The 57,091-nt window shown below is 67.0% G+C and carries 51 protein-coding genes, 5 tRNA genes and 2 pseudogenes (2 of these 58 only partly in view); 31 read left to right on the top strand and 27 right to left on the bottom strand.

Annotation, left to right across the window (positions count from 1 at the left end; all coding sequences use genetic code 11):
- On the bottom strand, nt 1-106 hold the 5' end (the start) of the coding sequence (locus tag ACFXKN_RS19615) for an AMP-binding protein (RefSeq protein WP_378967716.1). The gene continues 3,941 nt to the left of window position 1, outside the view; 106 of the gene's 4,047 nt are visible here — the first part of the coding sequence; the start codon lies at nt 104-106; the stop codon falls past the left edge of the window.
- 125 nt (nt 107-231) lie between these two features.
- On the opposite strand from ACFXKN_RS19615, the gene ACFXKN_RS19610 reads away from it, so the two are divergent.
- The 3 genes from ACFXKN_RS19610 (at nt 232) to ACFXKN_RS19600 (ending at nt 4,126) form a co-directional block, all read left to right on the top strand.
- Nucleotides 232-1,920 carry a (2,3-dihydroxybenzoyl)adenylate synthase gene (locus ACFXKN_RS19610; protein ID WP_378967697.1) on the top strand — a complete coding sequence of 563 codons (1,689 nt, stop codon included), beginning with the start codon at nt 232-234 and terminating at the stop codon, nt 1,918-1,920.
- Between the two features lie 122 nt (nt 1,921-2,042).
- Entirely contained in the window at nt 2,043-2,681 is a 639-nt protein-coding gene (locus ACFXKN_RS19605) for a TetR/AcrR family transcriptional regulator (protein WP_378967689.1), read from the top strand.
- A gap of 197 nt (nt 2,682-2,878) precedes the next feature.
- Nucleotides 2,879-4,126: an MFS transporter gene (locus tag ACFXKN_RS19600; protein ID WP_379433556.1), complete on the top strand. Its 1,248-nt coding sequence runs from the start codon at nt 2,879-2,881 to the stop codon at nt 4,124-4,126.
- A gap of 180 nt (nt 4,127-4,306) precedes the next feature.
- Here the strand turns inward: ACFXKN_RS19600 and ACFXKN_RS19595 are convergent, their stop codons facing one another.
- Together ACFXKN_RS19595 and ACFXKN_RS19590 are read right to left on the bottom strand one after the other, a co-directional pair.
- Nucleotides 4,307-4,966, bottom strand: a complete 660-nt coding sequence (locus ACFXKN_RS19595; RefSeq protein ID WP_378967669.1) for a GAP family protein — start codon at nt 4,964-4,966, stop codon at nt 4,307-4,309.
- 1 nt (nt 4,967) lies between these two features.
- Nucleotides 4,968-6,626: a SulP family inorganic anion transporter gene (locus tag ACFXKN_RS19590; RefSeq protein WP_379433555.1), complete on the bottom strand. Its 1,659-nt coding sequence runs from the start codon at nt 6,624-6,626 to the stop codon at nt 4,968-4,970.
- A 174-nt stretch (nt 6,627-6,800) separates the two neighbouring features.
- Here ACFXKN_RS19590 and ACFXKN_RS19585 point away from each other — a divergent pair, with 174 nt between their 5' ends.
- Both ACFXKN_RS19585 and ACFXKN_RS19580 read left to right on the top strand, forming a co-directional pair.
- The gene (locus ACFXKN_RS19585; protein ID WP_378967650.1) at nt 6,801-7,232 is read left to right on the top strand and encodes a DUF6325 family protein; all 432 of its coding nucleotides are present in this window, start codon (nt 6,801-6,803) and stop codon (nt 7,230-7,232) included.
- 12 nt (nt 7,233-7,244) lie between these two features.
- A complete protein-coding gene (locus ACFXKN_RS19580; RefSeq protein ID WP_379433554.1) occupies nt 7,245-7,577 on the top strand; it encodes an SHOCT domain-containing protein in 333 nt (110 codons plus the stop codon).
- Between the two features lie 73 nt (nt 7,578-7,650).
- On the opposite strand, the gene ACFXKN_RS19575 is transcribed toward ACFXKN_RS19580, so the two are convergent.
- The 5 genes and pseudogenes from ACFXKN_RS19575 to ACFXKN_RS19555 all read right to left on the bottom strand — a co-directional run.
- A complete protein-coding gene (locus ACFXKN_RS19575; protein WP_378967633.1) occupies nt 7,651-8,619 on the bottom strand; it encodes a DUF389 domain-containing protein in 969 nt (322 codons plus the stop codon).
- A gap of 33 nt (nt 8,620-8,652) precedes the next feature.
- A complete protein-coding gene (locus ACFXKN_RS19570) occupies nt 8,653-10,548 on the bottom strand; it encodes an alkyl/aryl-sulfatase (RefSeq protein WP_379433553.1) in 1,896 nt (631 codons plus the stop codon).
- A gap of 91 nt (nt 10,549-10,639) precedes the next feature.
- Complete coding sequence (locus ACFXKN_RS19565) at nt 10,640-11,260, bottom strand: DUF4203 domain-containing protein (RefSeq protein ID WP_378967610.1); 621 nt, start codon at nt 11,258-11,260, stop codon at nt 10,640-10,642.
- 28 nt (nt 11,261-11,288) lie between these two features.
- Nucleotides 11,289-12,971 carry a SulP family inorganic anion transporter gene (locus ACFXKN_RS19560; RefSeq protein WP_379433552.1) on the bottom strand — a complete coding sequence of 561 codons (1,683 nt, stop codon included), beginning with the start codon at nt 12,969-12,971 and terminating at the stop codon, nt 11,289-11,291.
- Between the two features lie 148 nt (nt 12,972-13,119).
- Nucleotides 13,120-13,251, bottom strand: a pseudogene (locus ACFXKN_RS19555) (GAP family protein); the annotation flags it as partial.
- Nucleotides 13,252-13,465: 214 nt separating this feature from the next.
- On the opposite strand from ACFXKN_RS19555, the gene ACFXKN_RS19550 reads away from it, so the two are divergent.
- Both ACFXKN_RS19550 and ACFXKN_RS19545 read left to right on the top strand, forming a co-directional pair.
- Nucleotides 13,466-14,575: an AI-2E family transporter gene (locus ACFXKN_RS19550; protein ID WP_379433551.1), complete on the top strand. Its 1,110-nt coding sequence runs from the start codon at nt 13,466-13,468 to the stop codon at nt 14,573-14,575.
- 65 nt (nt 14,576-14,640) lie between these two features.
- Entirely contained in the window at nt 14,641-15,057 is a 417-nt protein-coding gene (locus tag ACFXKN_RS19545) for a hypothetical protein (RefSeq protein ID WP_378967586.1), read from the top strand.
- Between the two features lie 128 nt (nt 15,058-15,185).
- On the opposite strand, the gene ACFXKN_RS19540 is transcribed toward ACFXKN_RS19545, so the two are convergent.
- The gene (locus ACFXKN_RS19540) at nt 15,186-16,481 is read right to left on the bottom strand and encodes a salicylate synthase (RefSeq protein ID WP_379433550.1); all 1,296 of its coding nucleotides are present in this window, start codon (nt 16,479-16,481) and stop codon (nt 15,186-15,188) included.
- Nucleotides 16,482-16,730: 249 nt separating this feature from the next.
- On the opposite strand from ACFXKN_RS19540, the gene ACFXKN_RS19535 reads away from it, so the two are divergent.
- Both ACFXKN_RS19535 and ACFXKN_RS19530 read left to right on the top strand, forming a co-directional pair.
- A complete protein-coding gene (locus ACFXKN_RS19535) occupies nt 16,731-19,148 on the top strand; it encodes a glycerol-3-phosphate 1-O-acyltransferase (RefSeq protein ID WP_379433549.1) in 2,418 nt (805 codons plus the stop codon).
- Nucleotides 19,148-20,560: an HAD-IB family hydrolase gene (locus ACFXKN_RS19530; RefSeq protein WP_379433548.1), complete on the top strand. Its 1,413-nt coding sequence runs from the start codon at nt 19,148-19,150 to the stop codon at nt 20,558-20,560. The genes ACFXKN_RS19535 and ACFXKN_RS19530 overlap by 1 nt, the downstream gene beginning before the upstream one ends.
- 39 nt (nt 20,561-20,599) lie before the next feature.
- On the opposite strand, the gene ACFXKN_RS19525 is transcribed toward ACFXKN_RS19530, so the two are convergent.
- From ACFXKN_RS19525 to ACFXKN_RS19515, 3 genes are all read right to left on the bottom strand, one after another.
- Nucleotides 20,600-21,805 (bottom strand): Dyp-type peroxidase, encoded by a 1,206-nt coding sequence (locus ACFXKN_RS19525; protein ID WP_379433547.1) that lies wholly within the window; start codon nt 21,803-21,805, stop codon nt 20,600-20,602.
- Nucleotides 21,798-22,349: a copper chaperone PCu(A)C gene (locus ACFXKN_RS19520; RefSeq protein WP_379433546.1), complete on the bottom strand. Its 552-nt coding sequence runs from the start codon at nt 22,347-22,349 to the stop codon at nt 21,798-21,800. The genes ACFXKN_RS19525 and ACFXKN_RS19520 overlap by 8 nt, the downstream gene beginning before the upstream one ends.
- An 86-nt stretch (nt 22,350-22,435) precedes the next feature.
- Nucleotides 22,436-22,987 carry a hypothetical protein gene (locus ACFXKN_RS19515; RefSeq protein ID WP_379433545.1) on the bottom strand — a complete coding sequence of 184 codons (552 nt, stop codon included), beginning with the start codon at nt 22,985-22,987 and terminating at the stop codon, nt 22,436-22,438.
- 153 nt (nt 22,988-23,140) lie between these two features.
- On the opposite strand from ACFXKN_RS19515, the gene ACFXKN_RS19510 reads away from it, so the two are divergent.
- Entirely contained in the window at nt 23,141-23,575 is a 435-nt protein-coding gene (locus ACFXKN_RS19510) for a DUF6069 family protein (RefSeq protein ID WP_379433544.1), read from the top strand.
- A 60-nt stretch (nt 23,576-23,635) separates the two neighbouring features.
- Here ACFXKN_RS19510 and ACFXKN_RS19505 read toward each other — a convergent pair whose 3' ends face one another.
- Complete coding sequence (locus tag ACFXKN_RS19505; RefSeq protein WP_378913959.1) at nt 23,636-24,355, bottom strand: polyprenol monophosphomannose synthase; 720 nt, start codon at nt 24,353-24,355, stop codon at nt 23,636-23,638.
- Nucleotides 24,356-24,478: 123 nt separating this feature from the next.
- Complete coding sequence (locus tag ACFXKN_RS19500) at nt 24,479-25,162, bottom strand: GAP family protein (protein ID WP_378967518.1); 684 nt, start codon at nt 25,160-25,162, stop codon at nt 24,479-24,481.
- A gap of 211 nt (nt 25,163-25,373) precedes the next feature.
- Here ACFXKN_RS19500 and ACFXKN_RS19495 point away from each other — a divergent pair, with 211 nt between their 5' ends.
- Genes ACFXKN_RS19495 through ACFXKN_RS19485 form a run of 3 tightly spaced genes read left to right on the top strand, consistent with a single transcriptional unit; the run spans nt 25,374 to nt 28,018 of the window.
- Entirely contained in the window at nt 25,374-25,691 is a 318-nt protein-coding gene (locus tag ACFXKN_RS19495; protein ID WP_379433543.1) for a hypothetical protein, read from the top strand.
- Nucleotides 25,691-26,983: a hypothetical protein gene (locus ACFXKN_RS19490; protein WP_379433542.1), complete on the top strand. Its 1,293-nt coding sequence runs from the start codon at nt 25,691-25,693 to the stop codon at nt 26,981-26,983. Before ACFXKN_RS19495 ends, ACFXKN_RS19490 begins: the two co-directional genes overlap by 1 nt.
- A 9-nt stretch (nt 26,984-26,992) precedes the next feature.
- Entirely contained in the window at nt 26,993-28,018 is a 1,026-nt protein-coding gene (locus ACFXKN_RS19485; RefSeq protein WP_379433541.1) for a hypothetical protein, read from the top strand.
- A 74-nt stretch (nt 28,019-28,092) separates the two neighbouring features.
- On the opposite strand, the gene ACFXKN_RS19480 is transcribed toward ACFXKN_RS19485, so the two are convergent.
- Nucleotides 28,093-28,166 (bottom strand) — tRNA-Asp (locus tag ACFXKN_RS19480).
- Nucleotides 28,167-28,283: 117 nt separating this feature from the next.
- Between ACFXKN_RS19480 and ACFXKN_RS19475 the strand changes: the two genes are divergently transcribed.
- From ACFXKN_RS19475 to ACFXKN_RS19465, 3 genes are read left to right on the top strand one after another with little or no spacing between them, the layout of a single operon-like run.
- Entirely contained in the window at nt 28,284-28,907 is a 624-nt protein-coding gene (locus ACFXKN_RS19475) for a TetR/AcrR family transcriptional regulator (RefSeq protein ID WP_379433540.1), read from the top strand.
- Between the two features lie 26 nt (nt 28,908-28,933).
- On the top strand, nt 28,934-30,670 hold the full coding sequence (locus tag ACFXKN_RS19470; RefSeq protein WP_379433539.1) for an AMP-binding protein: 1,737 nt from the start codon (nt 28,934-28,936) through the stop codon (nt 30,668-30,670).
- Nucleotides 30,667-33,882 carry a carboxyl transferase domain-containing protein gene (locus ACFXKN_RS19465; protein WP_379433538.1) on the top strand — a complete coding sequence of 1,072 codons (3,216 nt, stop codon included), beginning with the start codon at nt 30,667-30,669 and terminating at the stop codon, nt 33,880-33,882. Before ACFXKN_RS19470 ends, ACFXKN_RS19465 begins: the two co-directional genes overlap by 4 nt.
- On the opposite strand, the gene ACFXKN_RS19460 is transcribed toward ACFXKN_RS19465, so the two are convergent.
- The gene (locus tag ACFXKN_RS19460) at nt 33,854-34,477 is read right to left on the bottom strand and encodes a TetR/AcrR family transcriptional regulator (protein ID WP_379433537.1); all 624 of its coding nucleotides are present in this window, start codon (nt 34,475-34,477) and stop codon (nt 33,854-33,856) included. The two genes, ACFXKN_RS19465 and ACFXKN_RS19460, sit on opposite strands and share 29 nt — an antisense overlap.
- A 295-nt stretch (nt 34,478-34,772) precedes the next feature.
- On the opposite strand from ACFXKN_RS19460, the gene ACFXKN_RS19455 reads away from it, so the two are divergent.
- The 5 genes from ACFXKN_RS19455 (at nt 34,773) to ACFXKN_RS19435 (ending at nt 38,840) form a co-directional block, all read left to right on the top strand.
- Entirely contained in the window at nt 34,773-34,907 is a 135-nt protein-coding gene (locus ACFXKN_RS19455; RefSeq protein WP_378967458.1) for a hypothetical protein, read from the top strand.
- A 142-nt stretch (nt 34,908-35,049) separates the two neighbouring features.
- Nucleotides 35,050-35,871 carry an SDR family oxidoreductase gene (locus ACFXKN_RS19450; RefSeq protein ID WP_379433536.1) on the top strand — a complete coding sequence of 274 codons (822 nt, stop codon included), beginning with the start codon at nt 35,050-35,052 and terminating at the stop codon, nt 35,869-35,871.
- A gap of 15 nt (nt 35,872-35,886) precedes the next feature.
- On the top strand, nt 35,887-37,092 hold the full coding sequence (locus tag ACFXKN_RS19445) for an acyl-CoA dehydrogenase family protein (protein WP_379433535.1): 1,206 nt from the start codon (nt 35,887-35,889) through the stop codon (nt 37,090-37,092).
- Nucleotides 37,093-37,144: 52 nt separating this feature from the next.
- Nucleotides 37,145-38,128, top strand: a complete 984-nt coding sequence (locus tag ACFXKN_RS19440; protein WP_379433534.1) for an NADPH:quinone oxidoreductase family protein — start codon at nt 37,145-37,147, stop codon at nt 38,126-38,128.
- Between the two features lie 22 nt (nt 38,129-38,150).
- A complete protein-coding gene (locus ACFXKN_RS19435) occupies nt 38,151-38,840 on the top strand; it encodes a TetR/AcrR family transcriptional regulator (protein ID WP_379433533.1) in 690 nt (229 codons plus the stop codon).
- 80 nt (nt 38,841-38,920) lie between these two features.
- Here the strand turns inward: ACFXKN_RS19435 and ACFXKN_RS19430 are convergent.
- The 4 genes from ACFXKN_RS19430 to ACFXKN_RS19415 all read right to left on the bottom strand — a co-directional run bounded on the left by ACFXKN_RS19430 (nt 38,921) and on the right by ACFXKN_RS19415 (nt 39,974).
- A tRNA-Phe gene (locus ACFXKN_RS19430) sits at nt 38,921-38,994 on the bottom strand.
- Between the two features lie 30 nt (nt 38,995-39,024).
- Nucleotides 39,025-39,098: transfer RNA gene (locus ACFXKN_RS19425), tRNA-Asp, on the bottom strand.
- 40 nt (nt 39,099-39,138) lie between these two features.
- A tRNA-Glu gene (locus tag ACFXKN_RS19420) sits at nt 39,139-39,211 on the bottom strand.
- A gap of 91 nt (nt 39,212-39,302) precedes the next feature.
- Nucleotides 39,303-39,974 carry a TetR family transcriptional regulator gene (locus ACFXKN_RS19415; protein WP_378967413.1) on the bottom strand — a complete coding sequence of 224 codons (672 nt, stop codon included), beginning with the start codon at nt 39,972-39,974 and terminating at the stop codon, nt 39,303-39,305.
- Nucleotides 39,975-40,704: 730 nt separating this feature from the next.
- Here ACFXKN_RS19415 and ACFXKN_RS19410 point away from each other — a divergent pair.
- The 3 genes from ACFXKN_RS19410 (at nt 40,705) to ACFXKN_RS19400 (ending at nt 42,763) form a co-directional block, all read left to right on the top strand.
- Nucleotides 40,705-40,780, top strand: a tRNA-Lys gene (locus ACFXKN_RS19410).
- 200 nt (nt 40,781-40,980) lie between these two features.
- Nucleotides 40,981-41,577, top strand: coding sequence for a DUF937 domain-containing protein (locus ACFXKN_RS19405; RefSeq protein ID WP_378967403.1), 597 nt, complete (start codon nt 40,981-40,983; stop codon nt 41,575-41,577).
- A 229-nt stretch (nt 41,578-41,806) separates the two neighbouring features.
- Nucleotides 41,807-42,763 carry an acyl-ACP desaturase gene (locus ACFXKN_RS19400; RefSeq protein WP_378967395.1) on the top strand — a complete coding sequence of 319 codons (957 nt, stop codon included), beginning with the start codon at nt 41,807-41,809 and terminating at the stop codon, nt 42,761-42,763.
- 62 nt (nt 42,764-42,825) lie between these two features.
- Here the strand turns inward: ACFXKN_RS19400 and ACFXKN_RS19395 are convergent, their stop codons facing one another.
- The gene (locus tag ACFXKN_RS19395; protein ID WP_379433532.1) at nt 42,826-43,407 is read right to left on the bottom strand and encodes a hypothetical protein; all 582 of its coding nucleotides are present in this window, start codon (nt 43,405-43,407) and stop codon (nt 42,826-42,828) included.
- 192 nt (nt 43,408-43,599) lie between these two features.
- Between ACFXKN_RS19395 and dusB the strand changes: the two genes are divergently transcribed.
- The 3 genes from dusB to phoU all read left to right on the top strand — a co-directional run bounded on the left by dusB (nt 43,600) and on the right by phoU (nt 47,833).
- A complete protein-coding gene (gene dusB, locus ACFXKN_RS19390; protein ID WP_379433531.1) occupies nt 43,600-44,763 on the top strand; it encodes a tRNA dihydrouridine synthase DusB in 1,164 nt (387 codons plus the stop codon).
- Between the two features lie 246 nt (nt 44,764-45,009).
- A complete protein-coding gene (locus tag ACFXKN_RS19385) occupies nt 45,010-47,076 on the top strand; it encodes an LCP family protein (protein WP_379433530.1) in 2,067 nt (688 codons plus the stop codon).
- 91 nt (nt 47,077-47,167) lie between these two features.
- Entirely contained in the window at nt 47,168-47,833 is a 666-nt protein-coding gene (gene phoU / locus ACFXKN_RS19380; protein ID WP_378967364.1) for a phosphate signaling complex protein PhoU, read from the top strand.
- Nucleotides 47,834-48,015: 182 nt separating this feature from the next.
- On the opposite strand, the gene pstB is transcribed toward phoU, so the two are convergent.
- The 6 genes from pstB to ACFXKN_RS19350 all read right to left on the bottom strand — a co-directional run bounded on the left by pstB (nt 48,016) and on the right by ACFXKN_RS19350 (nt 53,984).
- On the bottom strand, nt 48,016-48,792 hold the full coding sequence (pstB, locus tag ACFXKN_RS19375) for a phosphate ABC transporter ATP-binding protein PstB (protein WP_378913935.1): 777 nt from the start codon (nt 48,790-48,792) through the stop codon (nt 48,016-48,018).
- Between the two features lie 20 nt (nt 48,793-48,812).
- The gene (pstA, locus tag ACFXKN_RS19370) at nt 48,813-49,718 is read right to left on the bottom strand and encodes a phosphate ABC transporter permease PstA (RefSeq protein WP_378967347.1); all 906 of its coding nucleotides are present in this window, start codon (nt 49,716-49,718) and stop codon (nt 48,813-48,815) included.
- Nucleotides 49,718-50,689, bottom strand: a complete 972-nt coding sequence (gene pstC / locus ACFXKN_RS19365; protein ID WP_379433529.1) for a phosphate ABC transporter permease subunit PstC — start codon at nt 50,687-50,689, stop codon at nt 49,718-49,720. The genes pstA and pstC overlap by 1 nt, the downstream gene beginning before the upstream one ends.
- Before the next feature lie 91 nt (nt 50,690-50,780).
- A complete protein-coding gene (pstS, locus tag ACFXKN_RS19360) occupies nt 50,781-51,893 on the bottom strand; it encodes a phosphate ABC transporter substrate-binding protein PstS (RefSeq protein WP_379433528.1) in 1,113 nt (370 codons plus the stop codon).
- A 297-nt stretch (nt 51,894-52,190) separates the two neighbouring features.
- Nucleotides 52,191-53,099, bottom strand: coding sequence for a mycothiol synthase (gene mshD, locus ACFXKN_RS19355; RefSeq protein WP_378967319.1), 909 nt, complete (start codon nt 53,097-53,099; stop codon nt 52,191-52,193).
- Nucleotides 53,100-53,222: 123 nt separating this feature from the next.
- Entirely contained in the window at nt 53,223-53,984 is a 762-nt protein-coding gene (locus tag ACFXKN_RS19350; protein WP_378967302.1) for a winged-helix domain-containing protein, read from the bottom strand.
- 300 nt (nt 53,985-54,284) lie between these two features.
- Here ACFXKN_RS19350 and ACFXKN_RS19345 point away from each other — a divergent pair, with 300 nt between their 5' ends.
- The 4 genes and pseudogenes from ACFXKN_RS19345 to ACFXKN_RS19330 form a co-directional block, all read left to right on the top strand.
- Nucleotides 54,285-55,130 carry an LmeA family phospholipid-binding protein gene (locus ACFXKN_RS19345; protein ID WP_378967294.1) on the top strand — a complete coding sequence of 282 codons (846 nt, stop codon included), beginning with the start codon at nt 54,285-54,287 and terminating at the stop codon, nt 55,128-55,130.
- Nucleotides 55,127-55,561: a thioredoxin family protein gene (locus ACFXKN_RS19340; protein WP_379433527.1), complete on the top strand. Its 435-nt coding sequence runs from the start codon at nt 55,127-55,129 to the stop codon at nt 55,559-55,561. The genes ACFXKN_RS19345 and ACFXKN_RS19340 overlap by 4 nt, the downstream gene beginning before the upstream one ends.
- A 322-nt stretch (nt 55,562-55,883) precedes the next feature.
- Nucleotides 55,884-56,330, top strand: a pseudogene (locus ACFXKN_RS19335) (DUF4395 domain-containing protein); the annotation flags it as partial.
- A gap of 124 nt (nt 56,331-56,454) precedes the next feature.
- On the top strand, nt 56,455-57,091 hold the 5' portion of the coding sequence (locus ACFXKN_RS19330; RefSeq protein WP_379433526.1) for a sulfurtransferase. Its footprint extends 197 nt past the window's final position; 637 of the gene's 834 nt are visible here — the first part of the coding sequence; its start codon is at nt 56,455-56,457; its stop codon lies off the right edge, out of view.

The following is a 57,091-nucleotide window of genomic DNA, read 5'->3' as shown; positions in this document are numbered from 1 at the left end:
CGTCGGCCTCGGCGACGGCGTCGGGGGTGATGTCGAGATGGCGGGCGATCGCGGCGCGGATCTCGGCGCGGTCGATCCCGGCGCCGCCTGCGGGTGCTGTCTCCATCTGCCGATCACTCCTTGCTCGCCGCCCATCACCGGACGGATTCGGTACTGCCCGGCGGCAGCCTACTCCATTGAGATAGGGTTGCCTAACCTTTGCAAGTGTAGCGAGATCGAGTGAGGCAGTACGTGACGTCGACATCGGCAACCGGCCATCGCGAGGGCTACGTCCCGTTTCCCGACGCCGCGGCGCAGGAGTACCGGGCTGCGGGCTACTGGGCCGGGCGCACGCTCGGCGATCTGCTGCGCGACACCGCGCGCACCCAGCCTCAGCGTCCGGCTGTTCTCAGCGACTCCGGTGCTCAGTCCTACGCCGAGCTCGACGCCGCCGCCGATCGGATGGCGCACGGACTGCTCGCGCTCGGCATCAATCCCGGCGACCGGGTGATCGTGCAGTTGCCGAACATCCCCGAGTTCGCGACGGCGCTGTTCGGACTGCTGCGCGCGGGCATCATCCCGGTCCTCACCCTGCCTGCGCACCGCCGCGTCGAGATCGAGCACCTGGCCGCACTCTCGGAGGCCGTGGCCTACCTCATTCCGGAACGGCTCGGCGATTTCGATTACCTCGAGCTCGCCGCGACTGTGCGGCGGGCGGTGCCGAGCTTGCGGCACGTCTTGGTCGCCGATGATCCGGGGACGCCGGAAGGTGCCGCTCAGTCGCACCGCCGGGCCGCCGTCGACGGCAGTCGGGTCGGGTTCGTCGCCCTCGATTCGGTTGCCCGCGATGGTGATTCGCTGCCCGATGTCGACCCGTCCGAGATCGCGGTGATGCTGGTCTCCGGCGGCACTACCGGCCTGCCGAAGCTGATCGCCCGCACCCACGACGACTACGTCTACAACGCGACCGCCAGCGCGCAGGTCTGCGAGCTCACCCCCGATGATGTCTACCTCGCGACTCTGCCTGCCGCACACAACTTCCCGCTGGCCTGCCCCGGCATCCTCGGCACCGTCGCGACCGGCGGCGCCATCGCCTTCACCCTCGACCCGAGCCCCGAAGCCGCCTTCGCCGCGATCGAGAAGCACCGGGTGAGCGTCACCGGTGTCGTCCCACCGCTGGCCCAATTGTGGAGTGCGGCCGTGGATTGGGAAGACGCCGACCTGAGTTCGCTGCGCCTGCTGCAGGTGGGCGGGGCGCGACTGGCCGAGGTGAACGCCCGCGAGGTCGAGCCCGCGTTGCAGTGCACCTTGCAGCAGGTGTTCGGGATGGCCGAGGGGCTGCTCAACTACACCCGTCTCGACGATGACAAAGAACTGGTGTGCACCACCCAGGGCCGACCGCTGTCGCCCGCCGACGAACTGCGTGTCGTGGACGCCGACGGCGACGATGTCGCCCAGGGCGAGGAAGGCGAACTGCTCACCCGCGGCCCCTACACGCTGCGCGGCTATTACCGTGCGCCCGAGCACAATGCGCGCGCCTTCACCCCCGACGGCTTCTACCGCAGCGGCGACCTCGTCCGCCAGCTGCCCAGCGGCCACCTGATCGTGAGCGGCCGGATCAAGGACGTGATCAACCGCGGTGGCGAGAACATCTCCTGCGATGAACTCGAGGAGCACCTGCTCGCCCACCCCGCGGTCCGCCACGCCGCCGCGGTCGGCCTGCCGGATGCCTCGCTCGGCGAAAAGGCCTGCGTCGTCCTGGTTGTCACCGGAGACCTGCCGACCCTCGGCGAGATCAAAACCTTCCTCACCGAACGCGGCCTGGCCACCTACAAGCTCCCTGACCTTGTCCGCCAGGCGGATTCACTGCCGATCACCGCGGTCGGCAAGATCGACAAGAAGGCGCTGGTCCGCCTCTTCGCGACGCATGGCCAGACCTAGGCACAGGGTTGGTTTGTGTTGGCGGCCAGACAGTGGATCGGTTAGCCCGTTTCCGGTGAGTTACCGACGTTCTCACCGGAAGGGTTATCGCCTACCTATCGGTAGGTAGGTATACTGAGGGTTTGCTGCCTTTTGCGAGGAGGGTCGACCACATGCCGCGCCAGCATGACACCCGCAGCCGGGCTCGTGACGAATTCGGGCGCAGGCTCGCCGAATTCGGTTACCTCGGAGTTTCTCTCGACGAGATAGCCAAAGCCGTGGACGTCAAGAAAGCCAGCCTCTACCACCATTTTCCCGGCGGGAAACCGGCCCTGTTCAGGGAGGTCGCGTTTGCCCACATCGAGGAGGCTTCCGCCATCCTGCGGGAGTCGCTCGCCGTACCAGACACTATCCGGGGCCAGTTGGTGGCACTGGTGGCCTCCTACGCTCGGGGCGTATACAACTCGACACTGAGCGATCAGATCTACCGTGCCACCCGGTACCTCGACGAGACTCAGCGGGCCGAGATCTCTCATGCCTATGTGCGCGGTCTGATCGAGCCGGTCGCCGATCTGATGGCCACCGCCATTGCCGCGGGTGAGCTGCGCCAGGCCGATCCCGGCTTCCTCGCTACGGCCGTCATGGAGCTCGCCGCCACTGCCGTACCCGTGCCGACTGATCTGGCGATGCCGCCCAGCCTGCGCTGCACGCCTCAACCTGTTGACCAGCTGATTCAGGACATCGTCGACCTCTTCCTTCGAGGCGCGGCCTCCGATCGGTAGCTCGGCGAGGGATTCGGCCGGGGCAGCCCCGTTCGCAAAACCTACCTATCGGTAGGTAGGATAGGGCGCGGACACGCGTATTTGCGTGCTCGAAGGCGGGAATGCGACGTGGAGGACGGCCGGTGCAGCAGGATAGAGCGGATGACGTCACGAAGTCGGTAGCGGCGGAACCGGACATCAGGCCGTGGCGGCGCACTGTGGTCCTGTTCCTCATCGGGCAGACGGTGTCGCTGTTCGGCTCGATGGTTGTGCAGTTCGTCGTTATGTGGTGGGTGACACTGGAGACTGGATCAGGATCGGCGGTAGCTCTCTACGCCGTCGCCGCCTTCCTGCCACAGGGGCTGATCTCGCTCTTCGGGGGCGTGCTCGCGGATCGAATGAACCGCCGGGTACTGGTAATGACCTCGGACGGCGTGATCGCCGCAGCGACCATGACCCTCGCGGTGCTCATGTCCACCGGCGTGGATGAGCTGTGGATCCTCCTGCTGGCGGTCGCGGTCCGCTCGGCCGGGGCCGGCTTCCAGACTCCGGCAGTGCAGGCGATGATCCCGCAATTGGTGCCGGCTGAGCAGTTGATGCGCGTCAATGGCGTCTTTCAAACCATCCAGTCGGCGATGGCACTGCTCGCGCCGGCCGCTGCTGGTGCGCTGTTCGCTGCCTTCGGGATCGTCCCCGTCTTCTTCTTGGATGTCATCACCGCCGTCATTGGGATCGGATTGTTGGCGCTGGTCGCCGTCCCCACGCTGGAACGGGCCCCTGGACAGGCAGCCGCCACCTACCGGCAGGACCTCGTCGAGGGCGCACAGTACATCCGCTCGCAACCGACGGTGCGCTGGTTACTAGTCCTCTATGCGGCGATCTTCCTACTTACCGTCGCCCCGTCGTTCGTCACACCACTCATGCTCATGCGCAGCTTCGGCTCGCAGGAATGGAAGTTGGCGGCACTGGAGATCGTCTTCAGCCTGGGCATGCTGCTCGGCGGCATCCTGATTTCCACCGGGCTGGCCGAACGCGCCCGAATGCGGCTGATCCTGGTGGCCGTCAACGGCTTCGGGATCGCTACCGTGGGACTCGGACTGAGTCCCACGGTGTGGGTCTTCTTCGGTTTCATGTTCGCGCTGGGGCTGCTGGTTCCGCCATTCTCGACCTCATTCATGACACTGCTACAGGAAACCGTCGAACCAACGATGCATGGGCGCGTATTCGGCTACGTCAGCATTGTGATGGCCATGGCCACACCGATCGGCATGGCGGTATTCGGCCCACTGGCCGACCTGGTCAGTATCCGTGCGATGCTTGTCGGCACCGGACTCACCATGATCGTCGTGCTCTCCATCGCGACCCGAACACCTTCGGGCCGAGCCGCTTTCGTCGCAACATCAGTTGTCCCGCAACGCCCCTCCGACACAGGTCACGCGAAGGCGGTAAAAGCCTTGACCACGTAAGGCGCTACGCTGCCCAGCTTTTCGCAGGTCTCCTCGAACTCAGCACCTCGAGCGCGTATTGTTGGCCCGGCCCAGGCGATAGGTCGCCGGCACGTCCACCGGGAACGGCAGCTCGACCTTGCGCGACAGAATCACCTTCTGATAGCTGCCGGACCGGATTCGGAAAGACGCCAGGCCCGGTCAGCCAACGAGGTTGACGATGCCGCGCACGGTGAACAGAGCGCCGAAGCCGAGCAGCACCGCCAAGGTCAGGGTTCTGCTGTGGGCGAGCATCCATGTTTCGAGTACGGCCAGGCCGCGTTCGGCGCGCTCACCGGCGGCCACGAAAATCGCGATCGGGATGATGAAGTCGGCCACGGCCGCGACCAGCAGGACGAAGGTGGCAATGAGTGCCGCACCGATGGTGACGGCCGAACTCGAGATGGCGCTCATACCCGAGAGCATGATGAACAGGTTGGGGTTGAGCACGCCCATCACCACCCCCAATGCGAAAGCTTTGCGTGGACCGGCGGAGTCGAGTTCGGCGAGCAGTCTCGGCCGTTCGGCGGTCGGTCGAGGCTTGCGGTACAGCAGCCAGCATCCGCCCGCCAGGAACAGCACACCTACGGTGAGTCCGGCGAAAGCGGATGCCCGCGAGGACGTGGCTGCCGGATCGGACGCACCGCCCAGGACGGCGGCCAGTGCGACGATGAAGTAGACGACCAGGAATCCGGTGCCGAACAGCGACGCGTTGCGGACCGGCTGCCGCGAACGCAACAGCAGCACACAGCCGATGACCGCGCCGGGCGTGATCATCAGGCCCACGATCTCGGGCAACAGCATGACCAGCAGACCACCCACGTCAGGACCTCCGTCGCTCGTTGATCCGAACCTCGGCGTCGGCGTAGGCCGACAACGTCGATTCGCCGATGGTGCTGGATGCCGGATAGAACTCGATCTTGATGCCTTGGCCGTCGAGCAGCTCGTCAGTCCACACCGCGCGGATCCGCGGATCGATACCGCTCAGATAGAGGCGTCCGCCCGTCGCGTCGAGGCGGCGCGCGTAGTCGGCGATGATGTGCAGGAAGGTCGAACTGACGCTGGCCCTGCCCCGCAGTCGCAGGATGACCACACAGTCCCTGGCGCCGGTAGGGTCGGGCAGCCGGGACTGCAGGGTGCGCGCGCCCGCGTAGAAGAGACTGCCGTACACGTCCAGGATCACGATCTCGTTGTCGGACAGGTGTTTCGGCACGATCGACTCGAGCAGGTGCTCACCCTCCACCCGCAGCCGAACGACCTTCAGGTCGATCGCCTCCTGGTTGAGCTGCATCAGCAGCGAGATCGCCACGCCGACCCCGACCGCAGCGGTTACCGGTAGCAGCAGGGTCGCGACGAAGGTGACGCCGAGCGCGGTGCGCGAGATGCTGCCGCTGCTCCAGATCGCGACGACCTGATCGATGTTCATCGAGCCGACCGCGGCGAACATGAGGATCGCCGCCAAGGTCGGCATCGGCACCCGGCCAACCACCCCGCTGAGCGCGACGAGGATCACGAGAATCCACAGTCCCGACCACATCCCCGCCCATCTGGTGCGCGCCCCGGAGCTCACATTGATCGCGGTCTGTCCCAGCGAGCCACCCACCGGCATGCCGCGAAACAGAGCGGCGAAGAGGTTGCCGATGCCCTGCGCGCAGAAGTCGCGGTCGGTCTTCGCGCGGGAACCGTCCGGGTTCGGCGCCGATTCGGCGACGCCGGTGCCTTGGACCAGCACGATGACGGTCACCGCGAGCGCCCCCGCGATCAGCGACGGCGACAACAAGCTCAGCTCGGGCACCTGCGGCAGGGGAAATCCGCGAGGAATTTCGCCCGCGTCCGACACCGTCGCCACCGAATCCCACCCGAGGGCGAGCACCAACGCGGTCGGCACGATGAGCCCGACCAGCGAGGCGACGGTCCGGAACCTGGTCCGCGCGACGGCGAAAAGCAGCAGGACCGCGAGACCACCGACCACGGCCGAGCGCCAGTCGATCTGGCGCGGATGCAACACCACGTGCAGTGCCTTCAGCGCGGCCACCGACCCTTCCGACGGCGCGCCGACGAGCACGGGCAGCTGCCCGAACACGATGTTCGCCGCGACGCCGAGCAGGAATCCCGTCATCACCGAATGCGAGACGAACCTTGTGTAGCGGCCGAGCCGCAGCACAGCGGCGACGAGCATGGCGATACCGGCGACCAAGGTCAGCACCACCATGGCGGCCGACCGCTCCTCGGGCGCGATGTCGGTGAGCACCGAACCCGCCGCCAGCGCAGACGCGCCGGTCGTGGTGACCACCATCAACCTGGTGCTGGTGCCGATGCCACCGAAGAATCGTCCGGCCAAGCTCGCGTAGAGCCCGTGTACCGGGCTGACCCCGGCCAGCAGACCAGCCGCCATCCCATCGGGGACACCGCCGATCCCGCCTGGCACACCCGCGACAACATCGGCCTTCGTCATGCGCTGACCCGCGAATGGGTTACGCATGCCACGCTCCTTCGGGCCCGCCGTATGGTTCAGGTCCGGCGATCATCCCAAGTCCGAATCGCGATGCGCATCATCCGAACCGGGTGAGGTCGGCGCCTGGCGGAGGAGACCGGATTCGACGGTTCACCCGAATCGGGTGAGGCGCCCGAGGGCGCTACGGCGCACCATCGCGGGATGGGATCAACACCTGTGCTCGGCCCGGTCGAATTCGTCGTCCTCGCCTTTCCCGGCACCACTATCGACTCGTCCGTCACTGACGCGGTCGCCGAGGTCGTCGGGAACGGGCTGATAACGCTGCTGGACATGGTGGTGCTGACGATGGACGAGGCGGGCACGATCACCGAATCCGAGATCGACGACAACCTGACCGAGGTGGGTCTCACGGGGCTCACCGCCGCCGATATCGACCTGGTCAGCGACTCCGATGTCGAAGTCGTGCGCGCGTCGCTGGAACCCGGGAGTACGGTCCTGATCCTGGTCTTCGAGCAGACCTGGGCCATGCGACTGGCATCAGCGGTACGCGGCGTCGAGGGCGAGGTCGCGCTGCAGGTGCCGGTACCCCGTGACGTCGTCGAATCCGCGGTATCCGCCGCGATGACGGCCTAGGAAGGAGCAGATATGCCGCTACGACGAGGCCGCATCGGGCGGCCGGGATTACTCGGGGCGATGGCGCGGACCGCGGTGGTCGCCGGCACTGCCACCGCCACCTCCAACGCGATCAACAACAGGGCCGCCAGACGCTCGGCCGAACACCAGGCATACGCCGACCAGCAGCAGGCATACACGCAGCAAGCGCCCGCGCAGCAGCCCGCCTACGCTCCCCCGCCCACGCCACCGACCACAGAACCGGAGGACATGGTCGGAAAGCTGAAACAGTTGAGCGAGCTGCATTCCGCCGGCGCGTTATCCGATGCCGAGTTCGCCGCAGCCAAGGCCCAGCTGCTCGGCTGACCAGCCAACGAACGACCAGCGCCGCGGAGCCGATCAGAGGCCCGCCGCGCCGGTCGTTCGGCATGCTCGCCGGTCACTGCTGGAGTCTGGCCCCGACTGTATGGACGACGACCACCTTCGGATCCCACGGCACGAGATCATTCACCGCGTCTTGCAACTCGGCGACCGGCGGCAACTGTTGGGGACCGAGCACCGAGATTGTCGCGATATCGCCCTGTACCGACACGTCGACGACCTGCGCGCCCGGCGCATCGCCCAGCCAGTCGCGCGTCGCGTCGCCGATCTGCCTCGCCCACAGGGTCGACAGCGAGTTGATCACCATCGGTATCGCCACCAGCACCAGCGCGGCACCCAGCACCAGATAGGCGCGACCCCGGCGGGCGGTCGATGCCTCGGCCTCCCCGGCGTAGCCCGAGATGAGCAGCACCGTTGTCACGGTGATGATCATGGCGACGACATTCGACGCGAACAGCACGAACGCACCGAGCGCGAGCGAGGGCGCCTGCGAACCCAGACATACCCCGACAACACCGAGCGGGGGCACCAGTGAAATCGCGATCGCGACACCGGGCAGCACATCACCGACGTCACGGCGCGTGATCGCGACCGCCGCTACCAGCCCGGTCGCCAAGGCCGCGGTCAGATCCATCAGCTTCGGTGACGTTCGTCCCACGACCTGCGCGTTCGACAGAACATTGACCGGATTCGGCAGTAACTGCGCGAACACGAACCCCAACACGACAACGACGACGACCCCCGCCAGCACCAGAATCAGACTGCGACCGACCAGCGCCGCTCGTCCGGTGACCACCCCGAGCGCCACACCGAGGATCGGAATCGACAGCGGAGCGACGATCATCGCACCGATCACTGTCGCGGTGGAGTCACCGATGACACCGGAAATCGCGATCACCGCGGACAGCACCAGCATGATCCAGAACGCCGACCGCTTCGCGGGAGCATCGCCGACGGACAGATCCAGCTTGTCGGTGAGCTCGTCCAACGAGCGACGCTGATCTGCGGGAACCAGAAATCCCAGCATGCGGCGATCCCTTCGTGGTCGACGCGGTGCGAATCAGGGTGTCACGATGGCGAAGTCCGGGTCGGGGGCATCCAGGTAGCCGACCAGCTCGGCCAGCTTGCCGGCGTCACCGTCGATGGAGACCCGGCCCGCCGAGACCATCTTCTGCAGATCCTCGCCACCGAGCAGGGCTGCCCGTAGATCCGATTCGCTGAGCGTGACCGTGAGCTCGGCGGCCGGTAGGTCGCCCTCGACATCGAAATGGACGAGCAGCCCGTTGCGTAGCTGAGTGCGATGCACATTCGCGGAATCGGCTATCCGCCAATCGATGACGATCGACGCCGACCATGCCCGCGGACCGTCTACCCGCAATGCGACGGCGTCGAACGCCTGCTCGACCGACAGCTCGGCCATGATGTCCGGCGCGGCGGTGACCGTCGGGGTGCCGACGCTGCCGTTGCGTAACTCGTAGGCGCCCATCAGGAAGAAATTGCGCCAGGTGCCATTCTCGGAACCGTAGCCGAGCTGTTCGAGCGTGTCGGCCTGCAACTCCTTTGCCTCGGCATTGTCCGGCTCGGCGAAAATCACGTAGTTCAGCACCTGGGCGACCCACCGGAAGTCGCCGTCCGCGTAGGACTTTCGCGCCTTGGCGACGACCTCGTCGGCGCCACCCATGAAATCCAGATGGCGACGGGCCGATTCGGTGGGTGGGTGCTGCCACAGAGTTGACGGATTGCCGTCGAACCAGCCCATGTACCGCTGGTAGATCGCCTTGACGTTGTGGCTGACCGAGCCGTAGTAGCCGCGGGTGGACCAGGACTTCTCGATCGCCGGAGGCAACTGGATCTCCTCGGCGATCTCGATCCCCGTGGCGCCCTTGTTCAAAGCCCGCAACGTCTGGTCATGCAGGTAGCCGTAGAGGTCACGCTGCACCGACAGGAACTCGGTGAGCCGTTCGGTCCCCCAGGTCGGCCAGTGATGGGAGGCGAACACGACGTCGGCGCGGCCCGCGTAGCGGTTGATCGCCTCGGTCAGGTACTTCGACCACACATGCGGGTCACGCACCAGCGCGCCACGCAGCGTCAGCAGATTGTGCAGGGTGTGGGTGGCGTTCTCGGCCATGCACAGTGCGCGCCGGTCGGGAAAGTAGAAGTTCATCTCCGAAGGGGCCTCGGTACCCGGCGTCATCTGGAACTCGATCCGGACCCCGTCGAGGATCACGGTCTGGCCGGTGTGGTCGATCTGCACCGTGGGCGCGATCAACGTCGCCATCCCGGTCGAGGTCGTCGCCCCCAGCCCGGCGCCGACGGCACCCAGTGGTCCGCGAGGCAGCGCCGCGCCGTACATATACGCCGCACGCCGCCCCATCGCGGTTCCGGCATAGACGTTCTCCTCGACCGCGTGCTCGGTGAATCCCACCGGGGCCAGAATCGGGCACCGGCCGGCGGCGACGTCCTGTTCGGTCGTCACACCTTTGACCCCACCGAAGTGATCGATATGGGAATGGGTGTAGATCACACCGGTCACCGGCCGGTCACCACGATGCTCGCGGTACAGCGCGAGCCCCGCCGCGGCCGTTTCGACCGAGATCAGCGGGTCGATCACGATCACACCGGTCTCGCCCTCGATCAAGGTCATGTTCGACAGATCGAGCCCACGGATCTGATAGATGCCGTCGGTGACTTCGAACAAGCCCTGCATCGCAACCAATTTCGACTGCCGCCACAAGCTCGGATTCACCGTCGGCGGGCACTCGTCATCGAGGAAGGAATACGCGCCGCTGTCCCACACCACCGCGCCGTCGTCGTTGCGCACCACCGCTGGCGACAACCGGGCGATGAGCCCTCGCTCAGCGTCAGCGAAATCCTGTGTGTCGTCGAAAGGTAGCGTGCGCTGCACGCTGTCGTTCGCGGCTTCGATGCTGGTGGAGGCTTCCTGCTGGGTTGTCATCAGATCCCTTCCACGAAATCGGTTGACCGCAGCATCACATCAGGAGGGGCAGGCGACCTCACCCTAAGCGGGTGAATTTCGCCCGACCAGGTTATTTCCCGGGCCACCCGCCGTTGCGGTCTCTCATGTCCGGCTCGTCGTCGCCGACCAGGTGCTCGATACCGAGCTTCTCGGCGAAAAGATGACGCTGCGTAATCCAGCCGAGGACTGAAAGACCCGCCCAGGCCAGGGTGGCGGTGACCTGCTGCCAGCCGGTTTCGGGATCGCGCAGGAACGACAGCGAGTCGCTGAACCGCGCGACACCGCTGCAGACCATGCTCGCGCCGCCGATCGAGGTCAACCACAGCAGCGCGCGGGCCCGGAACTTCTGCGCCAGGAACGCGCCCGCAACACCCATCGCGAGCGCGACGATCATGCTCAAGGCGAAGTTCTTGTCGCCGGGCTGCAAGACCGTCGCCAGTTTGGTGCCGATCATCACGCCGGTGAGACCGCCGATGAAATAGGCGGCGAAACGGAACACCAGCGAGGTGACCGCCCAGACCGACACCGCGCCGATCAGTCCGACCAACAGCAACCACCAGAAACTCGCGTTGAACAGGTCGGCGATCAGCCAGCCCAGACCGAATCCGATCGCGAGCAAGCCCAAGTTGACCGAGCGAATCCCGTAGAAGCACAACAGCGCTCCGACCAGGGCGACCAAAATGCCATTCATCTGCTTTCCTTTCGGCAGGCGAGCACGTTCATGACCCGGGCAGGGCCGCGGCAGCGGCAGCGACGGTGGAATGGATCGGGATCGGGACGTCACCGTGCTCGGCCGAGCCGAGCGCGTCACCGAACTGGGCTATCGGGCGCGCGATCGCGAACCCGATACGCCGGGCCGCCAGCGCGTCACGCAACGCGAGCAGCATCGCCGCGGCAGTCACGTCGATCGACGGCGAGGTCTCGGCGTCGAGAACGACCATGCGAGTGCGGTCGGTGCACAGCCCTTCGATCTGGTCCTTCACATAGTCGGAGTTGGCGAAGAACAATCCCGATTCGACCCGTACGACCAGCAGATCGGGGCGCGTCGCCGCGTCCGGGTGCCGCTCGGCGGCGACCCACAACGATCCTTCCTTGCCGAGCCTGGCCACCTGCGGTTGCGAGGCCCGGTACACCAGCAGCAACATCGCCACACCGATGCCGATCAGCAGACCTGGCAGCGTGTCGAAGAACAGCACACCCAGCATCGCAGCCATCGCGGCCAGGAAATCCGCGCGCGCCGCTTTGCCGTAGATGCTGCCGAGCAGGTGCGTCCAGACGCGGTAGAGGCGGCGCAGGGCGGCGATGTCGACCAGCTCGATGACGGCCGCGATCACGATGGCCGCCAATGTCGCATCCGGCAACTTCTCGAACAGCCCGGTCAGAAACAGCAATGTGATCAGGGTGAGGCAGGCGACAATAAGCCCGCTGAGCTGGGTCTTCGCCCCGGCGCCACCATTGACGGCGGTTTTGGACAAACTGCCGTTGACGACCATCCCCGAGCTGAACCCCGCGCCGAGATTGGCCGCACCGAGGCCGAGCAGTTCCCGGTTCGGGTCGATGGCGTACCCGGCCCTGGCCGCATAGGTTTTCGCCGCGCCGAGGCCCTCGGCGAAGCCGATCAACAACACCCCGACCGCTGGTCCCAGCAGGTCGAGGTAGTCGCGAAAGGACACGCCCGACGGCAGCCCGAGGGCGGGTAGTCCTGAGTCGATATGGCCAACTATCGCGACGTTCTTCTCGTCGAGTCCGAACACCACCACAGCGACCGTGCCGAACGCCACGGCGACCAGCGCACCGGGGATGAACGGCAGCCAGCGGCGCAGCGCGAGCACCAGCGCCAGGCTGATCAGACCGATCGCCAGAGTGCGCCAGTGGGTGTGGCCCAACTCGGTGATGATGCCCCACGTCTGCTCGAAGAAGTTGCCTTCGTGTTTGTCGATACCGAGCAGCTTGGGCACCTGCCCGATGATGATGATCAGGGCGAGGCCGACGATGAAGCCTTTGAGTACCGGTTCGGAGATGAACGCGGCGATGAAGCCGAGCCGGATGAGACCGGCGAGCAGACCGACGATGCCGGTCGCGATGGCCAACGCTGTCGACAACACGAGGTAGCGGCCGTTGTCAGCACCCGCGATCGGGGCGATGATCGCCGCTGACAGGGCTGCTGTCGCCGACATCGGGCCGACTATCAGATGCCGCGAACTGCCGACCAGCGCGTAGAGGACCAGCGACGGGACCGCCGCGTACAGGCCGACAACCGGCGCCACCCCCGCGATCGTCGCGTAGGCCAATGCTTCGGGCACCATGACCGCCCATACGGTGAGGCCGGCGATCACATCGGGCCGCAACCACGCCCGCCGGTAGCCGTGCAGTGACTCGAACACCGGTATCGACAGCGCCACGATTCCTCCTCTTACCGCAACCCACCGATGCCTTTGCCGACAACAACGGCGCCCATGATCAGCAGCACGATCGCCATCACCGCATGATTGTTGAGCTGCAACCACTGCCGAAGACTGTCGAGCAGCAGACCGAGTCGGGCGGCTGCGAGCCCGCAGCGAACCCCTTGGCGGCGCCGCCTGCGTTCTCGGACAGGATCATCAGAATGGTCGCGATGATCGGCACGGGCGACAGCGCGACACCCACAGCTAGCGGCAAAAGGCCGCCGATTACTGAGCCCATGCCATGACGCTAGGCGGGCCGTTCGCAGGACGCCTCACACCTTCCGGGTGAACTATGCACCCGGCTTCATGCGGTCGATTTCATCCGTAACGGGCGAGGTCAACGGCGGTCGGCGACCGTATTGTCGGACAACCGAGCCGTGTGCCCATCCGACGAACGGCGCGACGATTGGAGTGCCGTGGCTGCGCATACCTCGCCGGTTGATACGGATACGGTGCCCGCCTGGTCCATACCGCGCGGCCTGATCGTCCTCTTGGCGATCGCCGCGACGATCGTGGCCATCGCCGGGATGAAGGCGTTCGCCGGGATCCTCGGGCCGACCTTTCTGGCTCTCACACTGACACTCGCGGTACAGCCGGTGCGCCAATTCGCCGTGCGCCGCGGCTGGCCCGCATGGTTGGCGATGATCACCGCGTTCACGGCGGTCGTCGCCATCTTGCTCGCCCTGGCAGGCGCGCTCGCGCTGTCGATCGCGCAGCTCGCCACACAACTTCCGCAATACACCGAACGACTGAACAATCTGCTCGACAATCTGCGCCGTTGGCTTGCCGACGCCGGAGTCGGGCCCGACCAGGTCCAGAAGGCACTACATAGCTTGGACATGGGCAAACTCGTCAGTTTGCTCGACGACATCCTCCTGGGTGTCCTCGGGTTGTTCTCCAATCTCGTCTTCGTGGTCGCGCTCCTGCTGTTCATGGCGATCGATGCGATGAGCATCGGTCAGCGCATCGCCGTGGTCGCCGCGGAAAGGCCCGGTATCGGACAGGCCTTGATCGGCTTCGTCCAGGGCACACGCAAATATCTGCTGGTTTCCACCGTTTTCGGCGCGATTGTCGCCGTCATCGACGGTGGGGCGCTGTGGCTGCTCGGAGTGCCGCTGCCCGTGTTGTGGGCACTGCTGTCGTTCATCACCAACTACATCCCCAATATCGGGTTCGTCATCGGCGTGATCCCGCCCGCGCTACTGGCGCTGCTCGACAGCGGACCGACTCTGATGATCTGGGTGATAGTGATCTACAGCGTGATCAACTTCGTGATCCAGTCGATCATCCAGCCCAAGTTCGTCGGCGACGCAGTGGGATTGAGTGTGACGCTGACGTTCTTGTCACTCGTCTTCTGGGCATGGGTACTCGGCCCGCTCGGTGCGGTGCTGGCAATCCCGTTGACTCTGCTGGTCAAGGCATTGCTGCTCGATATCGACCCGTCCACCCGCTGGGCCGATGTCCTGATCGGCGGTGCGATGCCCGAATCCGAGAAGAACGCAGCCGACAAGCCCGCGCCTGACTCGCCTTCCTCGCACACCTCAGCAAGGCCTTCGCCATGAAAGAGTCTCTCAGTTCACCCATAACGGGGGATCCGGACCATCACCGACAGCCATACCGTCGAGGCATGACCAGTACTTCACATCCCGTCCGCCAGGGACTCGCCGCGGGCGTCACCATGCTCGCGGCGATCATGCTCCTGGTGTCGGGCACACTGAACATCCTGCGCGGCATAGCTGGCATCACCAAAGATGAAATATTCCTGATCCCCAGCGACTACACCTACGCATTCGACGTCAGCACTTGGGGGTGGATCAGCCTCGTGCTCGGCGTGCTGCTCGTCGCTGTCGCCATCGGAATGATGGTGACCGCGACCTGGGCCCGGGTCTTCGCCTACTGCCTGGCCGCCCTGTCGATCATCGCCAACTTCCTGTCCCTGCCCTACTACCCATGGTGGTCAGTGACGATCATCGTCATCGACCTGATCGTCATCTGGGCTATTTCCACCTGGCACCCCCACCCGGGTTTGAGCGTCGAAGCGTAGACCTCTCGCGCTGTTCGCACTTGACGACGCCATCAACCGAAAGCTCTCCCATGTGAGTACCTGGAGTTACCCATGTACTCCGAAACCAGTTGTCCCGACATGCCCCTCCGGCAGCAGGTTTCGGTCGTTCAGCTGGACCGAGCCTTGACCACGTAAGGCGCTACGCTGCCCAGCTTTTCGCAGGTCTCCTCGAACTCACGCTCGGGGCGCGACTGGCCGACGATCCCCGCGCCGGCGCGCAACCACGCACCTTCACCGGTCTGATAGATCGCCCGCAGCACCAGCGTCGCCTCGAGCGCACCGGTCGGCGAAACACACACCACCGCACCCGAATACAGCCCGCGCGGATCGTGGTCATTGCGGAACACCGAGTCGACGCCCGCGCGCTTGGGGATGCCGGAAGCGGTCACCGACGGGAACAGCACCTCGAGCGCGTCCCATGCGGTGCGGTCGGCGGCCAGTGTGCCGCGCACCGTGGATGCCAGGTGCTGCACGCTGCCGCGCTCGCGCACCGCCATGAAATCGGAGACCGCGGAGGTGCCCGGCACGGCCACCTCGGCGATCTCGGCGAAGGAGGTCTGCACCGAAATCGCGTGTTCCACGATCTCTTTCGGGTCGGCGAGCAGCTCGGCGCGGGCGGCACCGTCGGCCTCGATACCGAGTCCGAACGCGCGCGTACCGGCCAGCGGTTCGGTGGTGACGATGCGATCGTCGTCGACCGAGGCCACCAGCTCGGGGCTGAACCCGGCCGCTTCGAGCCCACCCAGCCGCAGCAGGAACGAGCGGGCCGGTGTGTTGTTGGCCCGGCCGAGGCGATAGGTCGCCGGCACGTCCACCGCGAACGGCAGCTCGACCTTGCGCGACAGAATCACCTTCTGATAGCTGCCGGACCGGATCTCGGCGACGGCCGTGGCGACTCGTTCCTGGTAGTTCGTCGGGTCGGGCCGCACGTCGATCGGCGTCGCGACCGGCAGGTCGACACCCTGCGAGCCGGCGATCAGATCGTGGATGTCACACGCTTCGTTCGGGGTGGCGCCGCTGATCCGCACGCCGGTGGCGTCGATGCGCACCTCGATCCGCGGAATCATCAGGTGCGCCAACGAGGTCAGCGGATTGAGATAGTGGGTCGCCGCGAGCGAGTAGGCGCAGAATTCGAAGCCGATCCAGCCGTAGGCGTTGCGACCGTCGAGCGGCAGGCCTGCCAGCGCGGCGTCGACGGCGGTGGCCGGGCTCCCGGTCCACGCGCGGGCGGTGGTCTCCTCACCCCACACCGTGCGCAGCTCACCGGCGTCCAGTTCCACGCTGCCGAGCGGATCGGCGGCGAATACCCACGCACCGGGCTGTTCGTACATCACGTACTCGCCGAACCGATCCGAAACGGCCAGGCGTGACATCGCTGCCGCCGGGTCGGTCACATACTCCACCCGTACGGGTTGTTCCGTCGACGACAACGATCCTCCAAGGTAAAGCTGACCTAACTTAGCCTGGTTAGGTTAGCATTACCTCGCCGTTTATCCAGACCCAAGCTGGGTATTCTTCGCCACTCCCGCCCGGCTCCCCCACTCGAGCCCCGTCCTGCCTCCGAGCGCGAGCCGCTCCTGCGCACGCGCCCACGCAACGCGCTGTAACCCAAGTTCGATGCGCCGAGCCAGATCTGCGGCTTGAATGGAGTAATGATCGACAAAGGTGGGCGGCGCGGCCCGCAGGCAGACTCGGTGGTCGCCCTGGTCGACGCGGCCTCCGGCGTCGAACGCGAAGTGATCGGCGACTGGATCGCCCAGGGTGGTCTCGGCAGGGAGATCGACTCGACGGCCCCGGTGACCCAGCTCGACCTCGACGCGAAGGCCATCACCACACGCCTCGTCGGCAGGCACGACGACCCGCTGGTGGTCCCGGTCCGGGTGCTGTGGCTGCCGCCCGAACGCGACGGTGTGCGCCGGGTGACCTTCGCCGACCTGGCGATGCTCACCAATCCACGCAAACCCAACCGGCTCGCGCAGCGCAGGTTGCTGCGCACCGAACCCGACCGCCACCGCGTTCTCGTGGGCGCACCCGCCCGGCTCAGCGCGCTGCGCACCAACAATCCCGAGGCCGCGGCGCTGCTGCGGGCGGGCTCGGCCGACCCGTTCGCGCGCGCGGTGGTGCGCGCCGCGGTGGTCGCGCTCGAACGCGCCGAACGCACCGTGATCGGCGATCGATACAAGGTGCCCCAGCTGGTGGCCGAGGAGATCCTCGACTCCCCCGAATTCCAGCGCAAGCTCGACTACATCGCCGACGAGACCGGCTCCGAACCCGACCAGGTGTATCGCAACGCGGAGAAGGCGCTGCGCGAACTGGTCGCCGCGCAGAGCAGGCTGGTCTCGGACCTGTTCACCCAGGCGATGCGCCCGGTGCACGCCTCGACCTGGAAGGTCGACACCGATCTGCGCGGCCTCGACGCGCTGCGCAAACTCAACCGCAAGCACCCGCTGGTGTTCCTGCCCTCGCACCGCTCCTATGTGGACGCGTTCGTCCTCGGTGACGTGCTGGCGCGCAATGACTTTCCGCCCAATCACGTGATCGGCGGCGCGAACCTCAACTTCTGGCCGATGGGACCGATCGCGCGGCGCACCGGAACGGTCTTCATCCGGCGCAGCTTCGGCGACGACGAGGTCTACAAGGCAGTGGTCGAGGAATACTTCGCCTACCTGCTGGCCAAGCGCTTCAATATGGAGTGGTACTTCGAGGGCGGCCGCACCAGGACCGGCAAGCTGCGCCCGCCGCGCTACGGGCTCCTCAATTACCTTGCCGCCGCGGTCCGGTCGCGTCGCGTCGACGATGTGATGCTCGTGCCGGTCTCGATCACCTATGAGCGACTCAACGAGCTCGGCGCGATCGCCAGCGAACAGGCCGGCGGCACCAAGAAGGCCGAGGGTATCGGCTGGCTCGCGAAATATGTTCGTCTGCAGCAGCATTCGGCCGGTCGCGTGTATGTGCGGTTCGGCGAACCGATTTCGGCCCGTGAGCGGCTCGGGGTGCACGGTGATCCGCTGGACCTGCGGCCGGTGACCATCCCACTGCGTGACACCGAGACCGGGTCGGCCAGCTCTCCCGACGAGACCGATCTCGCCGCCGCCGAGCACAAAGCCGTGCAGCGCTTGGCCTTCGACGTCGCAGTCGGCATCAACGAGGTCACCCCGATCACCGTCAACGCGCTGGTCACCCTGGCCCTGCTCGGTGTGCACGAGCGCGCGCTCACCCTCGGCCAGGTGCGCACGGTGCTCGACCCGGTGCTCGGCTATATCGCCGGTCGCGGACTGCCCAGCGGCGAGCTCACCACGCTGCGCGATGAGCAGGGCCTGCGGGTGGTGCTCGAGCAGCTCGCGCTGGCGGGGGTGGTCACCGTGTATCGCGGTGGGCTGGAACCGGTGTACGCGATCGAACCCGGCGCGCATCTCGAGGCGGCGTTCTACCGCAACAGCGCGGTGCACTGGTTCGTCAACCGCGCCATTCTCGAGCTGGCGGCCCTCACCGCGGTGGAGCAGCCGGGTGAGGACCCACTGCGTTCGGCATGGCGGGCGGCGTTCGCGCTGCGCGACCTGCTCAAGTTCGAATTCTTCTTCCCGGAACGGCAGGAGTTCGCCGATCAGATCATCGAGGAGGTGCGTCTCATCGTGCCCGAATGGGACGAGCACACGCCCGATGACCGACTCGATCGCCAATTCCTCACCGCCGTCACCGAATCCGGGTTCGTGATGGCGCACCGCGTGCTGCGGTCGTTCTTCGACGCGCAGCTGGTGGTGGCCGAGCGGCTGGTTGCCCGGCCCGCCGACGCGACGATCGATCGCAAGGAATTCATCGACGAATGCGTGGCGGTCGGCAAACAGATGCTGTTGCAGCAGCGGTTGCACAGTCCGGAATCGGTGTCGTCGGAATTGTTCACCAGCGCCTGGAAACTGGCCGACAACCACGGCCTCATCGCGCCCGCGGCCGAGGGCGCCGAGGCCGAATTGAAGGACAAGCGGCAGGAATTCGCCGATCAGCTGCGCGATCTCGGCGACCGCATCGCGCGGGCGGCCTCGCTCGATCCGTCGAACAGGAACACCAACTGATGAGCACACTCGCCGAAGCCGTTGCCGCGATCCGGTCGGGCCCGCAAGGTGCGCAGGTCGCCGCGGTGTTCGATTTCGGTGGCACCGTTGTCGACGGCCTGCCCCGACGTAGCCTGGCGCGCAAGATATTCCGGCGCGGCGACGATCGTCTGGCCACCCTCCTCGGCGGTATCCAGCGCGGCGGTAGCGACGGCGACTACGGCCGCTTCCTCCAAGCCGTCGAGCGAACATGGGCGGGCGCGTCGGAGGCCGACCTCGAGCAACTGGGCCGCACGGCATTCAGCAAAGAGATTTACGGGCGGCTGTTTCCCGAAGCGTGGCACCTCGTGCGTGCGCATCAATTGGCCGGTCACACAGTGATATTGGTCAGCGAGCTGTCACGATTCCAGGTGCAGCCCGTCGCCGAGCGGCTGGGCATCGACAACGTGCTGTGCACCCAACTCGCCGTCGACGACGGGGCACTGACGGGACATACCGAGGGCGCGCCGCTGTGGCGCACCGGAAAGTCGGCGGCAGTCACCGAATTCGCCGCCGGGCGCGAGATCGGCTATGTCTACGCCGACAGCGTGTCCGACCTGCCCCTCCTCGAACTCGCCGAGCGGCCGACTGTCATCGACCCCGACCCAGCCTTGGCCGCGATCGCCACGGCCAACGACTGGCCCACCCTGACTTTCCGCCTGCGCCGAGCCCCACGCCCCATCGACTACCTGCGCACCATCGCCGGATTCGCCGGACTCATCGGCGGCGCGCTGGTCGGCGTACTGCGCAAGTCCTATACCGGAAAGCGTCAGACGATGGCCGACGCACTGATGCACGACGCCACCACCGCCACCCTGCGCGCCATCGACGTACAACTGCGCGTGGTCGGCATCGAGAATGCCCGCGCGCCACGGCCCGCGGTATTCCTGTTCAACCACCAGAGCCAGTTCGACGTCATCATCGTCCCGAAGGTCCTCGACGGCGCGGTCACCGGCATCGGCAAGAAGGAACTCGCCAACCACCCCCTGTTCGGTCCGCTGATGCGATTCGTCGGCGTCACCTTCATCGACCGCACCAACACCGAGGCGGCGAAAGCCGCACTCGCCCCGGTGGTTTCGACCCTGCGCGACGGACTGTCCATCGCTGTCGCACCCGAGGGCACCCGCTCGTACACCCCGCATGTCGGTCCGTTCAAGAAGGGCGCCTTCCACATCGCCATCCAGGCGGGCGTGCCGGTGATCCCGATCGTGCTGCGCAACGCGGGCGAAATCGCCTGGCGGGATTCACCTATCGCCCGCTCCGGCATCGTCGATGTCGCGGTGCTGTCGCCGATCGACGTCTCCGGCTGGGACCCCGCCGACATGGACGACGAGGTGGAGCGCGTCCGGCAGCTGTTCGAGAACACCCTGCTGAACTGGCCGGAACCCGACTGAGGACCGGCCGGGCGCGGTGGCGCACCCGGCCGGACTGCCTCAGTTCTCGAACAACTGCTGCCCGAGATAGTTCCCGGCAGCGGGAACGCCGGGCGGAACCGCGAACACCGCCGAACCGACGGGTGTCGTCCATTCGTTCAGCGCGTCGAACTCCGCCAGTCGCCGCTGCACCGGCAGGAACTGGGCGTCGACATCGCGCTGATAGGCCACGAACAGGAGGCCGGAATTCGACAGCTGCCCCGGCGCGGGCGCCTCGTCGTAGTTGAAACCGCGCCGCAGGAACCGTTCGCCGTCGTGGGTGTGCCTGGCGCGGGCGACGTGCGACGACGGCGGGATGACCGGGATGCCGTTGCGGTCGACCGCCGTCAGGTCGGGCTCGTCGTGCTCGGCGGTGCCGGTGAGCGGCGCACCGGTGGTGACCTTTCTGCCGACGGTCAGTTCGCGGCCGTCGGCGTCGAGTTCGTCCCAGGTGTCGAGGTCCATGGCGATGCGGCGCAACACCAGCGAGGTGCCACCCCTCAGCCACGGCGCCGACGTGCCGTCGTCCCACACCAGGCGATCGAAGTCGACCGTGCGCGGGGCGATATTGACGGTGCCGTCGACCTGGCCCATGAGGTTGCGCATGGTCTGGCCACGCGGTGCGTCCCGGAAGCCGCGCTGCACCCAGCGCACCGTCACCAGCGACTGCACATGCTTGGACAGCACCCGCACCGCGTGCGCGACCGTGGTCGCCTCCTCGGCGCAGACCTGGAGTACCAGGTCGGCGCCGGTGTAGGCAGGCTCGAGCCGGTCGATGGGCAACGGTGGCAGCTGCCGCAACCAGCTCGGTCGTCGCGCGGTCAGACCGGCGACGGTGAACAGCTCAGGGCCGAAACCGGCCGTGATCGTCAGGCGGGCAGGCCTGGCCGCGAGTTCCGGTTCGGTGTCGGCGAGCGCGGGCAGGCCCTGGGTGAGCCGCGACGCGTCGTCGGTCCAGATCCGGAGCAGGCCGATGACGTCTTCGCGTCCGACGCCGGGCGCGAGATCGAAACCGGCGAAGGCGACATGACCGGGTGGCGTCGTCTCGATGCCTGCCTGGTGCGTGCCGTAGAACGGCACGGTGTCGAGCGCGGCGTCTCGTTCCCGTTCCTGTTCAGGGAGACCGGCCGCACCCCAACCGATTCCGGCCGCACCGACGACACCCGCCGCCACCGCTCCCCCGCCGAGCAACCGGCGGCGGGAGAGCCCGGAACGCGGATCAGCCACCGTGGGTCGGGTTCTCGGCACCCGGCGCGTAGTGCTCGTTGCCGCCGGCGAAATCGCGCACCTGGGCGCTGACCACGGTGCTCGAGCCGTCGGAGAAGGTCAGGGTGAGCGAGGTTTGCGCGCCGGTGCGCAGTGGCTGCTTCAGGTCCATGAACATCAGATGCTCGGCGCCGGGCTTCAGTGTCACTTCGCCGTGCGCGGGGATGGTGATGCCGCCTTCCTTGGGGCGCATGGTCTTGGCCCCGGTGCTGTCGGGCACGACCTCGTGGATCTCGACCCGGTCCGAGGCCGGGCTGGTCGCGGCGACCAGCGTCACCGGCGCGTCGCCGGTGTTGCGCAGGTTGCCGAAGGCCGCGGACATGCCGGAGTCGGCGGCCTTGATCCACTGGTCGCTCATGCTGATCCGGTCACCCGCCGACGCGGGGGTCGTCTCAGAATTCGAGCAGGCGGTGGCGAACACGGCGAGTACGGACAGTGCGGTCGCGGCCCCGAGCCGGCGGGCGGCACGAGGAGTACGCAGATGGGTACGGGCATACGAGGACATGGAGAACTCCGATCATCGGGTGAGGTGAAGCCCGGACCGGCAGGTGCGCATGGCGAATCAGCCACCGGGGCAGTGGAATTCGGCGGCTACGCCGGAACGGGGTGAACGACGGTGCTACCCACCCGAGGCGGACCGCGCAGACTGATACCGGGTCGAAGCAGGAGCTGGCGCAGGACCGCTCGCTCGTCGGCGCGCGGCAGCCGAACCGGACGCGCGGCCTGGCACGGGACCCCCGCCAGCACCACGGCCAGCCGTCGCACGCTGGTGATCGCCCGGCGCACACCGACTTCGGCGGCGCGGATCGCGATCGCGCCCGTCGGGATCGCCACCAGGTGGGCGAGCAGCATCGCGGCGGAGGCAGTGTGGTGGTGCTGCGTATGTCCCAGCGCGAGCGCGGTGTGCCCGACGCCCTGTCCGATGGCGAGCACCACCATGGTCGACACCGCGCTGTTCCCCCGTGGCAGTGCGGTGACGACGACACCGATCAGGGCGCACGCGGCGAACAACAGCGTCAGGGCGGATCCGGCGGGAACGGCGGTGGCACCACCGAGTCCGTGCGCCAGCACCGCGACGGCGCCGGACGCGGAACCCACTGCCGCGCCGCGTAAGCGCGCGGTGTGATCCGTCGGAGAGCCCACGCCGCCATGCTACGACCACCTGTCGTAGGTATCGGGTTCCGGCCCTATGACCAGGGTCTCAACGATGTGGCGCAACCGAATTCGATCGAGGGCTTGACATCAACATTGGTTTAGGTTCGATGCTTGTCTCACCACCGAATGAGGGAGAACATCATGACCACCACCACCGCCCCCGCCACCTACACCGTCCCCGCACTGAACCGGCCCGTCGCCGTGCTGGGCGCCGCGGTCGCCGCCGTCGTCCTGAATCTGATCGTCTGGGTCATCGGCGCCGCCGCGGGCGGGTCGTTCACGGTCACAATGGAAGGCAAGGTCGAATCCGTCGCGCCCGGCGGTGTGATCCTGATGTCGACCGTGCCGCTGCTGATCGGACTGACTGTCGCCGTGCTGGTGTCGTACCTGTGGACCGGCGTGCTGCGGACCGCCGCGGTGGTCGGCTCGCTGCTGTCGATCGCGACCATCGCGATGACCGTCGACGCCGACTTCGACGCCGCCTCGACCGTCGCCCTTTCGGTGATGCATGTGGTGCTGGTGCCGGTCATGGTGATCGCGCTGGAAGGTGTGCGCCGCAGCATCACCGCGAAGTGACTCGAAACCACAGCGAAAGGCCCCGCCGAAACTCCGGCGGGGCCTTTCGCGTGTCGAGTTCTAGACCGAGCGGCCGAACAGCAGCTTCCACGGCATGAGCGCCGACTCGAGCTGCACCTTCAGGCTCATCTTCGACGCACCGATGGTGCGCTCCTCGAAGCGGATCGGCACCTCGGCGATCGTGTAGCCCTTCTTGATCGCGCGGTAGTTCATCTCGACCTGGAACGAATAGCCGTTGCTGCGGATCGAGGCCACGTCGATCGCGCGCAGGGTATCGGCCTTCCAGGCCTTGAAACCGGCGGTCGCGTCCTTCACGCCGAGGCGCAGGATCAGGTTCACGTAGAAGTTGGCCCAGGCCGACAGCGCCTTGCGGTACCACTTCCATTCCGCGGCGGTCGAACCACCGGGCACGTAGCGCGACCCGAGCGCTACGCCGACATCGTCGGAGCTCAGCTTCTCGAGCATCGACGGGATCACCTCGGCGGGGTGCGACAGATCGGCGTCCATCTGGATCACCACGTCGGCACCCTCGTCGAGCGCCGCGGTGATGCCCGCGATGTAGGCGCGGCCGAGGCCGTCCTTCTCGGTGCGGTGCAGCACACTCACCACATTCGGCAGCTCAGCTGCCAGTTTGTCGGCGACGTCACCCGTGCCGTCGGGTGAATTGTCGTCTACCACCAGCACGTGCAGATCCGACACCGGCAGAGCCGTCAGCCGCTCTACCGCCACCGGCAGATTTTCCCGCTCGTTGTAGGTCGGCACAACAACGGTAACCCTCAAGGGTCGCCCTCCCTGCTCACCTGGATTGCCCCGCGGCCCAGGATGCGGGCACGGGGCATGTCATCGATTCGTTATGACGGTACTCGATGGTGCTGACGCTTTCCTGAGTGGCCGTGCGGGCGCTCACCACAATCGGCCCGCGTGGACAAGAGCGTCGATGACCAATCCGATGCCGAACACGACGAAAAGCACTCTGATCGCCGGTGGCCCGAAGCGGGTGATGCCCCGCACGAGCACGCGGTAGACCCGCCGTGCGCGTGGCGTTCGCCGCAGCGCCAATGCCAGCACGACCAGCGGCAGGACCAGGGCGATCGCGCAGTAGGCCGCCACGATCAGTGGCCACACCAGGGGCAGTGGGCGCTGGGCCGACAGCAGCGCGAGTGCCGCGAGGTACGGCACCGAGGTCGGCACCTTCGCCAGACCGAGAGTGAATCCGATCACGCCCATCAGCCACGGGTACTTGCGCACCGGCTCGACCCAGCGGCCCCCGGTGGACGCGGTGGTGTTCACCGGGAGCGCGGCCACCGCGATCAGCACCAGGCCGATCACCAGCTCACCCCAGTAGCGCAGCGCGGGCGTCAGCTCGAAGTCGAGGAGCCGGACCAGGAAGTCGATGCCGAGCACGGCGCACACACCGAAGGCCACCGAGACCGCGAAAACGCCGCCGAGAAAGCTGAGCACCCCCGTCATCGGCGAGCGCCGGGTCAGCCTGGCGTCGGCGACCACGGCCGTGGTGATCGCCACCAGCAGCACGTCGAGCGCGTCGAGCAGGGCGAACCCGAGCAGTGCGATCAGCAGAACGGCCATAACGTGGCTGACCCTACTCGCCGGTTAAGTTCGATCGCCGACCCGTCAGTCACACCAGTACCACGGTCGCCTCGCGGTGAAAGTCCGTGACCTGCGTAGTCTCGAGATCGATCCGTCCATCTGGACTGGACTCCCCCGTAAACGGCGCTCGGTGGTTACGCTTTTCAGCACCGGCCGTGCCGGGATCCGCGATCGTGAAGGGGCAGACATCGTGGCAGAAATGTCCTTCGACCCGTCAGCGCTCGACGCTTATCAGCGTGCGGCAGCTCGGGTTTCCGAACTTCTTGGCACAGCGGCCAACGATACGACGACCGCGGCCGGGGTCGACCTGTCCGGGCTCGGCGTGCTCGGGCGTGAATTCGCCGCCGCCTGGACACAGGCCGCGGGCGAGCACGCGTCGACACTGAGTACCGCGGGCAATCTGGTCACCGCCTATCAGGACATCTTGAATCGCTTCGGCGCCACCGTGACCGGGATCGATACCGGGCTGGCAGGCGATCTGCGGGTAGCCGAGGGTGAGGTGGCGTGATGCGTTCCAAGTCGCTGGTTACCGAGACCACCTTGAGCACGATCACGCCCGCCGAGGCCGAGGCGAAGATCGCGCCGGTGATCGCGCTGCTCGAAGTGCCGTTGCTCGAGTTGCGTAGCTCGTTGGGCAGTAATACTTCCGCCGATCCCGATGCCTCGGTGGTCGCCGCGCTGACTTCGGCGTCGGCCGCGACCACGGCTACCGAGGACCCGCATCGGCTCGGGCTGTACGCGCTCGAGTCGACCGAGACCGCGGCGCCCGCGACACCAGCGCTGCGGCAGACCGCCACCGAGGTCTCGGCCGCGGCCGATCGCGGGACCAGATTGAGTTCCCTGCTCGGGCAGGCGTATTCGACCCAGTCGACCGCGGCCGCCAAGGTCGATGCGATCATCGCGGACTTCCGGGCCAAGGCGAAGAAGGCCGCGCCCGCGGTGAACGGGAACAACCTCGACGCCATCGTCGAACTCGCCGAAGAGGCCATTTCGGAAGCGGTCGGGGTGGTGGGTAATGCCAGCACCGAGATGGACCAGTACACCCGGAACACCCGGGGGCTCACCAGCGATCTCGGCGGGACCAATGGGGTGACCGTGCCCACCGGCGCGACGGAGGTGGCGCCCGGGGTCTATGTTCTCGGCACCGGCGGATCCGATACGTCGTCGTGGGACGACTCGTCGTGGGATGACGACGACGACAACATCGATCCGGAGACAGCGGCGCAGATCGCGTTGCAAGAGGCCCTGATCGACGGTGGGGTGTCACTGGGAACCGCGGCGATCGATGCCGGTGTCACCTTCGGTACACATCTGATCGACAAGATCGCCGAAGTCGCGATGCACGGGCTCGACAAGGGTTCGGAGTTGGCGACGACCGGGATCGACACGCTCGCCGCGAATGCCGCCGGAACCGAGGGCGGCACGTCCACCGCACCCGCGGGCACCACGCCCACCGCACCGTCGACCAACGGCGGTGGGACCGGCACGAACACACTGTTCGGCGGATTGGGTGGCGGCACAAGCACCGGCGGCGGTACCAACACGGGCGCCGGGGCGAACAACGACAGTGGTGCTTCGGCGAAGCCGGAAACTCCCGCGCCTGCTGCGCCGTTCCAGTCGAATCAGGCGCCGAAAACCGAACAGCCCCAGCAGACTCCGAGCACCCCCGCGCCCGCTCAGCAGCCGATGCAAGGCGGCGTGGTGCCGCCTGCCGCTCGCCCGCAGCAGGACCAGGAGACCGAAAAGCCTTCCGCCGCACCAAGACACGGTCAACCGGGAGTCGTCCCGGCGCCGGCGTAGGACACCCGCATGGACAATCCGTTCGGTGCCTACTTCGCATCGCCGGACGCCACGCCGCCCGGCCGCCGTCGCCCGCAGGGTAAACGGCGGCGCAGGCGACGGCGCGAGGCCGAGCCGCAGACCATCGGCACGAACCCGGAGATCTGGCCGCCGCCGGACCCGGAACCGTTCGACGACGGCCCGTTCCAGCCCGCACCCGTCGAACCGGTGTATCGAAACCCTGCCGACGACGACGGTTTCACCGGCGACTGGAACGACTGGAACGACGGCGACCTGCCGGTCGAGGCGAAGCGCGGTGACGATGTCGACTGGAACGACTGGGCCACCACCACCGCGACCGAGCAGAGCGGCGACCACGTCGAGATTCCAGTGTTGCCGCGCCTCAAGGACTTCGGCGGCGGCGGCCAGATCGCGCGGCGCCCACGCAAGAATTTCAACGACGAACGCTATGACGAAAGCGGTGGCAAGGTGAAGGCCGCGGCCGCGATCAAAGGCATTGTCGGCGCGGTGGTATTCGTCGTCCTTCTCGGCTTGGCCGCCACCATCTTCCTCGGCCCCGCCGACAAACCGACCACCACGACCCAAGCCGCCGTCTCCGGCACGCGGGCAACGACTTCCACCGTGGTGCCCCCACTTCCCGCGCACGCCCTGTCCGGCTGCGAGTCCTTCCGCGCCCCGTCGATCACCATCAGCGCCGAACGCGGCGACACCGCCAGCCCCGAGGGCGCCATCCTCGGCTTCGAATACAGCTACTACGTCGACCGCGACGCCGCCAAGGCCCGCTCCTTCGTCACCGACAACGCCCACGTGGGCGACGCGTCCGCCCTGGCCGCGGGCATCGGCTCGCTCCCCCTCGATGTCAAGTACTGCGTCCACATCACCAAGGCCGACGCCGCCGACCCCACGCTGTGGAACGTCACCATCCACCAGAAATGGCCCGGCGACGCCACCACCGAGAAGATCGACCAGATCATGCGCACCACCGAGGTAGCCCCCGGCCGCCACCGCATCACCAGCATCGACCACCGCATCTGACCTGCGGACCCAGCCCTCCTAGTACGCGAAAGTCCCCCGCACCGGAATCGGTGTGGGGGACTTTTGTCGTGTTGCGACCCTGACGGGACTCGAACCCGCGACCTCCGCCGTGACAGGGCGGCGCGCTAACCAACTGCGCTACAGGGCCTTGCTTCCTTGCATCGGGGAGCGATATTACCCGGTGGACCCCCGTTTCGGTAACCGAACAGGTCAGGCAGTGAATCAGTTGTTGACATTGACGTCAACGTCAACAACACTTGTGACGGTGACCACAAGCGAGGCGCAGGAGCGGGCACGGTCGGCGCGCAAGGACAGCGCGGGGCCGCGGCGGGGCGAATTGCTCGACGCGGCGGCCCAGTGTTTCGCCGAACTCGGGTACGACCACACCTCGGTGGAGACGATCACCACGCGCGCTCGGGTCTCCCGGGCGACGTTCTACGCGTACTTCTTCTCGAAAGACGAGGTGTTCGTGGCGATCACCGAGCGGGTGTGCGCGCAGTTCCTCGACGCGCAACTCGTGGTGGACGTCGAGGTCACCGCGGCGGCCGAGGTGATCGGGGCGACCACACGGGCGTTCACGGAAGCCGTGTTCGCCAACGGCGCGCTGGTGGCGCTGATCGAGCACCGGGCGGGGATCGATCCCGCGATCGGCGCGCAGTGGTCGCGGGTGCGCACTCGCCTGCGCAAGCGGTTCACCGCCTTTCTCGAACGCGACGAGGTGCGCGGCGAGATCGACCCGTGCGCCCCACTGCCGCGGATCGTCGAGACCCTCGCCGACGCGCTGCTGATCGGCGCCTCCCGGCTCGCCGGAGCCGACCACGACCGGCACGAACAGTTCATCACCGACCACATCGCCATCGCCGAACGACTGATCGGCTTCACCAGCTAGACCGAGTACCCGGAACGGATGTGCCCATGACCGTCGAACCAACCACCGTCGCCCCGCCCGCGCTCACCGCGGCGCTGGCGGAGATCCACACCCGGCAGCAGGCTGCCTGGCCCGCACAGGTCCCGCGCACGGTGGAGTATCCGATCGAATCGATGGCCCTGGTCGATTACCTGCGCCACTGGGCGACACGACGACCCGAGACCACCGCGATCGCCTACTACGGCCGCGACCTCAGTTACGCCGAATACGACGAGCTCTCCGACCGTTTCGCCGGTTGGCTGCTCGCGAACGGCGCACAACCAGGCGACCGGATCGGGGTGTATCTGAGCAACTGTCCGCAGTTCCTCGTCGCCATGCTCGGCATCCTGAAGATCGGCGCGGTGCACGTACCGATCAATCCCCTGTTCCGGGCCCACGAACTGCGCCATGAACTCGTCGATGCGGGCGTGACAATCCTGCTCGCCCAGGACAATCTGTCCACGCTGGTCGACGAGGTGCGCGCGGATACGCCGGTGCGACAGGTCGCGTTCACCGCGCTGTCCGACATGTTCATCGACGAACCCGCCGTCGCCGCCCCCTTCGAGACCACCGCGGCCGAGACCGACTGGCAACGGATCGTCGAAAGCCCGCGCGCCCCAGCCCAACCCACCGATCCGGACGCACTGGCCGCGCTGAACTACACCGGCGGAACCACCGGCATGCCGAAGGGCTGCGAGCACACCCAGCGGCACATGGTTTACACCGCGGCGACCGCCACCGTGGGCAACGGCTTGCGGGTGGGCGAACGCCCGCTCGTCGCGCTGAACTTCCTGCCTGTGTTCTGGATCGCGGGCGAGGATTTCGGCATCCTGTTCCCACTGGTCAACGGCGGTACCGCCGTGCTGATGAACCGATGGGAGGCCGAGACCGCGCTGAGTCTGCTCGACCGCTACCGGGTCACCTCGATGATCGGCATGATCGACAACTACGTGGAGATGATGGACCACCCGGCGTTCGACCCCGCCGGAATCACCGCGCTGGAGAACACCACCGGCGTCTCGTTCGTGGTGAAACTCAACGCCGAGATCCGGGCTCGCTGGCGCGCCGCCACCGGACTCACCCTGCGCGAGACCAGCTACGGGATGACCGAGACCCACACCGCCGACACCTTCACCCTCGGCCTGCAGGACGACGACTACGACCTACGCAGCGAGCCGGTGTTCTGCGGCCTGCCAGTCCCCGGCACCGACATCCTGATCGTCGACGAGGTCGGTGCGCCGGTCCCGATGGGCCACGAAGGTCAGATCATCGTGCGCAGCCCTTCGATCCTCACCGGGTACTACGGCAACCCCGAAGCTACCGCGGCGACCGTGCGCGCGGGCTGGTTACAGACCGGCGACGTCGGCAAGCTGAACGAACGTGGCGCCCTGCACTATCTGGCCAGGAACAAGGAGATGATCAAGGTCAACGGCATGAGCGTGTTCCCGTCCGAGGTCGAATCCCTGCTGATGCTGCACTCGCAGGTGCAGACCGTCGGCGTGGTGCCCAAACCCGATCCGCAGCGGGGGCAGGTGCCGCTCGCCTTCGTCCAGCTGATCCCCGAATCATCCATCGCGGCAGCCGAATTGCAAACCTGGGCCCGACAGAACATGGCCGGTTACAAGGTCCCCCAGATCGAGATTCTCGACGCGTTGCCGATGACGGCGACCGGCAAGATCCGCAAGGGCGAGCTGTTCACCATGACCGAGCGCATCGCCGCCACCGAATCCGAGGACATCCAGTGAAGCTGCTGATCGCCAATCGCGGCGAGATCGCCCTGCGGGTGATCCGCACCGCCACCGAACTCGGCATCGACACCGTGGCGGTCTACGCAGGCGACGACGCCGACAACCCCAACGTGCACGCGGCGGGCGAGGCGATCGAGTTGGCGGGCACCGGCGCCACGCCCTATCTCGACCACGCCGCGATCCTGGCCGCCGCCAAGGAATCCGGCGCCGACTACCTCCATCCCGGTTACGGATTCCTCAGCGAGAACCCCGAATTCGCCCGTGCTTGCGCGGCCGACGGCGTCACGTTCGTCGGCCCCGATCCGGCGGTGCTCGACCTGTTCGGTGACAAGTCCTCGGCCCGCGCGACCGCCGTGGCCGCGGGCGTGCCCGTGTTGCCCGCGACCGAGGGGCCGACCACCGCCGAGGAGGTCAACGCGTTCTTCGGCACGCACCACGGCGCGATCATGATCAAGGCGCTGGCCGGTGGCGGCGGCCGTGGCATGCGGGTGGTGCGGACCGCCGAGGAGATCGACGACGCCTACCGGCAATGCGCCGCGGAGGCACAGCTCGGCTTCGGCAATCCCGCGGTCTTCGCCGAGGTGTTGTTCGAGAACGCCCGGCACATCGAAGTGCAGATCATCGCCACGGACGGCACGGCGCTCGCGCTGGGCGACCGCGATTGCAGTGTGCAGCGCAGGCATCAGAAGCTGCTCGAAATTGCACCGGCGCAGGGCCTTTCGGAGGCGCTCCGCAGGGAACTGCACACGGCGGCAGCGCGGCTGTGCGCCCATGTCGGGTATCGCGGACTGGCAACCGTCGAATTCCTGGTCTCCGATACCGAATTCGTGTTCCTCGAGGTCAATCCGCGAATCCAGGTGGAGCACACCGTGACCGAGGAGGTGACCGGCATCGATCTGGTCGCCGTGCAGCTCGCGATCGCCCAGGGTACGCACTTCGCCGACCTGGATCTGCCGAGCGGAATCGTCTCCGACGGCACCGATTCCACCGGCGAACCCGCCGCCGCGGACGGCATCGCGATCCAGGCCAGAGTGAACATGGAGACGATGACGGCCGACGGTTCGGCGGTGCCGACCGCGGGCACGCTGACCACCTTCGCACCGCCGACCGGGCCGGGCGTGCGGGTCGACACGTTCGGCCGCCCCGGGCTGACCCCGAGCCCGCGCTACGACTCGCTACTGGCCAAGGTGATCACCCGTACCCGCGGCCAGTCCTTCCCCGCCGCCGCCCGCAAGACCGCGACAGCGCTCGCCGAGTTCACCGTGACCGGCATCGGTACCAACATCTCGTTCCTGCGAGAGATCCTCGCCGACAGCACCTTCCAGTCCGGCCTTGCCACCACCGGCTTTCTCACCGAGCGACTGACCGACCTGGTCGCGGCGGCACAGACCGATCAGCCCGAGGTCGCGGTCACCGCCGTCGAGCTGTATCCGGGTCAGGAGGCCGTACGCGCCCAGCTCGCGGGCACGGTGGTCGAGGTGATCGACGAGGGTGTCGACATCGGCGCGGGTGGTCAGCTCGTCGTCCTCGAGGCGATGAAGATGCAGCATGTGCTCGCCGCACCGGATGCCGCCAGGACCGTCCGGGTGCTGGTCCGCCCCGGCCAGGTCGTCGCGCCGGGCGACCCACTCGTCATCATCACCCGTACCGGCGCGGACGACACCGGCAGCGCGCACACCGAGCTGGATCCCGACCGCGCCCGCGCCGATGTGGACGAGATCCGCGCCAGGCACCTGGTGACGCTCGACGAATCCCGCCCGGCGGCCGTGGCGAAGCGGCACAAGCTCGGTCGACGCACCGCACGGGAGAACATCACCGACCTGGTCGACGCGGGCAGCTTCGTCGAATACGGCGCGCTCGCCTTCGCCGCGCAACGCACCAGACGCACCGAAGAAGACCTGATCGCCAACACCCCCGCCGACGGCCTGATCACCGGCTTGGCGACCATCGGCGCCGACCACTTCGACAACGCCGAGGCGGTGGTGATCTCCTACGACTACACCGTGCTCGCCGGCACGCAGGGCAAGAACAACCACGCCAAGACCGACCGCGCCTTCGAACTCGCCGAACGCAAGCGGGTTCCAGTGGTGCTGTTCGCCGAGGGCGGCGGCGGCAGGCCGGGCGACACCGACTGGACCGGCATGGGCCTGGACGTGACAACCTTCCGCGCGCTGGGTGCGCTGCGCGGGAAGGTGCCGCTGGTGACGATCGTGTCGGGCCGCTGCTTCGCGGGCAACGCCGCCCTGGCCGGTGCCTGCGACGTGATCATCGCGACGCCCGACGCCAATATCGGCATGGGCGGACCGGCCATGATCGAAGGCGGCGGGCTCGGCGTCTACCGCCCGGAGGACATCGGCCCGATCGACGTGCAACGGCGCAACGGCGTGGTCGACCTGGTCGCCCGCGACGAAGCGCACGCGGTGGCGCTGGCCAAGCAGTACCTGGGTTATTTCCAGGGCCGGGTCGACGATTTCGAAGCACCGGATCCACGCTCGGCTCGACATGTGGTGCCGGAGAACCGGTTACGTGCCTACGACATCCATCGCGCCATCGACGCGATCGTCGACGTCGGCTCGGTGCTCGAGTTGCGGCCCGACTACGGGGTCGGCATCGTCACCGCGCTGGTGCGGGTGCACGGCGAACCGTTCGGCTTGATCGCCAACAGCAGTCATCACCTCGGCGGTGCCATCGACGCCGAGGCCGCCGACAAGATGGGCGAGTTCCTCACCCTGTGCCAATCCTTCGGGCTGCCGGTCGTTTCCCTGTGTGACACGCCGGGTTTCATGGTCGGCCCGGAAGCGGAGAAGACCGCGACGGTGCGCCGGTTCAGCAAGTTGTTCGTGCTCGGCGCCCAACTGAGCGTCCCGTTCGGCACGATCATTTTGCGCAAGGGCTACGGCCTCGGTGCGATGGCGATGACGGCGGGCCATTTCCACGCGCCGAACTTCACCGTCGCCTGGCCCACCGGCGAGATCGGCCCGATGGGGCTGGAGGGCGCCGTTCGCCTCGGCTTCAGCAAAGAGCTCGCCGCCGTGGCGGATCCGGCCGAGCGCGAGACGCTGTTCGGGCAGTTGCTCACCCTGGCCTACCAGCAGGGCAAGGCGCTCACCGCCGCGACGGGTTTCGAACTCGACGACGTGATCGACCCCGCCGACACCCGCACCTGGATCGCCACCCTCGTCAGTAGCCGGGCGCGCGCAGGATCCTGAGCACCAGATCGGCGTTGATGTCGCCGAGTTCCTCCGGGGTGAACTCACCGCCCGGCCGGTACCACCGGCAGATGTCGATCCCCAGCGACATCATCGCCAGCACGGCGACGCGGGGATCGGCGACGGTGAACACGCCGCGCTCGATCCCCGCCCGCACCTCCGCGACCGCGGCCTGCCGAATCCGGCGACGGATCGCCGCGACGAGCTCGTGGTGGCCGGGGGCGAGGTGCCTGCTCTCGTACTGGGCGATCCGCGCCCGCCGGTAGCTGCGCGCGTGCAGGACGCTGAATGCGGTGACCAAGGCCCGTATGCGGTCCACCGGCTCGGCATGGGGCGCGACGGCGGCTTCGATGATGGTGAGGGTGTTCTCGACGGCATGCTCGACCAGCCGGAAGAGCAGATCCTCCTTCGAGGCGAAATGCACATACATCGCCGCCGGGCTCAACCCGGCCGCTGCGGTGATGTCCCTGGTGCGGGTGGCCTCGAAACCCTTGTCGGAGAACAGCACTACCGCGGCGTCGAGCAGGCGCTGCTCGGTGTCGCCCGGCGCGGCGGCCCGGTCTGCCAATGGGTCGTCATCTAGTAGCCCGGTCACCTGATTCCTCTTCACTATGCCTGTGATTGACATTACATCTTCGCGGGCTCACACTGAGCAAGCGCTCACTCACTTGAAGTTGACGTCAACTTCTAATAGATTCAACCCTGCCGATTCACCGAGGAGTCATCGATGATCGAACCCGGCCAGCGGACAGCCATCACCACACCGCCGCCCTTGCCCGACACAGCACCATCGTCGGCCGCCGGCAAACGCGCGCATCGCAAGCTGCTCGCCGCCGGCCTGGTCGGCAGCTCGATCGGGCCTGCTCAGCTACGGCACCGCCGAACTCGGCATGAATCGCAATGCGCTGCTGGCCATCTCGCTGATCTCCTCCGGCCTGCTCACCGCGGTGATCCTGTGGGCAGGAGCCCTGTCGGACCGAATCGGCAGGCGGGGGGTTTCGCTGTTCCTGATGGCCATGGCCTGATCACCGTGTTCAGCGCGTGGAAGCTGCGCGAGACCGACACCCCGGCCGTCCGCAACGACCCGGAAGCGGTGCCGGGAACCCAGCTGTACTGACCCTTCGACCGTTGCTCGGGCTGGAAACAGCCCGGGCGAAAGGATTTCTGATGAGAGTTGCCGAGAAAGTGGCCATCGTGACCGGTGCCGGCGCGGGCATCGGCGCCGCGCTGGCCGCCGCGCTCGCCACCGCCGGCGCGAAGGTCGTGGTGTCCGACCTCGACGAGGCCGCCGCGCTCGCCGTGTCGGAGCAGATCAACGCCGATCACCCCGGCACCACCGTCGGTGTCGGCGCCGATGCCGCCGACACCGCAGCGATCAGCGGCCTGATCGCGCTGGCACAACAGCGGTTCGGGCCGGTCGACCTGTACTTCGCCAACGCGGGCATCGTCGGCGCCCCCGGGCTCGACGTCAGCGACGACGACTGGGACAGCGCGCTCGAGGTGAACCTGCGCGCCCACATCCGCGCCGCGCGACTGCTGGTGCCCCAGTGGATCGAACGCGGTGCGGGCTACTTCGTCAGCACCGCCTCCGCCGCGGGGCTGCTCACCCAGATCGGTTCGGCCACCTACTCGGTGAGCAAGCACGCCGCGGTCGGGTTCGCCGAGTGGCTCAGCGTCACCTACGGCGATCAGGGTGTTCGCGTCAGCTGCCTGTGCCCGATGGGCGTGAACACGAAACTGCTGTACGCGGGCCAGGATTCGGGCGAGGAGCTCGGTGTCGCGGCGACCCGCGCCGTCGTCTCGGCGGGCGAGGTCCTCGAACCCGCCGAAGTGGCCGACATCGTGCTCACCGCCGTCGCCGCCGAGGAATTCCTGATCCTGCCGCACCCGCAGGTGCTGCAGATGTACCGCCACAAAGGTGCCGATTACGACCGCTGGCTGGGCGGCATGCGTCGCTACCAGTCGTCACTGCTGGCCGAAACCCGCTGAGCGAGAGAGAAATCCATGTCACTGTTCGATCTGAGCGACCGCTCGAAGAAGTATTCCGAAGACCTGCTCGACTTCATGGACACGCACGTCTACCCGGCCGAGAGCGTCTACGACGCGCAGATGCGCGAATCCGGCGACCCCCATTTCCAGCCGCCGATCCTGGAAGAGCTCAAAGCCGAGGCCAAACGGCGCGGACTGTGGAACCTCTTCCACCCGCACCCCGGCCGCGGGCCGGGCCTGACCAACCTCGAATACGCACCGCTGGCCGAGATCATGGGCCGCAGCCATCTCGCGTCCGAGGCCTGCAACTGCAACGCCCCCGACACCGGCAACATGGAAGTGCTCGAACTGTTCGGCACCGAGGAGCACAAAGAGAAGTACCTGAAGCCGCTGCTCGACGGCACCATGGCCTCGGCCTTCGCGATGACCGAACCGCGGGTGGCCAGCTCGGATGCGACCAATATCGAACTGTCGATGGTGCGTGACGGCGACGACTACTTGCTCAACGGCCGAAAGTGGTTCGCCACCAACGCCTTGCACAAGAACTGTCGCGTGATGATCGTGATGGGCAAGACCGATCCCACCGCGGCACCGCACCGCCAGCAGACCATGATGGTGGTCCCGATCGACGCGCCGGGCGTCACGATCCTGCGCGGACTGCCGGTGTTCGGCTACCAGGAACGCGAAGGCCACGCCGAGATCGACTTCGCCGACGTGCGGGTGCCCGCCACCGATGTGCTCAAGGGCGAGGGCGAGGGTTTCGCGATCAGCCAGGCCCGGCTCGGACCCGGCCGCATCCACCACTGCATGCGCAGCATCGGCATGGCCGAGCGCGCGCTGGAGATGATGTGCAAGCGCGCGCAGGCGCGGGTCACCTTCGGCAAGCCGCTGGCCGACAACAGCAATATCGGGGACTGGATCGCCGAGTCGCGCATCGATATCGAGATGATCCGGCTGCTCACGCTCAAGGCCGCCCATCTGATGGACACCGTCGGCAACAAGGCCGCGCGCACCGAGATCGCCGCGATCAAGGTGGCCGCGCCGAACATCGCGCTGAAGGTCGTCGACCGGGCCATTCAGGTGCACGGCGCGGGCGGCGTTTCCGACGACTTCCCGCTCGCCGCCGCCTGGGCGCAACTGCGCACGCTCCGGCTCGCCGACGGCCCCGACGAAGTACACAAGCGCGCCATCGCAAGTCAGGAACTGCGCAAATGGCGCTGACCGGCCGCACCGCGGGTATCAGACGTACGCAGAAACAGGAGTACTGATCACGATGAAAGCCTGGCAAGTAGCCGAACTCGGCGAACCACGGGATGTACTGCAGTTCAACGACATCGACGACCCGGTCGCGGGTCAGGGGCAGGTGCTGGTGCGCGTTCTCGCGGCGCCTGCCAACTTCCCCGATGTGCTGTTGTGCCGTGGGCAATATCAGGTCAAGCCACCGCTACCGTTCACCCCTGGTGTCGAACTGTGCGGTGAAGTACTGGCGGTCGGCGCCGGCGTCGACCGGTTCGCGATCGGTGACCGGATCGTCGGCACCGCGAACCTGCCCGGCGGCGCGTTCGCCGAACTGGCCGTGCTCGATGCCGAGAATGCCTTCCCCGCACCGGAATCCCTCGACGATGCCGAGGCGTCCGCACTCACCATCGGCTATCAGACGAGCTGGTTCGCCCTGCACCGCCGGACGCGGTTGCAGCCCGGCGAGACGCTGCTGGTGCACGCCGCGGCGGGTGGCGTCGGCAGCTCCGCGGTGCAGCTGGGCAAGGCCGCGGGCGCGCGGGTGATCGGCGTCGTCGGTGGGCCCGCGAAGGCCGACTACTGCCGCGCGCTCGGCGCCGATCTCGTGATCGACCGGCACACCGAGGATTTCGTGCCGATCGTCAAGGAGTTCACCGGTGGTCGCGGCGCTGACGTGGTCTACGACCCGGTCGGCGGCGACGCCTACGCCAAGTCCACCAAATGCATCGCCTTCGAAGGCCGCATCCTGGTGATCGGCTTCGCCGGCGGCACCATCCCCCAGCCGGCACTCAATCACGCACTGATCAAGAACTATTCGATCATCGGCCTGCACTGGGGTCTCTACACGCAGTACAACCAGCAGGCGATCCACGACTGCCATGCCGAGCTGACCCGGCTCGCCGCGGCCGGACAAGTGAAACCACTGATCAGCGAACGGCTGATGTTCGCCGACATCCCCGCGGGACTCGGCCGCCTCGGCGACGGCGATACCGTCGGCCGCGTCGTGTTCCACCCCTGAACGCCGGTATATAACTACAACCATGGAACGAGCCGCGGACACCGACAGCGAGGGCGCGCTGCCTTCGATGGCACGCACCTCGCTGTTGCGCGACCTGCCGGCCACCCAGCGCGGTCTGCGCACACGGGACGCGCTGATCGCGGCGGGCCGGAAGGTGTTCGAGCGGATGGGATACCTCGACACCCGGCTCATCGACATCACCCAGGAAGCCAACTGCTCGTCGGGCACTTTCTACACCTACTTCGCGAGCAAGGAGGAGATCTTCGCCGCGATCCTCGAGCACGCCCAGGAAGACATGATGCATCCCGGCATGCCACATGTGACCGGCGACGACGACCCGGCCTCGATCATCGAAGCCGCCAACCTGGCCTACTTCGAGGCCTACAAGCGCAATGCGAAGCTGATGGGCCTGCTCGAACAGGTCGCCCAGATCGACCCCGAATTCAGCAAGCTGCGCCAGAACCGTGGCGATGCCTTCATCCGGCGCAATGCCCGCGGCATCGCCGACCTCCAGCGACGCGGCCTCGCCGACCCCGATGTCGACCCGATGCTCACCTCACGCGCCCTCTCGGGCATGGTCAGCCGCATGGCCTTCAACTATTACGTCATCGGTGACGGCGAGCTCGATGGCAGGCAGATACCGATGGAAGAAGTTGTCCACACCCTGACGCGCCTGTGGGCCAACGCCCTGCGGATGCCGATCACGAGCTGACCGGCTCGCCACCGGAAAACGGCTCGCCACCGGAAAACGAAAAATCCCCTCACCGTGTACTTCGGTGAGGGGATCGAAGGTGGCCAGAGCCGGGATCGAACCGGCGACCTACCGCTTTTCAGGCGGTCGCTCGTACCAACTGAGCTACCTGGCCGGAAGTACCGGATTGCTCTGGTACTACGTGCGACCCTGACGGGACTCGAACCCGCGACCTCCGCCGTGACAGGGCGGCGCGCTAACCAACTGCGCTACAGGGCCATGCATACCTGCAGTACTACTAGACACAGTCCGAAGACTGTACCCCCTACGGGATTCGAACCCGCGCTACCGCCTTGAAAGGGCGGCGTCCTAGGCCGCTAGACGAAGGGGGCTCGTTCCGAATCTCTCCGGGGCGGCTTCAACGTTTCCGTTGGGAGCTCGCATAGCTTATGACAGGTGTGCGCAGAGTTCCAAATCGCCTGGTCAGGCGCCCAAACCGAGGTCATCCAGGCGTGCCTGTTCGCGCCAGCCCTCGGTGCGGAAGTTCTGGATCCACAGCGGGGTCGCCATCGCCTCCACGATAACCTCCAGCACCTCGGCGAAGCGGGCGCGCAGGTCGGCGGCGGAGCCGTTGGCGATCGGGTCGACCAGATAGCGCTGGCCCGCCAGTGCCGCGGACAGGGTTCGGGTGAAGCGGTCGGGGTCGGCGTCGGCGCGCAGGTGGCCGTCGTCGATGGCGCGGACCGCGAGCACGCGGGTGGCGCGGCCGACGATGCGTCCGCCACCGTTGCCGGTGTCGCGATGGAAGTCGGGTTCGATCACGAGGCGGTACTCGGCTTGCACGATGGTGTCGTGTTCCAGGCGCAGCGCGATCTCGTCGACCATGCCGTGCAGCACGTCGAGCGGACCGAGGTCGGCGCGCGCCAGCCAGCGCTCCGCGCAGATCCGGTACCGCTCGACCGCGGTCTCGAGCACCGCGCGCGCTAGATCTTCCTTGGAGTCGAAGTGGAAGTACATCGCCCCCTTGGTGGCACGCGAACCTTCCAGAATGCGGTTGAGCGATGCCGCGGCATATCCACTCTTCCCGAACTCGACGGCCGCGGACTTGATAATCGCCGCGCGTGTCCGGCGCGCCCGCTCTTGCTGCCGTGCCATGCTCGAAACGCCTCCGAACCTTCTCGACGCCGCCGGCCGAATACAGACCGACGGCGCGAATTGTGGTTTTAATTCAAACTTTCGGTATGAAAGACTCGCGGCGCCGCCCACAGCGGCCCCGCCACCTGTGAGAACCGCCTCCTCCTGCGGTAACGACTACCCCTTTGCCGGGAGTTCGCGCACCCATCGCGATCACCTCGGCCCGCAATCCGTCGGTGAATTCCGAAACGCCGCACCCTGCACCGGAACCACGGAAAACGCGGCACCGGTGATTGTTTCGAAATTCACCAGGCGATCACCGTACCTGCATTCCCGAGTCGACACGCGGCGATTGGAGTACCTATCCGAACATCCGGTCCGGTTATCCACGTCAGCAAACGAGGCGCTACCGCAATGGTTACTTCGGGTACGAATTCCGCAGGCGCGCAGCCCGGTTGACCGGCTCACCGGCACCGGCGAAGTTCGCCGAACGGTCGCGAGACCGGCGCCCACCTTGGACCACTCCATCGCTGCTGCACCCCTGCTTGTCGAAAGATGTTGCGATACAACAGCATTCGACGACCATATGCAACCCATGACGTGGATGACCCTGGGCACCAGGTGTTTACCGAGAATCGTCGCGGGCGTCGGTGTCGTTACCGGCCGCCACCAGCGGCGATCAGCCGTCCGCAACTCGACCGGGGACACCTATTCGGCCCTTCGGCACAGTGTCCGCTAGACTCCGCTGCGCGCCCCTTTAGCTCAGTTGGTAGAGCTGGTGACTTTTAATCACTAGGTCGTAGGTTCGAGTCCTACAGGGGGCACCACCAACTACCGTGACCATCGTCACGTGGCGACGCGCCAAGCGCAGACGCCGCCGAAACCACGGGTTTCGTGCATCGATTCACATAATGGGCGCCGACGCGCAGCGTTCCTCAGCTGCGCATGGCCGCAGCGAAGGCGGAGGTTTCGCCTACCCTGAGCGCGACCCGGGCTACCGGGCGCCCTCGACCTCAGGCGGAGTGAGATGACTTCCTTCGACGATTTGCTGTCCCAAGTACCCATCGCCCAGATCGCCGACCAGCTCGGCGTCGACCAGGCGACCGCGACCACGGCCGTGCAGGCCGCGCTGCCGACGCTGCTCGGCGGGCTCCAGGCCAATGCCGCCCAGCCACAGGGCGCGGCGTCACTGCTCGGCGCGCTCGACAACCACGGCGGCCTCGTCGAAGGCGAGGGCGCGGTCGACCTGCAGCAGGTGGACACCGACGACGGCGAGAAGATCGTCGACAACGTCTTCGGTGACGAGAAGAACACCGTGATCAGCGCGCTCGGCGCGGGCGGCGGGACCGGCGGCAACGACCTGATCGGCAAGCTGCTGCCGATCCTCGCCCCGATCGTGCTCGCCTACGTGGCCAAACAGCTCACCGGCGGTGGCGGCGCCGCGGCACCGGCACCGCAGCAGACGCAGGCCTCCGGTGGGGGTCTGGGCGACCTGCTCGGTGGACTGCTCGGCGGCAGCAGCAACACCGGCGGGCTCGGCGGCGTGATCGGCGATGCCTTGTCGAAGAACGCGGGCGGTGCGCTGGGCAGCGTGCTCGGCGGCCTGCTCGGCGGGAAGCGCTGAGAGTTCAACTATCGGTAGCTAACACCGCGAGGCCCGCAGCGATAGACCCTATGCTGCGGGCCGAGCACCTAGACTCGTCAGCACGACCATCGGTCATCCCGTCGAGTTGTGGCGTTGCTCAACTTCGCCGGAAAAGCACTCTGTTGCGTTCCGCATCACACCTACGGTGCCGTAAGGTATGGCCGCATCGCGACGTTCGACCGCAAGCACGACAGCGAAGGGTTTTTACATGGCAAGGGATCTGACTCAACTCGAACTGCTCACGGAGTTGGAGCCGGTTGCCGAGGAAAACGTCAACCGCCACATGTCGCTCGCAAAAGAATGGCATCCGCACGACTACGTCCCGTGGGACGAGGGCCGCAACTTCGCCGCCATGGGCGGCATCGATTGGGATCCTGAGCAGTCCAAGCTCAGTGAGGTCGCCAAGGCGGCCATGATCACCAACCTGCTCACCGAGGACAACCTGCCGTCTTACCACCGTGAGATCGCGGAGAACTTCTCCCAGGACGGTGCCTGGGGCACCTGGGTCGGTCGCTGGACCGCCGAGGAGAACCGGCACGGCATCGTGATGCGCGATTACCTGGTTGTCACCCGCGGCGTGGATCCGGTCGCCCTCGAAGAGGCGCGCATGATCCACATGACCAACGGTTTCGCCTCCCCCACCGAGGTCGACGCCGGCTTCCTGCACTCGGTCGCCTACGTGACCTTCCAGGAACTGGCCACCCGGGTGAGCCACCGCAACACCGGCAGGGTGTGCGACGACCCGATCGCCGATCGCATGCTCCAGCGCGTCGCGGCCGACGAGAACCTGCACATGATCTTCTACCGCAACCTCTGCGGCGCGGCGATGGACCTGAGCCCCGACCAGACCATCGAGGCGATCTCGATGATCGTCGAGAACTTCCAGATGCCCGGCGCCGGCATGCCGAACTTCCGTCGCAACGGCGTCCTGATGGCCAAGCACGGCATCTACGACCTGCGTCAGCACCTCGAAGAGGTCGTGCAGCCGGTGCTCAAGAAGTGGAACGTCTTCGACCGCACCGACTTCACCGCCCGCGGCGAGGCCACCCGTGAGCGGCTGGCAGACTTCCTGGAGAAGCTGGGCCAAGACGTCCTCAAGTTCGAGGAGCAGCGCGACAAGATGCTCGCTCGCGAAGCCAAGCGGCGCGAAATGGTCTCCGTGTAGATCTCACTACGAAAAGCGCCGCCCACCGGAATCCGGTGGGCGGCGCTTTCGTCTGTTGAGGGTTACTTGACCGGGAGGGCGCCGTCGGCATTGCCGACGTCGGTGATCTTCCAGTCCTTGCCCGCGTCGACGGTGATGTCGTAGGTGACCGTGTTGCGCAGGCCGTCGGGGTTCTGCGCGTTGGTGGTGCTCACGTCGACGAAGGCCGCGACCTTGTAGACCTCACCCTCCTGCGCGAGCACCTTGGCGGTGATCGGTACCGCGGCGGAGGTCCACTTCAGCGGGATGATGATCTGCTCGAGCTTCGCGCCGGTGGCGTCGAACTTGTTCGACAGTTCGGGGGATGTGCCTGCCTTGAGCTTGGCTACCCAGGCGTTGACGTCCTGGTAGTTCAAGGTGGCCGAGCCGACGGAGTAGTCGAGGGCGATCTGCTCGGCCTTCGCGTTGTCGGCCGCCTGGTTCTTCGTGTCGGAGATCTCCGAGCGCGCCGAGCCGAGCAGCACACCGAGCACGATCGCGATGATCGCGAGCACGGCGATCACGGCGCCGCCGACCAGCGACGAGACGCGTACAGCGACCGTGCCCTTGTCCGGCGCGGCAGGGGTTTTCGTCAGGTCGGTGGCGTCTTCGTTGCTTTCGGCCATGGGGTCTTCTCCGATTACGTGGGGACAGCGCACCGCCGGAGGCGACGATGCCAGCCTGTCCAGGCTACTGAGTCGCGAACAATGCTCGTACTCCGAGTAACAGGTAAACGGAGACGCGCGGTCGTGATGGCGGTCATGACCCGGGCAAAGTCTTCGATGCGCGAGATCGATCACATCGGACCGGATGAGAGAATGGCAGCCGTGACTATCACGATGCCCCAGGCGCCCACGGCGCTGCGGATCGGGCCCTACCCGGTCGATCCGCCGGTTGTGCTCGCGCCGATGGCGGGCATCACCAACCGCGCCTTCCGCAGATTGTGCCGGGAGTTCGGTAGCGCGACCTCGATCTACGTGTGCGAGATGATCACCGCGCGCGCGGTGGTGGAGCGCAACGAGAAGACGCTGCACATGATGTCGTTCGACGCCGACGAGCATCCGCGCTCGATGCAGCTCTACGGTGTGGATCCCAAGACGCTCGGCGAGGCGGTGCGGATCATCGTCGGCGAGGGCTGGGCCGACCACATCGACCTCAATCTCGGCTGCCCGGTGCGCAAGGTGACCAAGCTCGGTGGTGGTTCGGCGCTGCCGTACAAGCGCAGGCTGTTCGCCAATATCGTCCGCGAGATGGTGGCCGCGGCCGAGCCGGCGGGCGTTCCGGTGACCTTCAAGTTCCGGATCGGCATCGACGACGACCACCACACCTACCTCGACACCGGCCGCATCGCCGAGGCCGAGGGCGCCGCCGCCGTGGCACTGCACGCGCGCACCGCGGCCCAGCTGTACTCGGGGGCCGCCGACTGGTCGGCCATCGCACGGCTCAAGGAAACCGTCACCTCCATCCCGGTGCTCGGCAACGGCGATATCTTCACCGCCGACGACGCGCTGCGGATGATGAACGAGACCGGCTGCGATGGCGTGGTGGTCGGGCGCGGCTGCCTCGGCCGCCCCTGGCTCTTCGCCGAACTCAGCGCGGCCCTGCGCGGCGAACCGATCCCGGAGGGGCCGACGCTCGGCCGGGTCGGTGAGATCCTGGTGCGCCACGCCACCCTGCTCACCGAGCACGACGGTGAGGACAAGGCCATGCGCGATATCCGCAAGCACATGGCCTGGTATCTGATGGGTTTCCCGGTCGGCTCGCAGCTGCGGCGTAGCTTCGCCACCGTGTCGAAGTTGTCGCAGATCGAGGATCTGGTCGGTCAGCTCGACCCGACTGTGCCGTTCCCCACCGACGCGCTCGGGCCGCGCGGGCGCCAGGGTTCGCCGCAGACCAAGGTCGTGCTCCCGGAGGGCTGGCTCGACGACCCGGAGGACGACACGGTTCCGGCCGCGGCCGATGTGATGCACAGCGGCGGCTGATCAGGCGCCGATAACAAGCCGACATCAATTCGTAAGCCTTCGCGGTTTCGGTCGATTGCACCCGCTCGAGCAGGGCTTTCCGAACTCCGCGGAAACTTCGCAACCAGATCGTTCGCGATTCCCGTGCGCACTGGAGTGGCCACTCGTGGCGGAATCGTTATCATTGCGGGATCGTTCGACTCTGGTTCGAATCGGAGCCGCGCGATGCCGCGCAGGCTGCGCCAGATAGAGAAGTGAGGTTCGTTGGTGGGTGACGATCGGCGCGGGCGTACGCCCCGGCCCGGAAATCGCGCCCCCTGGGAGCGCTACCCAGCGGCCGAACCCACCGAGCAACCGGAAACCGGCTCGCGCCGTTCCCGGCACGCGGACTCGACGCAGGACGCCGCGCCACTGACGGTGGCCGACCTCGTCAACCGAGTCGACAGCGAACGCACCAGGCGCAGCAGACGCGTGCCCCCCGCCGACAGCGCCGAGCCCGGCTCGCGCGCCGGCCGCCGCGCCCGCGAACAGGCACCGCGCCCCACCCCACGTCCCGACATCACACCCCGCACCGACGGCTCCCCCGTCGTCGACGACATCGCGGGCACCGCACCGCATCGCGCCGAATCCCCCGCCGACCGCACCGCGACCACCGCGCTACCGGCCCAGTCGAAAGAGCCACGCAAGGCCGCCCCGGCCCGGCGCGTGGCCGATCCGATCGATCCGCCCACCGATATCCTGCCCACGGTCACCGCCACCACCGAGCCCAAGCGCGCCAGGCCGGTCAAAACCACGTCAGCCGCACCGCCACGTCGGCCGGACAGCGAAGGTCGGCGTAGCAAGCAGGCGCGGATGGCGGGCCGGGTCACGCTGACGTTCGTCGCGGTGCTCGCCCTCGTCATCACCGGCGGCGGCTGGAGTTACCTGCAGGCCACCGGCAACAGCCTCAACCAGATCGATGCGCTCGGCGGCGGTGCCACCGGCGACGTGCTCGACGGCGACATGCAGCTCGGCGACGAGAACTACCTCATCGTCGGCACCGACACCAGGGCCGGCGTGAATGCCCAGATGGGCGCGGGCTCGGCCGCCGACACCGAGGGCGCCCGCGCCGACACCGCGATGCTGGTGCACATCCCGAAGGACCGTTCGCGCGTGGTCGTCGTGTCCTTCCCGCGCGACCTCGATGTCACCCGCCCGGTGTGCGCGGGCTGGGACAACGAGAAGGCCGCCTACACCGACCAGAAGTTCCCCTCGGCCATGGGCGACAAGCTCAACGCCGTCTACGCCCTCGGTGGCCCCAAATGCCTGGTCGACGTGATTCGCAAGATGTCGGGCCTGACCATCGGCCACTTCATCGGCATCGACTTCGCCGGCTTCGAAGCCATGGTCGACCAGGTCGACGGCGTCGAGGTGTGCTCGACCAAACCGATCATCGACGGTGTGCTCGGCCCGGTGCTGGAGACCTCGGGCAAGCAGCGGATCAACGGCGAGACCGCGCTCAACTATGTGCGTGCCAGACACGTGGTCGGCGAGGAACGCAGCGACTACGACCGGATCAACCGACAGCAGCGGTTCCTCGCGTCCTTGTTGCGTGGGGCGTTGTCGAGCAGGGTGCTCTTCGATCCGGGCAAGCTCAACGGGTTCATCCAGGCGTTCTCCGCCCACACCTTCGTCGACAAGGTGAACCCGCAGGACCTATTGCTGCTCGGCCGTTCCCTGCAGAAGATGGACGCGGGCGCGGTGACGTTCCTGACCATCCCGACTGCAGGCACCACCTCCTACGGCAACGAGATTCCGCGCGAATCCGATATCAAGGCCATCTTCCGCGCCGTCATCGACGATCAGCCGCTGCCGGGCGAGACCAAGGCACCCGAGGTCCAGAGTTCGGCACCGACTTCCGCGCCGCCCGCGCCCAAGCAGTACGCAGTGTCGCCGAGCACGATGTCGCTGTTGGTGTCCAACGGTTCGGGTTCCTCGGGCGCGGCCAGAACCGTCGCCTCCAAGCTCGACTACCAGGGCTTCGGCATCTACAGCGTCGGCAATTACGCCAGCGGTACCTCGACGACATCGAAGATCCGCTTCGCCGAGGGTCTGGAGGCCGAAGCCGCCACCGTCGCGAGCACCATCCCCGGTGCGGTCCTCGAGCAGGCCAACGAACTGGGCAGCATCATCGAAGTGGTGGTCGGCGCCGATTTCGCGGGCACGGTGCGCACGGTGACACCGGTCGGATCGGAACTGCCGAACGTGCCGATGGGCGAACCGCACAGTGCCGGACCGATCGCGCTACCGTCGGACCTCGAGCACATGAATGCCGCCGACGAGACCTGCCAGTAAGTCACAGCCGCTGACCTGCCACGACACTGCCATGCGGCATTAACCCAGTGTTGGGTGACAGCGGTCCGGGTACCCACTAGGGTCAGCAATCATGCGTGTCATCTACAACGAGCAAATGGCCGATCTCGCCAACCTCCTCGGCGAGATGGCCGGTCTCGCTGGCCAGGCCATGGAACAGGCCACCCAATCGCTGCTGCAGGCCGACTTGAGTCTGGCCGAGCAGGTCATCGGTGAGCAGGATCAGATCTCGGTGATGATCACCGAGGCCGAGGAGAAGGCCTTCGCGCTGCTCGCCCTGCAGGCACCCGTCGCGGGCGACCTGCGCCAGGTTGTCAGCGCGATCCAGATCGTCGGCGACGTCAACCGGATGGGCGCGCTCGCGCTGCACGTCGCCAAGGTGACCCGCCGGCGCCACCCGGCCCACGCCCTCCCGGAGTCGGTCAACGGCTACTTCGCCGAGATGGGCCGCATCGCGGTCAACATGGGCGCCGGCGCCAAAGAGGTGCTCGAAACCCGCGACCCCGAGCGCGCCGCCCAGCTCAACCAGGACGACGAAGCGATGGACGACCTCCACCGCCACCTGTTCACCCTCCTGATGGACCGTGACTGGAAGTACGGCGTAGCCGCCGCCGTCGACGTCACCCTCCTAGGCCGCTACTACGAGCGCTTCGCCGACCACGCCGTCGAGATCGGCCGCCGCGTCATCTTCCTGGTAACCGGCGTCCTCCCAGGTGACGAGGAAGTCGAAACCAGCTGAGTAAGAACGCAAAAGGCCCGTGCACAATGCACGGGCCTTTTGCTTTACCTACTCACAGATCTCGCACGAACATGGGTAACTCACCGGGCACGGGCTGCACCAGCCACCACCATCGTCTGGCCGCCAACGCAAACCTCCCCGCGCCCAGGTCTGGCTTGAAGTCGCGGGGAGGCGGGGGAGCGCTAGCCGAAGCGGCCGGAGATGTAGTCTTCCGTGGCGCGCTGGGTGGGGTTGGAGAAGATCTTCTCGGTGTCGTCGATCTCGATCAGGCGGCCGGGCTTGCCCTGGGCCTCGAGGTTGAAGAAACCGGTCTGGTCACTCACGCGGGCGGCCTGCTGCATGTTGTGGGTGACGATCACGATCGTGAACTCTTTCTTGAGCTCGGTGATCAGGTCCTCGATCGCCAGGGTGGAGATCGGGTCCAGCGCCGAACACGGCTCGTCCATCAGCAGGACGTCGGGCGAGACCGCGATGGCGCGGGCGATGCACAGACGCTGCTGCTGACCACCGGAGAGGCTGCCACCGGGCTTGTCGAGGCGGTCCTTGACCTCGTTCCAGAGGTTGGCGCCCTTGAGCGAGCGCTCGGCGACCTCGTCGAGTTCCTTCTTGTTGCGCACACCCTGCAGCTTCAGCCCGGCCACCACGTTGTCGCGAATCGACATGGTGGGGAACGGGTTCGGGCGCTGGAACACCATGCCGATGGTGCGACGCACGCCGACCGGGTCGATCGCCGAGCTGTAGATGTCCTCGCCGTCGAGCAGCACGGCACCTTCGACGCGGGCGTTCGGGGTCACCTCGTGCATCCGGTTGAGCGAGCGCAGCACGGTGGACTTGCCACAGCCGGAGGGGCCGATGAAGGCGGTGACGCTACGCGGCAGCACGGTCAGTTCCACATTCGCCACGGCGTGGAAGCTGCCGTAATAGATGTTGAGATCTTTGACGTCGATCCGCTTGGCCATGAGGAGTATTCCGTTCGCTTCTATCGGTTCCGGGTGAGCAGCTTGTTGACGCCGGCGGCAGCCAGGTACAGCACCGCGATCATCAGGATCAGCGTGAGCGCCGCACCCCAGACACGTTCGCGGCCCGCGGCCTCCGGGTTGGCCAGCTCTTGGTACATCAGCAGTGGCAGCGAGGCCATGTTGCCATCGAAGACATTCTGGTTGATCGACTTGCTGTAGCCGACGAGTACCAGCACGGGCGCCGTCTCACCCATCACGCGAGCGACGGAAAGCAGGATGCCGCTGATCATGCCGGGCGCGGCGGTGGGGACCACGATCCGCAGGATCGTCTTCCACTTGGGCACGCCGAGCGCGTAGGACGCCTCACGCAGCTCATCTGGCACCAGCTTCAGCATTTCCTCGGTGCTGCGCACCACCACCGGCAGCATCAACAGCACCAGGGCCAGCGAGACGGCGAAGGAGCTCTGCGGCATGCCGAACGTGGCGATCCACAACGCGAAGATGAACAGCGCGGCGACGATCGAGGGCACACCGGCGAGGATGTCGACCATGAAGGTGGTGACCTTGGCGAGTCGACCGCGACCGTATTCGACCAGGTAGATCGCGGCCATGATGCCGAGCGGCACCGCGATCACCGATGCGACGACCGACTGCACGATGGTGCCGTAGATGGCGTGGTACACACCGCCACCGGTCTGGTCGGGCAGAATGCCCTTCTGCGAGTTGAACCACCAGTCGGCGGAGATGATCGCGGTGAAGCCCTTGCTCACCACCAGCCCGAGCACCCACACCAGCGGGATCAGCGCGATGATGAAGCAGAGGGTGACCAGGCCGGTCGCGATGTTGTTCTTGATCCGCCTGCCGGTGCTGACGTGCCGGAAGGTGGGTGCCTTGAGCGGCTTGTCGAGGGTCGTCGTGGTGGTCATCAGCCGTTCACCTTTCCACCGGAGGCCAAGCGGGCCAGCGCGTTGACGACGAAGGTCAGCGCGAAGAGAACGAAGCCGGCGGCGATATAAGCGCCGGTGGGCAGCGGTGAACTGAACTCCGAGGCCGCCGAGGCGATCTTGGAGGCGAAGGTGTAGCCGCCGTCGAACAGCGACCAGGCACCAGCGTCGCTGGCGGTACGCAGCACGACCAGGACGGCGATCGTCTCACCGAGCGCGCGGCCGAGGCCGAGCATGGAACCGGCGATCACACCACTGCGCCCGTAGGGCAGCACCGTCATCCGCACGACTTCCCACTTGGTGGCGCCGAGGGCCTGCGCGGCCTCGATGTGGGCGCGTGGGGTGAGCGCGAACACTTCGCGCGCCACCGAGGTGATGATCGGCAGGATCATCACCGCGAGCACGACACCGGCGGTGAAGATGGTGCCGCCACCCGCGATCGAGACGTTGCCGTCGGAGAACAGGAAGAACCAGCCGAGGTTCTCGTTGAGGAATTCCTGCACCGGCGAGATCTGCGGCGCCAGCACCAAAAAGCCCCACAGGCCGAACACGATGGACGGCACCGCGGCGAGCAGGTCGATCAGCATCGTGAACGGCTTGCCCAGCCGCGTCGGCGCGTAATGCGTCAGGAACAGGGCGATACCGACACCGATCGGCACTGCGACGATGAGCGCGAACACCGAGCTCAAGACCGTGACCATGAACAGGTCGCGAATGCCGAATCGGAGATCGTTGGCATTGCCGGTCGAGAACTCGGTGCTGGTGAAGAAGTTGGCGTTGTCGGCCATGAGCGAGGGGACCGCGCGAATCAGCAGGAACAGCGCGATCAACGCGATGGCGGCGACGATCGTCGCGCCTGCCGCGGTGGCCATCCACCGGAAGATCGTCTCGGCGTTCAGGCGGCCGGTACGACCCCCGTCAGGGGCCTTGTCGATTTTCGGTTCGGTCGGCATATTCGCAGTATCTCCGGCCGCCCGTGGGCTCGTCGAATCCGACGAGCCCACCGCGGTCACCTCAGGGTGCATTGTCATGGCCAGAAAGCGATCAGGAAATGGCGTTGATCGCGGTGGTCAGCTTGGTCTTGAACGCGTCGGGCAGCGGCACGTAGCCCGCCTCGGTCAGACCGGCCTGGCCGTTGGTGACGGCCGAGGTCAGGAAGGCCTTGACGGCCTTGCCGGTCTCGGCGTCGGCGTACTTGGAGCACACGACCTCGTAGGTGGCCATGACGATCGGGTACGAGCCGGCGACGGTCGGCTTGTAGAACGAGCTGGTGTCGAGGACCAGGTCGTTGCCCTCGCCCTTGACCTTCACGCCGTCGATGGCCTTGGCGGCCGACTCGGCCGACAGCTTGACCGGGTCCTTGCTCGCGGAGGTGATGATCTGCGAGATGGACAGGTTCTGCGCCTTGGCGAAGGACCACTCGTTGTAGGTAATCGAGTTCTTGGTGCTCTTGATGGCGGCCGAGGTGCCCTCGTTGCCCTTGGCACCTTCGCCGACGCCACCGTTGAAGGTCTTGCCGCCGCCCTTGCCCCACGCGCCGTCCGAGGCCGCGTCGAGGTAGAGCTGGAAGTTGTCGGTGGTGCCCGACTCGTCGGAGCGGAAGATCACGGCGATCTTCTCCGAGGGGAGCTTGGCGTTGGGGTTGAGCGCCTTGATCTCGGGGGCATCCCAGGTGGCGATGGAGCCGTTGAACACCTTGGCGGCGGTCGGGCCGTCGAGCACCAGGTCGGTGACGCCGTCGACGTTGTAGGTGATGGCGATCGGGCCGAAGACGGTCGGCAGGTTCCACGCGGGGGCGCCACAACGCTCCGCGGCCTTGGCCGGCTCTTCCTTCTTGGAGCTCAGCGCCGAGTCGGAGCCACCGAAATCGGTCTGGCCACCGATGAACTCGTTGACGCCCGCGCCCGAGCCGCTCGAGGTGTAGTTCAGGGTGAAGCCGTCGCAGTTGGTCTCGTAGGCCGCGACGAAACGCTCCATAGCGTTCTTCTGCGAGGAGGCACCGGACGCCTTGAGCGCCTGCTTGCCGCCACAGGCAACGTTGGTGTTGGCCTTGGCGGCTTCGCCACCGGCGGTGTTGTCGTCGCTGCCACAGGCGGCCAGGGTCATGGCGCCCACGGCGAAGACGCCGACCAGGGCACTGGTGCGCTTGAAGTTCACTTTTCCTCCGACAATGCTGGGTGTCTCACTCGGTCCCTCACCGGCCCGAGCGAGGCTGGCTGACGCTCGCAGTCCCCGAAGGTATGCGCGCATCAGGCGACGACTATGCCGCCCAGAAGTAACCTAGAGTCGCCCGGTTGACAGTTGGCCCGACGAGGGTTAACGGAGAATGAACAGCCCGGCGCAATCAATGCCGCGCATGTGACGTTAGCCCCAGTTTTACTCGGACGTACCCGGTCATCCGCGCAATATTCGCCTCGCGCACCAGAATTCACCTCGTCTGTGAGGTAGCTCGCATCAGGGCAGCGAGTACGCGACGTCGATGTGGGCGGGGGCGAATCCGAGCTTGGTGTAGGTGTGCACGGCGGCGGTGTTGTCGGCCTCGGTGTAGAGCAGGACTTCGGTGGATCCGGCCGCGCGCAGGTGGCGCAAACCGGCCAGGGTCAGCAGTCGGCCGAGGCCACGTCCCTGCGCGGACGGGTCGACGCCGACCACGTACACCTCACCGGCGGGGGCCGCGTCGGGGTGCTGTTTGGTCCAGTGGAAACCGAGCAGGCGGCTCGGATCGGCGGCGTCGAACGCCAGGAAAAGGCCGGCCGGCTCGAACCAGGATTCCGCGCGGCGCGCGGCGATATCGCGCTCGGTCCAGCCGCCTTGTTCGGGATGCCAGGCGAAAGCCGCGTTGTTCACCCGCAGGATTTCGAGGTCGTCGACGGGGCCCGCGTAGGTGCGCACGTTGAGGTCGTCGGGGAGCTCCAGTTCCGGTAGCTCCGGGGTTGCCAGTGAGCGGCGCATCTGCCACAGCTCGCGGGCGGTGATCAGTCCGAGGCCGGTCGCCAGCGCCTTGGCCGCGGGCAGGTCACCGTGCGCCCACACCCTCGCACCCGCGCCACCTTCGGCCAGCGCGGCGCGGACCAGATCCGCACCGATCCCGGCACCACGCGCGGCAGGGTCGACGGCGACCTCGGCCATCGCAGGGTGTTCGTCATGTGCCGCAACGAGATTCGCGTAGCCGACCAACTCGCCCGCACGCACCGCGAGCAAGTGCGTGGTCGACGGGTCGGCTTCGGCGAGGGAGAGCACTGCCTGCTCGGAGACCGGGGCGACGCCGTCGACGTCAGCCGCGCGTTCGAGCAGAGCGCGCACCTTGTTCACGGTGCCGGGCTCGACCTGATCGGTCCAGGTCAGGGTTGCTGTGTCCGGCATCGCGTCCTCCTTGAAGCGTGGCAGGGGCTACCCCGCGGTCCAGCCGGTCGCTGTCGCGCTGTGCCCTTCGCACCGTATTGCGCCGCGCCGACGAGCGCTACCGCGCGGTGCCGACCAGCGCTGCTACTGCGCGCTGCCGTTGAGTGGGGCGAAGGAGTCGTCGCCGTCGACGTCCTCGTCGACGAAGGTCACCACCTCGCCCTTGGCCGCGGCTGTTCGGGCCGGGCGCACGGCCTTGTAGCCGACGTTGCGCACGGTGCCGATCAGCGACTCGTACTCGGTGCCGAGCTTGGCGCGCAGGCGTCGCACGTGCACGTCGACGGTGCGGGTGCCACCGAAGAAGTCGTAGCCCCAGACCTCTTGCAGCAGTTGGGCGCGGGTGAACACCCGGCCCGCGTGCTGCGCGAGGTACTTGAGCAGCTCGAATTCCTTGTAGGTGAGGTCGAGGGGGCGACCACGCAGGCGCGCGGTGTAGGTGCCCTCGTCGATCACCAGCTCACCCAGGGTGATCTTGCCGGTGTTCTCCGGGCTGGCGACCCCACCGTTGCGCCCGACCAGCAGCCGCAAGCGCGCGTCGAGCTCAGCGGGGCCGGTGCCGGGCAGCAGGATGTCGTCCAGGCCCCAGTCCGCGTTGACAGCCACCAGACCGCCCTCGGTCAGTACCGCGACCACCGGCACCGAGGACCCGGTACTGCCGAGTAGCCGGCACAGACCGCGCGCGGCGGCCAGGTCCGTTCTGGCGTCGACCAGCGCGACATCGGCGCTGCTCGCCTCCAGCAGGGACGACACCTCGGTCGGCGCGGGCCGGACGTTGTGCGCCAGTAGCGTCAACGACGGCAGGACCGCATCGGGGTTGGGGTCGGAGGTCAGTAGGAGCAGCTCCATGGGGCTCTCCTCCTATCTCGTTGCTCCGCGGACGACAGCAGCCGCGTAGCTACGTCGCCGAAACACAGGTTAAGTCGGGTCAACATTAGCGCCTCTACCGCCACGACCTCGCAACACGGAGTCCGTTTTGTGTCGTTGAGCGCCGCCTCCGGCCTGATGAGCCGTCTTTGTCTGTCGCCCTGGTTGCGGGCCGTCCCGCTTCTGGACTGACCAGAGGGTGCGACGAAGGAGTGCCCGGCGGGAGGGAAGAAGCGGGACCAGGGGCCCGCGACCCGCGGCGCCAGCCGCTAGTGTCACAGCATGCGCAAGCTGATCATCGGGCTTCTCTGCCTGGCCGGTTTGGCGGTGGTCATCGATTTCGGCGCCGCCGCCTATTCGGAATACCACGTTTCCCGTCAACTGCGGGCAGGCGCGGATCTGTCGGCCGACCCGGAAGTGACGTTCCACGGATTCCCGTTCGCCGCCCAGGCGATGAGCGGCCGATACGACGAAGTGACGATCCGTGCCCGCGGCATGCGCCCCGACATCCCCGGCGAGATCGGCATCGAGGCCACCCTCGAGGGCCTGCACGCCCCGGCGAGCCAGTTGCTCGACGGCGCGGCCCGCAATGTGCAGGTCGAACGGATCGACGCCAGGATGCGCATCGAACCCACCGAACTCGGCAAGCTCTTCGGCATCCCCGACCTGCAGGTCCACACCCGCCCCGCCGACAAGTCCGACGGCACCGGCGGTTCGGGCGGCTCCGGGATGACCACCGCGGGCGCGCTCGTGCTCACCGGCACCCTGGCAACGGCGCCGAACGGCCGCGTCCTCGGCGCGGGCGTGGTCCCCACCGGCAGCAGCACCCGGGTGCCCGTGCAGGTGCAGGCCGACCTGCTGCTCGACGGCGATCAGGTCCGCATCCAGGCCACCGGCTTCTATCGGGACAGCAGCAGCGGCCCCACCGATACGACGGTCGACACCAAGTCCGAGATCCCCGAGGCCGATCGCGCCGCGGTGCTCGAGCGGTTCAGCCGTACCATCGATACCAAGGAGTTGCCGTTCGGTGTCGCACCGACCGAGGTGTCGGCGCTCGGCGGCCAGATCGTCGTCGAGGGTGTCGGCCGCAACGTCACCATCGACCTGGACCGATTGCAGCAACCATGATCGAGATCGTCATTCTGGCCGCCGTCATCGCGGCCGCCCTCGCGGTCGGCTTCTTCCTGTCGCGCAGGCAGGGAGAGGTTCGCCCGGCCACCCTCGACCCCGAGACGCATCAGCGCGCGCGCCTGCTCGGCGCCGCCGGTGTGACCGGCGAGGCCCCCGCGGTGCTGCACTTCTCCGCCGACTGGTGCGGCCCGTGTGACGCGGTCCGCCGGGTCGTCGCCGGCGTCACCGCCGAGCTGTCGGAGTCGCCGAACGCCCCGCGCGACATCGAGATCGACATCGACGCCGACCCCGCGCTGGCCCGTGAGCTCAACGTCCTGTCCCTGCCGACGACCTTCGTCTTCGACGCCGAGGGCAAGGAACGCTTCCGCATCTCCGGCGTCCCGAAGCCGGGCGACCTCCGCACCGCCTTAGAGCCGCTGACTGTGTAGTTCAGCGGCTGGCGCCGCGTTCGCGGCCGTCCGCAAACTGTGATCTAGCCCCGTATTCAGGGGGGCCGAGACATTCTCCGGGAAGACCGGGTAAACTACTTCTCGTGCAAACTGACCACGAGCTGATGCTCACCCGACGCCGCACAGTTGACCTGTGTCGCCTCGGTGGTTGTTGCTGCCTGTGCTGCTGAACGATCGGCCCTTTCTCTCCCGAGATTTCTGACGTCGATCTATGCCCGCCGCGTGAGCGATCCTCTTGGATCCCCCGGCGACCAGGTAGATCCCCCTGTAAGTGCTCATATGAAGCGCAGGAGTTCGCACAATGACCGTTTCCGATTCCCCACCTCGCGTCGACGTACGCGGGCCACGTTTCGTGGCCTGGATAACCACCGGCGTCCTGATCCTGGTGCTCCTCGTCAGCGCCTTCTCGACCGCCGCCGCGATCCTGATCGGCCTGCAGGCCGTCGTCTTCGCGATCGGCGCGGTCGCCGGCCCGGTCAAGCACCCTTACAGCCGGATCTACGCCGCGTTCGTCGCGCCGCGTAATGGTCCGCCCACCGAGACCGAGCCCGTGCCGCCGCTGCGTTTCGCGCAAGCGCTCGGCTTCGTGTTCGCCGGTCTCTCCCTGCTGGGCTTCGCGCTCGGCTCCTCGATCGTCGGCGCGGTGTTCGCCGGCTTCGCCCTGTTCGCGGCGTTCTTGAACGCGGCGTTCGGGGTCTGCCTGGGTTGCCAGATCTATCCGCTGGTAGCCCGTTTCCGCCGGTCAGCTCCAGACATTGGCCGAACTGACCGGCCCTCCGTGGTTACGCAGGCTGCCTCCGCCGGGCCTGATGCCAACTCCGCCGCTCCGGCACCGAACTGACCTCCTGCACGTCATCTCTGAAAGGAACAACATGGCTCGCTCCGATGTCCTGGTCTCCGTTGACTGGGCCGAAGAGAACCTCAACGCCCCCGGCGTCGTCTTCGTCGAGGTCGACGAGGACACCTCCGCCTACGAGGGTGGCCACATCGAAGGCGCCATCCGCCTGGACTGGAAGGACGACCTGCAGGATCACGTTCGTCGTGACTTCGTGAACCAGGAGCAGTTCTCCGACCTGCTCTCGGCGCGTGGCATCAGCAACGACGACACCGTGGTGCTCTACGGCGGCAACAACAACTGGTTCGCGGCGTACGCCTACTGGTACTTCAAGCTGTACGGCCACAACGACGTCAAGCTCGTCGACGGCGGCCGCAAGAAGTGGGAGCTCGACGGTCGTCCGCTCTCGCGTGACGCGGTCTCGCGCCCGGCCACCCAGTACAAGGCCGCCGCGCCCGACCTGACCATCCGCGCCTTCCGCGACGAGGTCATCGCGGCCATCGGCGCCAAGAACCTGGTCGACGTGCGTTCGCCCGACGAGTTCTCCGGCAAGATCCTCGCTCCCGCGCACCTGCCGCAGGAGCAGAGCCAGCGGGCCGGCCACATCCCGACCGCGATCAACGTGCCGTGGAGCAAGGCGGCCAACGAGGACGGCACCTTCCGTACCGATGCCG

The organism is Nocardia sp. NPDC059195 (assembly GCF_042754695.1).
Lineage (GTDB): Bacteria > Actinomycetota > Actinomycetes > Mycobacteriales > Mycobacteriaceae > Nocardia.
Note: the sequence above shows the minus strand (reverse complement) of the source record. Positions and strands in the feature narration are given on the sequence as shown.

Coding starts and splice junctions, on each gene's coding strand:
- mshD (WP_378967319.1), bottom strand. CDS start 53,099: ATGCCGGACACAGCAACCCTGACCTGGACCGATCAGGTCGAGCCCGGC.
- ACFXKN_RS19470 (WP_379433539.1), top strand. CDS start 28,934: ATGACCGTCGAACCAACCACCGTCGCCCCGCCCGCGCTCACCGCGGCG.
- phoU (WP_378967364.1), top strand. CDS start 47,168: ATGCGTGTCATCTACAACGAGCAAATGGCCGATCTCGCCAACCTCCTC.
- ACFXKN_RS19490 (WP_379433542.1), top strand. CDS start 25,691: ATGCGTTCCAAGTCGCTGGTTACCGAGACCACCTTGAGCACGATCACG.
- ACFXKN_RS19535 (WP_379433549.1), top strand. CDS start 16,731: ATGATCGACAAAGGTGGGCGGCGCGGCCCGCAGGCAGACTCGGTGGTC.
- ACFXKN_RS19590 (WP_379433555.1), bottom strand. CDS start 6,626: ATGCGTAACCCATTCGCGGGTCAGCGCATGACGAAGGCCGATGTTGTC.
- ACFXKN_RS19580 (WP_379433554.1), top strand. CDS start 7,245: ATGCCGCTACGACGAGGCCGCATCGGGCGGCCGGGATTACTCGGGGCG.
- ACFXKN_RS19395 (WP_379433532.1), bottom strand. CDS start 43,407: ATGGCCGAAAGCAACGAAGACGCCACCGACCTGACGAAAACCCCTGCC.
- ACFXKN_RS19510 (WP_379433544.1), top strand. CDS start 23,141: ATGACCACCACCACCGCCCCCGCCACCTACACCGTCCCCGCACTGAAC.
- ACFXKN_RS19485 (WP_379433541.1), top strand. CDS start 26,993: ATGGACAATCCGTTCGGTGCCTACTTCGCATCGCCGGACGCCACGCCG.
- ACFXKN_RS19500 (WP_378967518.1), bottom strand. CDS start 25,162: ATGGCCGTTCTGCTGATCGCACTGCTCGGGTTCGCCCTGCTCGACGCG.
- ACFXKN_RS19530 (WP_379433548.1), top strand. CDS start 19,148: ATGAGCACACTCGCCGAAGCCGTTGCCGCGATCCGGTCGGGCCCGCAA.
- ACFXKN_RS19400 (WP_378967395.1), top strand. CDS start 41,807: ATGGCAAGGGATCTGACTCAACTCGAACTGCTCACGGAGTTGGAGCCG.
- ACFXKN_RS19545 (WP_378967586.1), top strand. CDS start 14,641: ATGACCAGTACTTCACATCCCGTCCGCCAGGGACTCGCCGCGGGCGTC.
- pstA (WP_378967347.1), bottom strand. CDS start 49,718: ATGACCACCACGACGACCCTCGACAAGCCGCTCAAGGCACCCACCTTC.
- ACFXKN_RS19405 (WP_378967403.1), top strand. CDS start 40,981: ATGACTTCCTTCGACGATTTGCTGTCCCAAGTACCCATCGCCCAGATC.
- ACFXKN_RS19445 (WP_379433535.1), top strand. CDS start 35,887: ATGTCACTGTTCGATCTGAGCGACCGCTCGAAGAAGTATTCCGAAGAC.
- pstB (WP_378913935.1), bottom strand. CDS start 48,792: ATGGCCAAGCGGATCGACGTCAAAGATCTCAACATCTATTACGGCAGC.
- ACFXKN_RS19520 (WP_379433546.1), bottom strand. CDS start 22,349: ATGTCCTCGTATGCCCGTACCCATCTGCGTACTCCTCGTGCCGCCCGC.
- ACFXKN_RS19565 (WP_378967610.1), bottom strand. CDS start 11,260: ATGAATGGCATTTTGGTCGCCCTGGTCGGAGCGCTGTTGTGCTTCTAC.
- ACFXKN_RS19350 (WP_378967302.1), bottom strand. CDS start 53,984: ATGGAGCTGCTCCTACTGACCTCCGACCCCAACCCCGATGCGGTCCTG.
- ACFXKN_RS19585 (WP_378967650.1), top strand. CDS start 6,801: ATGGGATCAACACCTGTGCTCGGCCCGGTCGAATTCGTCGTCCTCGCC.
- ACFXKN_RS19455 (WP_378967458.1), top strand. CDS start 34,773: ATGAATCGCAATGCGCTGCTGGCCATCTCGCTGATCTCCTCCGGCCTG.
- dusB (WP_379433531.1), top strand. CDS start 43,600: ATGGCAGCCGTGACTATCACGATGCCCCAGGCGCCCACGGCGCTGCGG.
- ACFXKN_RS19570 (WP_379433553.1), bottom strand. CDS start 10,548: ATGACAACCCAGCAGGAAGCCTCCACCAGCATCGAAGCCGCGAACGAC.
- pstC (WP_379433529.1), bottom strand. CDS start 50,689: ATGCCGACCGAACCGAAAATCGACAAGGCCCCTGACGGGGGTCGTACC.
- ACFXKN_RS19440 (WP_379433534.1), top strand. CDS start 37,145: ATGAAAGCCTGGCAAGTAGCCGAACTCGGCGAACCACGGGATGTACTG.
- ACFXKN_RS19450 (WP_379433536.1), top strand. CDS start 35,050: ATGAGAGTTGCCGAGAAAGTGGCCATCGTGACCGGTGCCGGCGCGGGC.
- ACFXKN_RS19340 (WP_379433527.1), top strand. CDS start 55,127: ATGATCGAGATCGTCATTCTGGCCGCCGTCATCGCGGCCGCCCTCGCG.
- ACFXKN_RS19435 (WP_379433533.1), top strand. CDS start 38,151: ATGGAACGAGCCGCGGACACCGACAGCGAGGGCGCGCTGCCTTCGATG.
- ACFXKN_RS19575 (WP_378967633.1), bottom strand. CDS start 8,619: ATGCTGGGATTTCTGGTTCCCGCAGATCAGCGTCGCTCGTTGGACGAG.
- ACFXKN_RS19345 (WP_378967294.1), top strand. CDS start 54,285: ATGCGCAAGCTGATCATCGGGCTTCTCTGCCTGGCCGGTTTGGCGGTG.
- ACFXKN_RS19415 (WP_378967413.1), bottom strand. CDS start 39,974: ATGGCACGGCAGCAAGAGCGGGCGCGCCGGACACGCGCGGCGATTATC.